This is a genomic window from Streptomyces sp. NPDC001157 (assembly GCF_053598255.1).
In genome coordinates, this window is the sequence record NZ_JBSFJW010000038.1 from 1 (window position 1) to 56,707 (window position 56,707).

Sequence of the window (56,707 nt, forward strand, 5' to 3'; positions counted from 1 at the left end):
TTGTACGTCGCCTGGGCCGCCACGCTGTCCCGATAGGTTATGTACGTGCCGGGCGCCGTGGTGCTGCCGGTCCAGCAGCCCCACCAGCCCGACCACGCGGCATTGCAGCGCGAGGCCGTGTAGTAGTCCGACGAGGGCGCGGGCTGGCTGTGCACATAGGCGTACCGCACGTCGAACGGCGCGGCGGCCGCCGAGGAGTCGTCCATCGAACCGCCGACGAGCACCGTGCTGCTGCCCATGAAACCGTTCGTCGAGTTGCTGCCGAGCGTGGTGGACGTGGTGCTGCTGCCGGAGCCCCCCGCGCTCCCGGTACCGCCGGCGCTGTCGGCAGGGACGAGCTGCCACTGCTGGTTGGCGCCGTTCCAGTCGTGGTACTGGGCGATGTGGCCCCCGTCACCCTTGGAGCTGAGCGGGACCTCGGCGGCCAGGCCGTTGAAGCGGTTGATCAGACGCACGTAGCCGTCCGACGACTCCTCCAGGTGGAACTGCTGGTTGGCGCCGTTCCCGTCGCTCCACTGCACCAGTTCGGAGCCTTCGGTCTTCGACCACCCGTAGTCGTCCAGCACCTTGCCGGAGGCCCGGTTCTGCAGCCGGTAGTTCCCGTCACCCGAGTCGATGAACTTCCACTGCTGGTTGGTCCCGCCGGTACGGCTCCACTGCGCCACCGGAGCACCGTCGTTCGTGGCGTAGCCGAGGTCTTCCATGGCCTTGCCGGTGTTGCGGTTGACCAGCGTGTACCAGGTGTTCGTGTCCACGGTCTGCGCCGAGGCCGTGTTGACCACGACCATGGAGCCGCCCGCGACCGCCAGGCTGACGGCCGCCCAGAAACTCCGGCGCTGGTACAGCCGACGGCCACGGTGCGGCCGCCGCCGACCCAGAACGGCCGAGCGGAACGACGCGCGACGGCGGCGGCCGCGGCCGCCGGGCGATTCCTCCGGCGACGAGGATGAGTGAGGGAACATGTTGGTGCTCTCTTTCGGGTGTTGCCGCTGACCAGACCCCCTGTCGGGACGCTACGCAGTTGTCACCGCCCCCGGAAAGGTTGCTCCGGACCGCGAGGTTTTTCGGGCAGGGATCGGGAGTCGTTCGGCCCGTCGCCCGGCGCGGCACCTGCCCTACGGCCGGGAGTTCCGATGCGGCCGGGGCGGCGTGCGAGGCGATCGACGGTCGACCTAAAGTCGCCGACGCACCAGGCACCCGGCGACGCCCCGCAGCTTCTCGCAGGTCTCCTCGTGCTCCCGCTCCGGGCGTGACTGGCGTACGACACCCGCCCCCGCCTGGAGCCAGCACTCGCCGTCGCGTTCGTACACACTGCGCAGTACGAGTGCCGCGTCGAGGGTGCCGGAGGCGTCGCAGGTGAGGACCGAACCGGCGTAGAGGCCCCGTGGGCGGCCTTCGAGCGAGCGGATCAAGGGGTAGGCGGGAGCCTTGGGGATCCCCGTCGCCGTCACCGCGGGGAAGAGCGCGGCGAAGGCGTGCCAGGGGCCGAGGCCCGGGCGCAGTCGGCCGGTGACGCGTGAGGCCAGGTGCTGCACCGTGCCGCGCTCCTCGACCGTCATGTACTGGTTGACGTAGGTGTCGTCGCAGACCGTGGCCATCTCCTCCACCGCCAGCCGTACCGACACCGCGTGCTCGTGGATCTCCTTCGGGTCGCTCAGCAGCTCGGCGCGGAGGCGGGCGTCCTCGGTCGGTGAGCCCGTACGCGCGCGCGTGCCGGCCAGGGGGTGGGTCCGTACGTGTCCGTCGGACGTCACCTCGACGACCGTCTCCGGGCTGAAGCCCGCCGCGCGGATGCCGCCGAGGTCCAGGAGGAAGGAACGCGCCGGGGTGTGGGCGCGGCGGCCGAGGGCGTACGTGGTGATCAGGTCGACCGGGCCGGGGACGGGCACCCGGCGGGAGAGGATGACCTTCTCCAGCGGGCCGGGGCCGTTCAGTTCCACCAGGGCGGCCGCGACGGCGGCGCGGTAGTTTCCGGTGTCGGCGAGAGGGACGTCGATACGGGCGGAGGGCTCGGGGTCGGGGGCTGCGGCCGGTGTGTCGATGAAGGCGACGATGCGGTCCAGGCGGGCCGGGTCCACGCAGCGCACCAGCACGTCCTCGCCGTACATCCTGATCTCGTCGGAGGGGACGATCAGATGGAGAAGGTCCGGACCGGCGCCGGGGCCCGGGTCCGCGCCCGCGAGCGCGGTGCCGAGCTCGAACGCGGCCCAGCCGTACGCCCGCCAGCCCGTCACCGGCATCGTCGCGAACCGCTGCTCGACCTCCGACAGATCACGGGTGCCGGGGCCCAGCCGGACCGAGGCCACTGCCCCGCCCGCCAGGGACCAGGCACCGTCGCGCTCGTAGACGACGTAAGGGTCGAACAGGCCGCTGCGGACGAGCCGCACGATGAGGGCGAGGGGGTTCTCGGCGGCACCGGGCAGGCGGAGCTCGCGGTAGCGGACGTGGGTGGTGGTCATCGGGGGGTCGCCTCCGGGTACGGGCGGCGGCCGCGGGCGCTGATCAGCGGGTAGGAATTGACGACGAAGGCCGGGTCCCGCAACAGAGCGCGGAATGCGGTGAGTTCGTGGTCCGTGACGCCGTCCGCGCGGAGCCGGTCGGCGGTCTGGTCGATGTTGACGCGGTGCAGGTCGATGCCGGGTGAGCCGCCCGGCCAGGACTCGGCGTATGTCGTCGCCGTGAGGTCCATGAGCCCGGCGCGGGCCATGGCGCCCGGCACCCGGCGGCCCCACAGCGGGTCGGCCCCCGCCTTCTCCAACTGCGTGTGCAGTGCGGCCTCGACGCGTTCGAAGAGCGCGGCCGAGGCTTCGTCGGGGGCCGCGAGCACCGGTGTCCAGCCGCAGTCGAACTCCTCCAGCAGCAGCCATCCGCCGGGGCGTAGGGCTGTCACCAGGCGGTCCAGTGCGGTCAGCCGATCCGGCAGGTGCAGCAGGACCAGGCGGGCGTGGATCAGGTCGTAGTGGGCGGCGGGGAGCGGATCGGTCACGATGTCGTGCTTCAACAGGCGTACGTGCGGCGGGCGCCCGGGCCTTTGCTGGGCCCAGCGCGGGTCGATGTCGGTGATCGTGACCTCGCCGTCCGGGCCGACCCGCTCACCGAGCCAGTCGCCCAGCGAGCCGCCGCCTCCGCCCACTTCGAGGCATTTCCAGCCCGGCGCCAGGCCGGTCAGCTCCAGCTGGCGGTGGGAGACGGGGTCGTAGCAGGTTTCCAGGGCGGAGAAGCGGCCGGAGGTCTGGGCGTCGGAGTTGTCGAACAGGTAGCGGGACATGGTGCTTCCTCGTGCTTCTTCCCGGCCGTGCCGTGGTACGGCCACCATGGTCACGGCTCGGGGCGGCGCAGCGGGAGGGCGCGCCGGGGCGCGGGGGCAACTCGGTCGCGTGCGGGGCGCTCCGCTGGGTGTGCCGATTTGCGGTTCCGCCGTGGGGCGAGATAGGCCGTCGGCCGTCTGCAGCGACTTCGTGGCTGGTCGCGCAGTTCCCCGCGCCCCTTTGGGGCGCTGCCGTACCCGCAGCCGCAGGGCTCGCCGGGGCACACGGACAACTCGGTCGCGTGCCCGGTACACACGCCGCTAGCGTGCGGTGTATGACGACCGCCGATGCCACCGAAAGCTCCGGAGCCAACCCCCGTTTCGCCGCCGCCCTGGGCGAACTGGGACTCGGCGACCTGCACACCCGTATTCGCCGCTTCCCGGACGCGACCCGCACCGCTGCCGAGGCGGCCGCCGCGATCGGGTGCGAGCTGAGCGAGATCTGCAAGTCGCTGATCTTCGCGGCGGACGGGGTCCCGGTGCTGGTCCTGATGGACGGGGCCTCGCGGGTCGACGTCGAGCTGGTCCGGCAGGAACTCGGCGCCGAGAAGGTGACTCGGGCCAAGGCGGACGTCGTGCGGGAGACCACCGGGTACGCGATCGGCGGTGTGCCGCCCTTCGGGCACCGTACGAGGACCCGGGTGCTGGCCGACCGTTCGCTGCTGGAGCACGAGGTCGTGTGGGCCGCCGCCGGGAATCCGCACGCGGTGTTCCCCATGGAGCCCAAGGAGCTCGTCACCCGCGCCGGAGCCACCCTGGTGGACGTGCGCGAGCGCAGCTCGTGACGCCGCTGGTCGCCACGGCCGTCCTGTGCGCCGCGGTCACCCACGCAGGTTGGAACGCGATCGCCCACCGCATCACGGACAAGTTGGTGGGTTTCACGCTGATCGCGGGCGGCGGGATGCTGATCGGGCTGGCGATGGTGCCGTTCGTCCCCCTCCCGGCGTCCGGGGCGTGGCCGTACCTCGCCGCCTCCGCCGTCATCCACCTCGCGTACTACGTCCTGCTCATGCGGTCCTTCCGGCTGGGCGACTTCGGGCAGGCCTACCCGATCGCCCGCGGCACCGCGCCCCTGGTCGTCACGCTGCTCGCCGCCCTCTTCGCGCACGAGGTGCCGAACGGCTGGGCGGCCGCCGGTATCGCCCTGTCCTGCGCGGGTCTGACCGGTGTCGCCCTGTGGGGGCTGCGCGGCAGCCGGCCCAACTGGGCGGCGATCGGCGCGGCCCTCGCCACCGGGCTGACCATCGCCGCCTACACGGTCGTGGACGGGCTGGGAGTGCGGGCGTCCGGCTCGTCCCTCGGGTACATCGCCTGGCTGATGGCGGTGGAGGGGTTCGCCATCCCGGTGTACGCGCTGACCCGCTGGCGGGGTGAATTCGTCGCCGTTCTCCGCCCGTTCGCGGGCGTGGGCCTGCTGGGCGGCGCGATGTCCGTCGCCGCGTACGGCCTGGTCCTGTGGGCCCAGACCAAGGCGGAACTGGCTCCGATCGCCGCCCTGCGCGAGTCGTCGATCATCGTGGGCGCGGCCATCGGGGCCGTCTTCTTCAAGGAACGGTTCGGGGCACCGCGGATCGCGGCGGCGGTGTTGCTGGTGGCGGGGATCGGCTTGATGCTTCGGGCTGGCTAGGCCGCGCCCCAAAGGGGCGCGGGGCTGTGTCGATTTGCGGCTCCGCCGCGCGGTCGCGACCAGCCACGACGAGCCCGCAGACAACCAACGGCCTAAAACCGGCCCTCCCCGCGGAGCGCCACTTGCCTACGCCTTGACGACACGTTCCCCCGGAGTTCAACTCGGCTTCTGTGCCTGGGTTGTGTGTTGTCCCTATGGTCCCTGCGGACATCGGGAGAAGGGGGGCTCATGGGGACACTCCACGCAGTTGCGGCTCGCGGGATCACCAAGTGTTTCGGTGACGTCGTCGCACTCGACGGTGTCGACCTGGATGTGACGCAGGGTCAGATCCATGGCCTGGTCGGTCCGAACGGAGCCGGCAAGACGACGCTGCTCGGTCTGCTGCTGGGACTCGCCGTCGCCGACAGCGGGCGCCTTGAGATCCTCGGTATGCCGGTGGGGCGGGCGTTCGACGCTCCCGAGGGTGTCGCCGGTTTCGTGGACGGCCCCGGCCTGTACCCCTCCCTCACCGCCCGGCAGAACCTCGCCGCGCTGGCCCGGCTCCGCGGGCTCGACGCGGGCTCCACGGGCATCGACGACGTACTCGACCAGGTCGGGCTCACCGCCGTCGCCGACGACAAGGCCCGCGGCTTCTCGCTCGGCATGCGGCAGCGGCTCGGGCTCGCGGCCGCCCTGCTCACCAAGCCCCGGCTGCTGGTGCTCGACGAACCCTCCAACGGCCTCGACCCCGCCGGGAAACGGCACGTGCACCGCGTCCTCAACCGGCTCGCCTCGGACGGCACCAGCGTCGTGCTGTCGAGCCACCGTATGGACGACCTGGAGGCGCTGTGCTCCGAGGTCACCATCCTCGCCACCGGACGGGTCGTGTTCTCCGGTCCGCTGAGCAAGCTGGCCGCCGAGAACCGTGAACTCGACTACCGGGTGCGGACCTCGGACCCGCAGGCCGCGCGACGGCTGGCCGACGACACGGACGGGGTCCGGGTCGTCGACGACGCCGGGATACGGCAGGACGACGAACTGCTCTTCGTGCGTGCGTTGGTGCCCGCCCTCGACGAACTGGTGGCGGGCCTCGTGCGGTCGGGCGTCGCGGTGCGTGAGCTCGCGCCCGTCGTGTCGCCGCTGGAGGCCGCGTTCCTCGCCCTCACCGAGCAGCAGGAGGCCGGCTGATGGCCGCGACCGTCGTCGCCGACAAGGTTGTCAGGGCCCGCCGGGTCCCCGTCTCGCGCGGCTACCGCTTCGAACTGGTCAAGTTGGTCTCGCAGTGGCGGATCCGGCTCCTGGCGCTTGCCTGCTGGATCGCACCCGCGCTGTTCGTCGCCGGGGTGAGCCGGCAGAGCACGCTCCCGTCGGACACTCTCTTCGGGCGCTGGATGCACGCCACGGGGTGGGCCGGACCGCTGGTGATGCTCGGGTTCGCGGGGACCTATGCCCTGCCGCTGGTGGCCTCGGTGGTCGCCGGTGACGTGTTCGCGGCCGAGGACCGGCTCGGCACCTGGCGGCATCTGCTGGTCGCCGTACGGTCGCCGCGGCGGATCTTCGTGGCGAAGTCGCTCGCCGGCCTCACCGTCATCCTGCTGCTGGTGGCCGGTCTTGCCGTGTCCAGCGCGGCCGGCGGGCTGGTGTCGGTCGGCAACCAGCCGCTGGTCGGCCTCGACGGCCACCTGCTGGCGCCTTCGGATGCCGCCGTCCGGGTCCTGCTCGCCTGGACCGCGGCCCTCGCGCCGACCCTGGCCCTCGCCGCCATCGGACTGCTCGGGTCGGTGGTGCTGGGGCGCTCCCCGATGGGGCTGCTGCTGCCCCCGCTCGTCGCGCTCGCGATGTCGGTCGCCCAGATGCTGCCGCTGCCCGTCGCCGTGCGCCTCGCCCTGCCCGGTTACGCCTTCATCGCCTGGAACGGCCTGTTCACCAGCCCCACCCAGCTCGGCCCGCTCCTGATCGGCATCGCGGTCAGCCTGGCATGGGCGGCGCTCGCGACCGCGCTGGCGTATCTCCTCTTCCTCCGGCGCGACTTCACCAATCTCGCCTACGACGGTTCCGGGCGCCGGGCGCTCACCGTCGGCGCGCTGCCGCTGGTCGCGCTGACCGCTCTCACCGTCGGCGTGGTCGCCGTGGCGACCCCCGCCCCCTTCATGGGATCCGGCATCGAGCAGGTCAAGGTCCAGCGGTCGATGGCCACGGCCTTCGCCCACCTCTACCGCATGCAGACGCAGCAACTGCACCGTCCCGCCGTCACCGAGGCACAGCTGCGGGCCTCGGCGGCGTGCACCAAGAGCGACGGCCAGGCGGCCCAGGAGGGCGCGGGCAACGACTGGCGATGCGTCGTGACCTGGCATCTGCCCGGGGTCCCGGTCGCGGGGACGGCGATCTATCAGCTCGACATCACCTCGGACGGGCGGTTCGTGGCCGACGGCGACGGTCCCAAGGAAGTCAACGGCTACTTCCTGCTGCGGACTTCGACCGGAGACGCCCCGAATCCGCTGTGGCAGTTCGACGGCAACGTCGAGCTGCTCACCACCCCCCACTGAAGGTTCCAGCGAAGGGTCCACTGAAGGGACAGCTCAGTGCAGGTAACACGCCAGCGCCGGATCAACGAGAAGAATCAGGTCAACCTCTTCGGCAGACGCGTCGGCCGCCGCGCCCTGCTGGTCACGGCGGGCATCGCGGTCGCCCTCGGCGTCACCGGCACCGCCGTCGCGTCGACGTGGCAGTTCGGCACCCAGCAGGTCGCCGACGAGACCGCGAACGGCCAGGTCATCTCCAGCGACCAGTACATCAAGCCGTACGGCACCCGCTCCGTCATCAACGACGGCAAGATCATGTCGTCGACGGTCAGCCCGGACGGCAGCCGGCTCGCGGCCTCGGTCGCCGACGGTGACGCCTCGCTGGTCGTCATGGATCTCTCGACCGGTCAGGTGATCCAGAAGGTCGGCACCAACGCGGCGGACGACCTGCGCATCAAGAGCGGTTCCGTCGGCCAGGAGGGCCCGACGTACTCGCCCGACGGCACGCAGCTGTGGCTGGGCCAGGCCGACGGCTACACCAGGTTCACCGTGGGCGTCGACGGCACCCTCTCCAACCCGGTGACCGTCCCGATCCCTGCCGACGGCACCAAGCGCGCGCTCGTGGGTGCCGCGGTCTTCTCGGCCGACGGCTCCACCGTGTACTCCGCGGTCAACGGCCAGAACCGGGTCGTCGCCATCGACGCGGCCACCGGAACCGTCAAGCAGAGCTGGGCCGTCGGCAACGCCCCCCGGGGCATCGCCCTGGTCGGCGGCAAGCTGTACGTCAGCAACGAGGGCGGCCGCCCGGCCAAGGACGGCGACACCACCATCAACTCCTACGGCACCCAGGTGCCCGCCAACCCGGACACCGGCGCCACCACCACCGGCACCGTCAGCGTCATCGACACGGCGGACCCGTCCGCCGCCGTCGCCGGCATCGACGTAGGACTGCACCCGACCGCGGTGTACGCGAGCAACGGCGCGGTGTTCGTCACCAACACCGCCGACAACAGCGTCTCGGTCATCGACACGGCCAAGGACAAGGTCGTACAGACCATCGCCACCCAGCCCTGGCCGGAGGCGAAGGTCGGCTACGAGCCGAACGCCGTGACGCTCACCGACGACGGCCGCCTGCTGGTGACGCTCGGCCGCGCCAACGCGGTCGCCGTCTACCGCTACAAGTCCCCGCAGGAGCCCGCCCGTTACGTCGGCCTGCTCCCGACCGACTACTTCCCCTCGGGGATCGTCGCCGTCGGCAAGAACGTCGTCGTCTCCAACACCCGCGGCATCGACGCCCGCCGCCCCACCGCGGCCTCAGGCCACGGCACCCACGACACCACGTCGAGCCTGACGCAGTTCACGCTGCCGGACGACAAGACCGTCAAGGCCCAGACGGCCAAGGTATTCAGGCAGAACGGCTGGACGCCCGGTTCGGTCCTGACGGCCGGCCGCAAGACCTCCGGGAAGGCGCTGCCGGTCCCGCTGCGGCTCGGCGACCCCTCGACGATCAAGCACGTCTTCCTGCTCGTCAAGGAGAACCGGACCTACGACCAGGTCTACGGCGACCTGCCGCAGGGCGACGGAAATCCGTCGCTCACCACGTTCGGCGAGAACGTGACGCCCAACCAGCACGCGCTGGCCGAGCAGTTCGGGCTCTACGACAACTTCTACGACGTCGGCACGAACTCCGCCGAGGGCCACAACTGGCTGATGCAGTCGGACAACCCGGAGTACACCGAGTCCTCCGCCGGCGAGTACCAGCGCAGCTACGACACCGAGAACGACGCCCTCGGCCACCAGAAGACCGGCTTCATCTGGAGCGGCGCGCAGGCGGCGGGCAGGTCGGTCAAGGACTTCGGCGAGTTCCAGTCGCTGGAGACCAAGCCGGCCGGGGCCACCTGGCAGAACCTGTACTGCGACAGCAAGAACATGGAAGCGACCGGGGCGCAGACGCAGTACCCGATCCAGACGGGTTCGGCGATCCCCTCGCTCAACAAGGTGTCTGTGCAGGGCTTCCCGATGTTCGACCTCGACGTCCCGGACATCTACAAGGAACAGATCTGGAAGCAGGACTTCGAGAAGAACGGTCCGGCGAACCTGAACATGTTCTGGTTCTCCAACGACCACACCGGCGGCCCGGCCAACGCGGCGGCCGAGGTCGCCGACAACGACCTCGCGGTCGGCCGGATGGTCGACGAGATCTCCCACAGCAAGTACTGGAAGAACTCGGCGATCTTCGTCGTCGAGGACGACTCCCAGAACGGCCTCGACCACGTCGACGGCCACCGCGCCCCTGTCCAGATCATCAGCCCCTGGGCCAAGCACGACACCGTCGACAGCCACTACTACTCGCAGATCACGATGGTCCGCACCATCGAGCAGATCCTCGGGATCCACCCGATGAACCAGCTCGACAGCGCGGCCACCCCGATGTACGGGGCGTTCTCCCTGAAGCCGGACGACACCCCGTTCACGGCCGAGCCCAACCGGACCTCGCTGACCCTCGGTGTGAGCCCCCAGCCCCCTTGCGGCTCGGACACTCCGGCCCCGCAGGACACCAAGGCGGCGCTCGCGCCGACCTCCGCCGCGGTGCCGCAGGCCCAGCAGAAGCTCGCCGCGGAGTGGAAGGCCTGGGCCTCGCACCAGCGGCTGACCGGCCCGCACGCCGTGCCCGACTACGCCAACAACGAGCAGATGAACCGCTACACCTGGTACCAGACCCACAACTGGACCAAGCCGTACCCCGGCGACAAGAAGGTGTACGCGCCCGCCGACGTGCCGGGCGCCTATCTGCCGTCGGCCGAGAACGACGGCTGACACGCGCCCAGCGCGCCGCGGACCCCGGGCCGACGTCACACCGGCCCGGGGTCTGCGTGCATCCGCGGGCCGGTAGGAGCACTCTGGAAGCAGGTCTTCCGGAGGTGATCCTCATGATGCACACCGCAGTGGGATGGCACGTCGAGCTGGAGTTCCAGGAGGACGAGACGCACACGCGGGCGGTCGCGCTGGTACGGCTGTCCGACGGGACCGAGGTCAAGGCCCACGGTCACGCGAGCCGCCACCACACCGACGCGAATCAGCCGAGGGTGGGGGAGGAGATCGCGGGGGCGCGGGCGCTGAATGAGCTTGCCATGCAGTTGCTCACCAAGGCGCATGGGGAGATCGACTCGGCGTCGGGGCGGACTTCGCACTCCATCAACGTTTGAGGCTGCGCCGCGCGGGTTGCCAGGACCTGCCGTCGGGCGTCTGCGGGTTTGTCGTGGCTTGTCGCGCCCACGCGGCGGAGCCGCAAATCGACACAGCCCCGCGCCCCTTCAGGGCGCGGCCCGCACCGCTCGGACCAAGGCCTGTGCCCGTGGGTCCGCCGTCACCGTCTTGCGGAAGCCGTTCGTCACATAGCCGAAGGCGATGCCCGTGTCGGGGTCGGCGAAGCCCAGGGCGCCGCCGCGGCCCGGGTGGCCGAAGGAGGTGGGGGACAGGAGCGGGGATGCCGCTCCGTGGAGCATGTAGCCGAGGCCGAACCGTGTGCCCACGACCAGCACGCGGTCCGGTCCCGCGCTGCGTTCGGTGCGGGCCAGCTCCACGGTCTCAGGCGTGAACAGCCTTGTGCCGCCGTCGACTTCGCCGATCAGCGACGCGTAGAAACGCGCGAGGCCCTCCGCCGTGGCGATGCCGTTGGTGGCCGGGAGCGCGGCGGCGCGGTAGGCGGGGTCGTTCTGGTCGGGGAAGGGGCTGATCGCGGCGAAGGCGCGGCGGGTGAGGGAGTCCGGGTTCTCGTACGCCTCGGTGACCGAGCGCTTCGGGCGCGAGCGCAGACCGCCGACGGGCTCGGGCCCCTCGACGCGGCCGACGCGGCCCACCCGGCCCGCCTCCGACTCCGGCAGGCCCAGCCACAGGTCGAGCCCCAGCGGCCCGGTGACCTCCGCCGCGAGCCACTCCCCGGCCCACCGGCCCGTGATGCGCCGTACCAGTTCGTCGAGCATCCAGCCGTACGTCAGCGCGTGATAGCCGTGATCGGTGCCCGGCTCCCACGCGGGCGTCTGCGCGGCGACCGCCTCGGGGCCGCGGTGCGGGTCCAGCACGTCGGACGGCGTGAGCGGGTGGTCGAGCACGGGCAGCCCGGCCCGGTGGCTCAGCACGTGCTGCACCAGCAGCCGCTCCTTGCCGTGCGCCTTGAACTCCGGCCAGTACTCGCCCACCGGCGCGTCCAGGTCCAGCTCCCCGCGCTGCTGCAACAGCAGGAGTACGGCGGCGGCGACGCCCTTGGTCGCCGAGCGCACGACCTGGGCGGTGCCCTGCTGCCACGGTTCGGTGCCGTCGACGTCCTTCGTGCCGCCCCACAGGTCGACGACCCTGCGCCCGTCCCGGTACACGGCGACGGCCGCACCCCGTTCCCCGAGCACCTCGAAGTTCCGTACGAACGCTTCCCTGACCGGCTCGAAGCCCTCGGCCACTGTGCCGTTCACATCCACGCCCGTACTCCTTGTCGTGCCATCGCCCATCAGCCGTGGATGCAACGCACACCTATGGCGTTCGATTCCCCCAAGACTCGCTTTCCGGCCGCTTCCGCCCCCTTTCGCTCCTGTTCCGCTCTGCTTCTGATCCGCTCCTGATCTGCTGCGACCCTCCTCAGATCCTCTTCGTACAGGCCTAGGCGCTGTCACCGGCATTCGGTGAAAATCGACACACCCCGTGCGGTGGCGGGCAACGGCCGCAGTGAGACCGGCGGGGCAGGGGGACTCCATGCTGAGCGAACGGATGCGGTCACGCCTGCGGGCGCTGATCGGCGAAGGGGCGGCCGCCCGGGTCATCGAACCACTCCTTGCCGAACACCGGCGGGCCCAGCGCGACATCCGCTGGCAGATGATGCGCATCCTGCTGATTCTCCGCGTCATCTACGGTCTTCCCTGGGCGCTGACCCTGCCCGGAATCGCGGGGCATGTCACCCATCCCGGCGGCGCGTTCGTCCTGCTTCTCGCGCTGGCGGCCGAGTCCCTGTGGTTCATGCTTCATCTCATCCGCAACCACCAGCGGGCAGCCGCCCTGGACAGGAAGGTGCGGGCGTCCGTCTACGACACTCCCGCCGCGGTCGTCGAGGTCTGCAGCGCTGTCGCCGCATTGTGGAGCTGCGCGCTCGTCCTGGGGCCCGACCGGGTCGACAACATGGCCCCGCTGCTCGTGCTCACGACCGAGCAGGTCGTCGGGCTGGCGATCGGGTCGGCGTTCGGACAGCCCTTGACGTGGCTGGTCGCAGGTGCGGCCCTGATCGCCGGGTCTTACGCAGGGGTCGTCGCCCTGGGTGATCCCGCGGAGCTTTCCCGGTCCGACGCGCTCGTGGGGCTCACCGGTTATGTCCTGCTGGCCTATCTGATCCGCCGCGGAGCGCTGTTCCTGCTGAGGCTCAGGGACGACGTGTCCGATCTGCAGCAGCGGCAGGCGATCGCCGTGGAACTCCACAACCACCTCGGCAACACCCTGCGCGAAGTGCTCCAGGCCGATCTCACCGACCCGGAGGCCGTCCGCCGGATGCGGCACGCGGTCGAGGTGGGCAGGCGCCGTATCGACACCTACATCAGCACGGGGCACTTCAGCGAGCCGGCGCCGCTGATCAGGATGGTGCGTGAGCAGGTTGACCAGGCCCGGCAGGAGGAGCTCACCGTCGAGCTGAACCTCACCGAGCGCGCCGAGGCTGCCGAGACAGGGATCCTTCCGGCCGAGATCGAGCCGGTGGCCAGGGCGCTTCGGGCGGTCCTGATCAACGTGTCGCGGCACGCGAAGGTCGCCGAGGCACTGCTGCATGTCGATGTCCTCTCCCAGGCCGGAGGAGCGGAGACGGTGGTGTTGGTGGTCGCGGACCACGGGGACGGATTCCCGCCGCACGTGCTCCGAGAGGGCGCGGCGTCGACGCGTTCGCTCGCCCGCCACCAGCGCGAACTGCGTGAGCACGGAGGAGACCTCCGCGTGGTGAGTGAACACGGTGTGACGCAGGTGACGCTGGTCCTGCCCCTGCAGACGACCGCCGACGGGAGGGAGACATGATGCGAGGAGAACCGGGTTCCGAGAGCCGGCCGCCGGTGCATGTGGTCGTGGTCGAGGACCACGAGGTCACCAGGGGCGGACTAGTGGCCGCGCTGAAGAGGGACCGACGGCTGAAAGTGGTCGGACAGATGGGCTCCCTCGGTGAACTGGCCGACAGCGGGGCGGAGTACGACGTCTGCGTCACCGACCTGATGGGGATCGGCACCCTCGAGCAGTTCACCGACCTCGTCCAGCGCGCAGACGTCGTGGTGTGCACTGCCGCGGAGGGCTGGGACCACCGGGTCGCCGCCTGGGTCCTGGGCGCGAGGGCGGTGTTCGGCAAGACCGTGGGGCCGGTCAGCCTGGCAGACGCGGTATGGGACGCACGACACCATCCCCACTTGATCAAACCTCACCTGGCGACCGCCCTGGAGTCCGCGGTCGGCGCGCACCGCCTCCCCGTCGACCCGGACTTGGCGGTCGTTCTGTCCCGCACGGCGAGGGGAGAGCGCGCCGCGTCCGCCATGGAGGCGACCGGCATGTCGTACGAGCGCTACCGGACCGTGCTCGAGGATCTGCGCCGGCGGTGCGACGCGGTGGGGCTCGGGAAGCTCGATCTCCTCGACAACGGGTACCTGGCGCGCCCGCCGCAGGGCCATGCCGGCGGGTCGATGGCGTCCTCCTCCGACTGGGCGGCGCACCTGACGACGGGCCAGCTCCAGATCCTCGAACTGCACGCGGACGGCTACTCGTTGAAGGAGGTGTCCGATCAACTGGGCATCCGGATCAGCACGGTCCTCACGCAGGTGAAGCGCGCGATGGAACACTTCGGGATCACCACGCGGGCCGCCGAGCCACGGCTGTTGTTCGCCATGTACGTGTGCTCTCGGCACCCCCACCCGGAACTGCTGCTGCGCCGCCTCAAGTCGGAGGGGTTCTACCCGCCGACAGGGCGCCCGGTACGGAGGTAAGGGGCGGACACGTCCCTTTCTGTCATCAGTGGTGATGACAGAAAGAAGAAAATTCTCTGCCATTTCGGGGGACAGATGTGACGCGCTGCCAGGGCGATCCTGGACGTCATCCCCCCAGAGCGGGGAAGGAAGGGAGAAGCCATGCCGCGTTCGCACCGCTCCGAGTCCCGCGAAGGCCCTGAGGGCGGCGAGCCCCGCACCCGTGGGCTGCTCGAGCTGGCCGGCGCCGCGTTCCGTGGGGAGTACATCCTCCCGCAGGTCGCGGACCGGCTCGTGGAAGCACAGCGCAGGGTGGAGGCGGGACGCCCCCAACTGCGCGCCGTGCTCACGTACGGCGAGGTGATCGCCTTCTTCAGGGGCAGCCGCGCGCAGGCGCCGCCGAACACCGTGCCCGTCGTGCTCAGGCACCGTCAGGGACGGGGGTACCTCGTGCAGGCCTTCTGGTGGGAGCGAGGCGGTAGGCCTCCGAGGCGCCGCGCCGACGCAGGGCCCGAACTGGTCTGCCGGGCCGAGGAACTGGACGAGGAGCTGACCGAGATGTTCGACGGCAGGGACACGATCATCTTCGCCGGAAGGGAGGGTTGAGATGCTGGATCCCTTCTCGGCCTCGGTCCTCGGCGCCGCCGCCTTGATCGGGCCGCTCATCGGCGTCGCCATCGTCGCCGTGCTGACCGTCCGCTACCTCCGGAGCTGGTGGCAGGCCCGTCTGGAGAGGCGGCGCATCAACCCCCGGCTCCGGTTCGTCACGGTGCGGGACGACGCGAGCTTCGGCAACGCCACATACGTCCAGGGTCTCTTCGACGACGACCAGCACCGGTTCGTCGACTCGCGTCGGATCTGGGCGTCCGGCGCCGACGAGGATGTCCGCCGCGCGCACGGGCGCAATCCCGTCGCCGTCTGGACATGACGCCCACCACAACCATCCTCGAACACGATGACGAGGTCGCGCGATGACTGCGAACGGCACACCTGCCTTCACGGTGACCGGTATCCCGCGTGGTGCCGACGACATGTACGCGAGTGTGCTGCGCACTCAACTCATCACCGCCATGGGGAGGTTCAGCAGCCGGCACGGCACGGGGCCGCTCGCGGTCACGGTGACGAATCAGCCTTCGCAAGAGGCCGGAACACCAGAACCCGACGGGAGCGGGCCGCACTCCGACGTGCTCTCCATCGAGGAGCGGGCGTCGTACTTCACCGCTATCGACCCGGAACACACCTTCGACCGGCTGGTACTTCCCGAGGCGGCCGTGGATCGGCTGCTGCGCGCCGTGGACATCGTCGAGCGCCGCCATGAGCTGTTCGACGTGTGGGGTCTGCGGGCGATCGAGCCGCACCCGAGTTCGGCGATCAACCTGTACGGCCCGCCCGGCACCGGCAAGACGCTCGCGGCGCACGCGGTCGCCGCCCGGCTGGGGCGCCGCATCATCGCCGCCCGCGCGTCCCAGCTGGAGAGCAAGTACCACGGCGAGGGCCCGAAGAACCTCGACGCGCTCTTCCACGCGGCGGCGGCGCAGCGCGCCGTGCTCTTCGTCGACGAGGCGGACTCCCTGATGTCCGCCCGGTTCGAGGCCACCAGCCACGGCTCTGAGCAGGCAGTGAACGCCATGCGCAGCGAACTGATCACCGCTCTCGACCGGTTCGAGGGGCTCGTGCTGTTCGCCACCAACTTCGTGACGAGCTACGACACGGCTTTCGACAGCCGCCTCTGGCAGGTTCACTTCCCGCCACCGGACGTTGCGGCCCGTACGGAGATCTGGCGCCGTCATCTGCCCGCAGCGCTGCCTCTCGCGCCGGACGTCTCGCCCCAGGCGCTGGCCGCGATCGACGACGTCGTCGGGCGGGACATCTGCCGTGCGGTGATCGACGCCGCGGCGGACGCGCTGCACCGGGGCGACACGCGGATCGGGCACGCGGATCTGGTGGCTGCGGTCGAGCGCATCAAGGCGGCCCGTCCGGACCGCACTCTGCCGCAGCCGCCTTCCGGCGGGCAGATCAGCCCAGCAGAATCGTGACGTCGATGTTCCCGCGGGTCGCGTTCGAGTACGGGCACACCTCGTGCGCCGCGTCCACCAGCTGCGCAGCGACCTCCTGGTCCAGCACCGGGAGCGAGACGCTGAGGGCGACCGCGAGACCGTAACCGCGCTGCTTGTTGGGGCCGATGCCGACCTTCGCGGCGACCGTGGAACCGGTGAGGTCGAAGCCGGAACGGCGGCCCACCAGCACCAGCGCGTTGTGGAAGCAGGAGCTGTAGCCGGCCGCGAACAGCTGCTCGGGATTGGTGCCGTTGCCGTCCCCGCCCAGCTCCGGCGGCATCGCGACCCTGACCTCGATCTGCCCGTCCTGGCTGGTGACGTAGCCGTCCCGGCCGCCGTGCGCGGTCGCTTCCGCGACGTACATGATCTTCGTCGGTCGGGTGTCGACGGTTTCGACGGCCGGATCGTCACTCATGGCGCTCATGGCTGGCCCCCCATAACAAGTGCGCGCGAGTACATCGTGCACAAGATACTGGCTGGTAGGTCAGCAGCCGGTACCTGGGGGTGGCAACCAGGGGTAACCCGAGATCAGGGGTGTGTGGCCGCCGTGGCCCGCGCCGCCAGGCGCCAGAGCTCCTCGCGCAGCCGCGCGACCTCCGGCGCATCGAGGCCCGTCGCCGCGAGCAGCGCGCCCGGTACGCACGCCGCTCGCTCCCGCAGTTCCGCCCCGCGCCCCGTGCACGCGACCAGCACCGAGCGCTCGTCGTGCGCCGCGCGCTCCCGGCGCACCAGGCCCGCCGCCTCCAGCCGCTTCAGCAGGGGCGAGACCGTGCCGTAGTCGAGCCGCAGCGCGGTCGCCAGCTCCTTGACCGGGATCTCGCCGCGCTCCCACAGGACGAGCAGGACCAGGTACTGCGGGTAGGTGAGGCCGAGTTCGTCGAGGAGCGGGCGGTAGGAGGACGTCACCGCCCGCTGGGCCGCGTACAGCGCGAAACACAGTTGGTCGTCGAGCAGCAGCGAGCCCTCGGAACCCGTCCCGGCCGCCGTATCGTCCTCGTTCGTCACGCGCCCATTGTCACGGACCGCGGGTCGAAACCGAAGGGCAGCTCCAGGCGATGGGCCCGCATCAGGTCCTCGTCTCCGAGCAGCTCGGCCGTCTTGCCGTCCGCCGCGATCACGCCCTCGCTGAGGATCAGGGAGCGGGGGCAGAGCTCCAGGGCGTACGGCAGGTCGTGGGTGACCATGAGGACGGTGACGTCCAACGAGCGCAGGATGTCGGCCAGTTCGCGTCGGGAGGCCGGGTCGAGGTTGGAGGACGGCTCGTCCAGGACGAGGATCTCCGGCTCCATCGCGAGGACCGTCGCGACGGCGACCCGGCGCCGCTGTCCGAAGGAGAGGTGGTGCGGGGGCCGGTCCTTGAACTCCGCCATGCCGACCTGCGCGAGCGCCCGGTCTACGCGCTCCTCCAGCTCCGGCCCCTTGAGCCCGGCCGCCGCAGGACCGAACGCCACGTCCTCGCGGACCGTCGGCATGAACAACTGGTCGTCGGGGTCCTGGAAGACGATGCCGACCTTCCGGCGGATCTCCGCCATGTGCTGCTTGCCGACGGGCAGCCCGGCGACCGTGACCGTGCCCGCGCCGCCGGTCAGGATGCCGTTGAGGTGCAGTACGAGGGTCGTCTTGCCGGCACCGTTCGGCCCGAGCAGCGCGACCCGCTCGCCGCGCGCGAGCGAGAAGTCGACGCCGAACAGGGCCTGGTGGCCGTCGGGGTAGGCGAAGGCGAGGCCGGAGACCTCCAGCGAAGCAGTACTCACAGGGTCCATCCCAGCAGGCAGACGACGAGGGCGGCGAGGGGGAGCGTGAGGGCGTACGACCACTGCGCCCGGGAGGCGGTCACTTCGTCGATCACCGGCATCGACCCCGCGTATCCGCGGCTGACCATGGCCAGATGGACGCGCTCCCCGCGCTCGTAGGAGCGGATGAACAGGGCGCCGGCCGACTTCGCCAGCACGCCCCAGTGCCGGACACCGCGCGCCTCGAAGCCCCGGGACTCCCGCGCGATCCGCATCCGCCGCATCTCGTCCGTGATGACATCGCCGTAGCGGATCATGAAGGACGCGATCTGCACCAGCAGCGGCGGGAGCCTCAACCGCTGTAGTCCCAGCAGGAGTTCGCGGAGTTCGGTGGTGGAGGCGAGGAGGACGGAGGCGGCGACACCCAGCGTGCCCTTGGCGAGCACGTTCCACGCGCCCCACAGGCCGTTCACGCTCAGGGACAGCCCCAGGACGTCCACCCGCTCGCCCTCCGCCACGAACGGCATCAGCACCGCGAACGCGACGAACGGCACCTCGATCAGCAGCCGCTTGAGCAGGAACCCGGCGGGCACCCGCGCGAGCTGTGCGACGACTGCGAGCAGCACGGCGTACAGGCCGAACGCCCACACCGCCTCCCGCGGAGTCGACACCACGACCACCACGAACGCGAACGCCGCGGCGAGCTTGGTGTGCGGCGGCAGGGCGTGCACGGGGGAGTGCCCGTGCCGGTAGAGCCGGTGCGCGTGTCCCGCTCCCATGTCACAGCCCCGTGTTCGCAGGGGAGACGTCCGCGCCGCGCCGCCTGCGCACCGCCCAGAACACCGTGCTGCCCGCGACGACCGTGACACCGACGCCGATCAGGCCCGCCACGCCCTTGGAGACGCGGCCGTCGGTGATGTCCTTGACGCCGTAGCCGGCGAGCGGGGAGTCGGCGGAGGCGTGCTTCTCGGTCTTCTTGTCGATGCCTTGGTCCTGGGCGACCTTCATCAGGCCGTCGGGGTCGGCGTTGGCGTAGAAGCTGACGAAGCCCGCCAGGACGAGGGAGGTGACCAGGCCGGTGACCCACAGCCCGCGGCGGGAGGTGCGCGCCAGGGCGGGCGCCGGGCGGGTCGAGGGGGCGTCCACGAGTTCGCCGTTCACCCGCAGCTTGAGCTTCTGCTCCAGGCCGCGCGCGCCGTACACGAGATCCGGGCGTACGGCGATCACCGCGCCCACGGTCAGCCCCGTGATCGCCGCTTCCCCGATCCCGATCAGCACATGTACGCCGATCATCGCGGTGGCGACCTTGCCGATGGAGACGTCCGTCGTACCGCCGACGGCGTAGATCAGCGTGAAGGCGACCGCCGCGGCCGGGACCGACAGGAGCGCGGCGACGAAGGAGGCCACGGTCACCGAGCGCCGCCTGCGCGGGAGCACCTTCACCAGGCCCCGGAAGACGGCGTACCCGACGACCGTCGTGACGATCGCCATGTCCGTGATGTTCACGCCGAGCGCGGTCAGACCGCCGTCCGCGAAGAGGATGCCCTGCATCAGCAGGACGACGGACACGCACAGGACGCCGGTGAAGGGGCCGACGAGGATCGCGGCGAGCGCGCCGCCGAGCAGATGGCCGCTGGTCCCCGCCGCGACGGGGAAGTTCAGCATCTGCACGGCGAAGATGAACGCCGCGACCAGCCCGGCCAGCGGTGCCGTCCGCTCGTCCAGCTCACGGCGGGCGCCGCGCAGGCTCACCGCGATGGCGCCCGCGGCGACGACTCCGGTCGCGGCGGAGACGGGGGCGTTGATGAATCCGTCAGGCACATGCACCGTTCGATGATAGTGCCTTGTTGCGAACTACTTGCAAGAGCGACGGGCTCGTGACGGGAGTTGTCCCACGCCAAGGGGCGTGCTCGGGAAAATATGGGACATTAGGAGGGGGTGGACGCACAAGTTCCACACAGGACACGCAGCGTGAGAGGGCCGTCACGATGTCTGTAGTCGAGCAGTACGCACGAGCCCACCTGGTCACGGATGCGGCGGTACCGGAGGACGAGACGGTGCCGGTGGTCCTGCGCTACGACCCCGACGTCGACCCGCGCGAGGTGCGGGTCGGGCTGCCCGGGGCGGACGAATGGAGCTTCTCGCGTTCCCTGCTGGAACAGGGGCTGCGGGCGCCTGCCGGCAGCGGTGAGGTGCGGGTGTGGCCCTGCGGGCGGGTTCAGGCCGTCGTCGAGTTCCACTCGGCTACAGGTGTCTCGGTTGTGCAGTTCGAGTCGAAGACTCTGCTGCGGTTTCTGCGCCGCACGTATATGGCTGCGGCGCCTGTTTCCCGGTGAGTCGTCTGCGGCGCCGTTGGGGCTGGTCGCGCCCACGCGGCGGAGCCGCAAATCGGCACAGCCCCGCGCCCCTTCGGGGCGCCCCCAAGGGGCGCCCCATCAGCTCAGCCGCCCATCTTGAGAAGTGCCGCCACGATCGGGCCCGCCGTGTCGCCGCCGTGGCCGCCTGCCTGGACCACGCCTGAGGCGGCGAGGTCGCCGCAGTAGGCCGTGAACCAGCCGTTCGGCTTCTTCTGGCCGTCGACCTCGGCCGAGCCCGTCTTGGCGCCGCAGCCGGACATGCCCGCCATCGCCTTGGCCGCCGTGCCGTACGAGGCCGTGTAGGACATGACCTCCTTGAGTTCGGCCTGCGTCTTCGACGACATCGTGCGTGAGGCCTTCGCCAGTGTGCGGTGGTCCACCGACGGGGCGACCAGGTACGGCTGGTGGAAGGTGCCGCTCGCCACCGTCGACGACACCGACGCCATGTTCAGCGGGTTCATCCGCACCCCGCCCTGCCCGATCAGCGAGGCACCCATCTGCGCGCCGCTCATCACCGGGACCGAGCCGTCGAAGGTCGGGACGCCGATGGCCCAGTTGTTCAGGCCGAGGCCGTAGACCTGCTGGGCCTCCTGCGTCAGATCGCTGTTGGACAGCTTCGGCGCGAAGTTGATGAAGGCGTTGTTGCAGGATGCCCCGAAGGCCAGCTTGAACGAGCCCTGCTTGATCTCGGAGTCGTCGTCGTTGTGGAACGTCCAGCCCGCGAGCTTGTACGTCTTGGGGCAGGGGTGCGACTGGTCGGGGTGGACGAGGTTCTTCTCGAACAGCATCGTCGACGTCACGATCTTCATCGTGGAGCCGGGGGCCAGGGAGCCCTGGAACGCCACGTTGAAGCTGGGGCTGTGGTTCGCCACGGCCAGGATCTCGCCGGTGGACGGGCGCATGACGACGACCGAGGACCTGTCCTTCGCGGCGACCTGCTTCTCGGCTGCGGCCTGGAAGACCGGGCTCAGCGTCGTGTTCACCTTGCCCGGGGTGCCCTTGGTCAGCGTCAGCAGCGTCTTGTCGGACAGCTTGGCCTTCTGCGACGCCTTGCCCCGCACCACGTCCAGCTCGACGCCCGCCTTGCCGCCGGCGGTCTTGCCGTACTTCTCCCGCAGACCGTCCAGGACCGGGCCGAGCGAGGGGTACTTGGCGGTCGTCAGTTCGCCGCCGTGCCGGTCGTACGCCTTGACCGGGGGCGTCCCCGCCTCGCCGGTGACCAGGGTGTCGCCGTCCTTCAGGTCGGGGTGGACCACGGAGGAGTGCCAGTCGACGTACGGCTTGCCGTCCTCCTTCTTGCGTACGACCGTCAGCGCGCTCCGGTACGAGAGCGGCATCTTGGTGCCCTTGTAGGTGACCGTGCCCTTGACGGTGAAGGGGACCTTGTCGCCGGTGCGGGTGCCCTCGGTGAGGGTGGCGCCGGTGATGTGGGCGTCCTTGGTGAAGCCGGTCAGCAGGGTGGTGGCCGCCGCCGGGTCGTTGGTGGCGGCGGCGGCCTGCGTCGCCTTCCCCTGCTGCCAGGACGTGAGGAACGTCTCGGCCGTCGTCCGGACCTCCGTGGCCGACAGCGGACCGGTCTTGACCTTGGGCTTGTCGTCGGTGGACGAGGACGCCGCCGACGACCGGTCGTCGGCCGCCGAGCCGCCGGTCAGCGCGTAGACGCCGACGCCGGCGCCGATGACCACCACGGCGATCATCCCGCCGACCACTGCGGGTTTGGTGTTCCGTCGCTCGGCGACGCGCCTTCTGTTGCCCACTGTTCCCGTTCCTCCGAGAGATCCCCAGGGTCCCCGTTGCCCACATCCATCCCAACCAACGACGGCAACAGCCTAGAGTCCCTTCCTCAACGGGTGACTTCAGGAGCCCGTCCGTAGCACAGCTGCGACAATCGGCCCGGCCGCCGTGCCGCCGTGGCCGCCCTCCTCGGTCATGGCCGCCGCCGCGAGGTCACCCCTGAAGCCCGTGAACCAGCTGTTGGACACGGCTTGGCCGTCGACCTCCGCGGAACCGGTCTTCGCGCCGATGTCCCCGCTCAGCCCGGCCATCGCCTGTGCCGCGGTGCCCTGGGTCGCGGTGAGACGCATCATCTGCTTCAGCTGCGCGGCCGTGCTCGCGGGCAGACCCTTCGCGGTGGCCAGTTCACGGTCGTCGAGCTTCGGCGACACCAGATACGGCTGCCGGAACGTGCCGGTGATGGCGGTCGCGGTGACCGATGCCATGTTCAGCGGGCTCATCTGGACCTGGCCCTGGCCGATCGCGTTCGCCGCCCGGTCCGGGCCGCTGACCGCGGGGACCTTGCCGTCGAAGGAGACGATGCCGGTCTTCCAGTCGTCCCGGCCGAGCCCGAAGCGGTCCTGGGCCTCCGTCGTCAGCGAGGAGTCCGAGAGCGGCTTCTCGTCGATGAGCTTGATGAAGGCGGTGTTGCAGGAGCGCAGGAAGCTGCCTGCGAGGGTGGCCTTCTCGTTGGGCTGCATGCCCTTGAGGTTCTTGAAGGTCTGGCCCTGCCACACCGCGTCCGAAGTGCAGGGTGCCGGGCCGTTCATCGAGGTCACGCCGTTGTCGATGAGCATCGCGGCGGTGATGATCTTCATGGTGGAGCCGGGTGCCACCTCGCCCTGGAAGGCCGCGTTGAACTGGTCCCTGCGGTGGTTGGCGACTGCGAGGACCTCGCCGGTGCTGGGCTTGACGGCCACCACCGACGACTGCGCGAACTTCTTCACCGCCGTTTCGGCCGCGGCCTGCGCGCTCGCGCTGATCGTGGTCTGCAGCCGGCCCGCTCTGCCCTTGGCGAGGGCGAGCAGCGAGGTGTCGCCCGCGTCCGGGGACTGGTGCTTGATCGCCAGCTCGATGCCGGGGGTGCCGCCCGCCTTGTCGCCGTACCGCTCGCGCAGGGTGTCCAGGACCGGGCCGAGCGAGGGGTACTTCTCCTTCGTCAGTACGGCCCCGTTCCGGTCCACGGCCTCGATCGGCGGGTTCGCCGCCTCGCCGGTGAACAGGGTGTCGCCCTTCTGCAACTGCGGATGGACCACGGACGGCCGCCAGTCGACCAGCGCCCGCCCGGTGGTCTTCCCGCGCACGACGGTCAGCTCGCTCTTGTAGGCCAGGTGCTTGGACTTGCCCCCGTAGGACACCGTCGCCCTGACCGTGTAAGGGATCGTCGCGCCGTGCGCCGCACCCGGCGTGATCTTCACTCCGGTGATGTGCGCGGCTTCGCCGAAGGAGGTCAGCAGCGGTTCGGCCGCAGCGTCGTTGTTCGTGTACGTCGCCGCCTGGGCCGCCTGGCCCTTCTCCCAGGCCGCGAAGAACTTCGCCGAGGTCTCCTTGATCTCGTCGCCGCTCGGCGGTCCGGTCTTCACGGACGCCGATCCGCCCGAGCCCCCGTCGCCGTTCAGCGCGGACACGATGTTGTACGCGCCGTATCCGGCACCGCCCACCATCACGGCGAAGACGCTGCCGATGACGGTGATCTTGACCCCCTTGCCCATGAAGGGCCCCCTCCCCGTTCCCCGTTGGTCCCTCGCACTGTATGTGGCGCGAGGGGGAGCTGTGAGGGGTGTTTCCCTATGTTGTGTCCGTTCGGATACTCAGAGGTACTCACAAAGGGCTCAGAAAGGGCGCAGGAGGTCCGCTATACCCAGGTGTCCAGCCACATACGTGAACGCCAGTCGTCGATCGGGATGGTGGTCCCGGTGTACAGCGGCCAGAAGTAGATGAAGTTCCAGGCGATCAGCAGGACCAGTACGCCCGCCCCCGTCGCGCCCGCCACCCGGCGGGTGTCGCTCGACCCCGGCGGTCCGATGATCGCGCCCAGCAGCATCGCCACCGCCAGACACAGGAACGGCACGAAGACGACGGCGTAGAAGAAGAAGATCGTCCGCTCCTGGTACAGGAACCAGGGCAGATAACCGGCCGCGATGCCGCAGGCGATGGCGCCCGCCCGCCAGTCGCGGCGCAGCAGCCAGCGCCACAGGATGTACAGGACCGCGAAGCAGGCCACCCACCACAGCAGCGGGGTGCCGATCGCCAGGACCTCGCGGGCGCACTTCTGGCCCGCGTCGGCGGGACAGCCGTCCTTGCCGGGGGAGGGGGACTCGTAGAAGTACGAGACCGGGCGGCCGTCGACGATCCAGCTCCAGGGGTTGGACATGTAGGTGTGCGGCGAGTGCAGGTTGCGGTGGAACTCGTAGACCTCGTGCTCGTAGTGCCACAGGCTGCGCCACCAGTCGGGGAACAGCCAGGTCCAGTTGCCGCCCCTGCCGTCGGTGGCGGCCCAGTTGCGGAAGTAGCCGCCCTTGCCGTTGGTGGGGGAGAGGATCCAGCCGGTCCAGGAGGCCAGGTAGGTGACGATCGCGACCGGGACCGTGGCCACGAACGTGATCGCCGTGTCCGGCAGCACCGCCTTGTACGGGTTCCCGGCGCCGGCCACCTTGCGGGAGCCGATGTCCCACAGGACCGCCATCAACAAGAACGCGACCATGATGTACAGGCCGTTCCACTTGGTGCCGATGGCCAGGCCCAGCATCAGGCCCGCCAGCCAGCGCCACGGCCGCCAGCCCAGGCGGGTGGTCTCGGCGATGTGTGCATCGGGGCGGACCCGGCCGTCCCCCTCCGCCCCGGCGGACTGCTGGAGCGCGGCCGCGAGTTTCTCGCGTGCCTTGTCGCGGTCGATGACCAGGCAGCCGAACGCGGCCAGCACGAAGAACATCAGCACGCCGTCCAGCAGCGAGGTGCGGGCCATCACGAAGGCCAGCCCGTCGACCGCCATCAGCCCGCCCGCGAGGCAGCCGAGGAAGGTCGAGCGGAAGATGCGGCGGCCGATGCGGCACAGCATCAGGACCGACAGCGTGCCCAGCAGCGCGGTCATGAACCGCCAGCCGAACGGGTTGAACCCGAAGATCAGCTCCCCGAGCCCGATGACGTACTTGCCGACCGGCGGATGCACGACGTACGCCGCGTCCGTGGGGATCCTGACGTGCCCGTTCAGCGCCAGGATCTGGTCGTTGGCGTTCTTGTCCCAGTTGACCTCGAAGCCGCGGTGGACGAGCGCCCAGGCGTCCTTGGCGTAGTACGTCTCGTCGAATATCACCGCCTTCGGGCTGCCCAGATGCCAGAACCGCAGCACGCCCGCCATCAGCGTGACCAGCAGCGGGCCGCCCCAGGCGGACCAGCGCGTGATCCGCTCGGCGAGCGCCGGCGGCGCCCCGAGGACCTGCCACACCCGCGGAGCGGGCCGCACGTACGGCGGCACCAGACGCTCGCGGACGTCGCTTCTCGGCCCGGCCGTGTAGCCGAAACGACGCAGCCGCTGCTGCCAGGACGGCTGCTGGTCCTGAGGGCTCTGGCCTTGCCGGGTGTCCGGGGAGGACGCGGTACTGGTCACCGCGCCATCGTAGGGAACCGTTCTGTGTGAGTCCCGTGCATGGGCGGTAAGGGCTCGGATGCGTCCCCATCGGTGGGCCCTGGGAGGATGGGGGAGTGACCGGAACCCTCGTACTCGCAGGCACCCCCATCGGCGACATCGCGGACGCGCCGCCCCGGCTGGCCGAGGAGCTGGCGGGGGCCGATGTCGTCGCCGCCGAGGACACCCGACGGCTCAGGCGGCTGACGCAGGCGCTGGGTGTCACGCCCAAGGGGCGGATCGTGTCGTACTTCGAGGGCAACGAGACCGCCCGTACGCCCGAACTCGTCGAGGAGCTCGTCGGCGGTGCGCGTGTGCTGCTCGTCACCGACGCCGGGATGCCCTCCGTGTCCGACCCCGGGTACCGGCTGGTCGCCGCCGCCGTCGAGAAGGACATCCGCGTCACCGCCGTGCCCGGCCCCTCCGCCGTGCTCACCGCGCTCGCGCTGTCCGGGCTGCCCGTCGACCGGTTCTGCTTCGAGGGGTTCCTGCCGCGCAAGGCCGGTGAGCGGTTGACCCGCCTGAAGGAGGTCGCCGAGGAGCGCCGGACCCTCGTCTACTTCGAGGCCCCGCACCGCCTCGACGACACCCTCGCCGCCATGGCCGAGGTCTTCGGGGCCGATCGGCGCGCGGCCGTCTGCCGGGAGCTCACCAAGACGTACGAGGAGGTCAAGCGGGGCGGGCTCGGCGAGCTGGCCGCCTGGGCCGCCGAGGGTGTGCGTGGTGAGATCACCGTCGTCGTCGAGGGCGCCCCGGAGAAGGGTCCCGGGGAACTCGACGCCGCCGAGCTGGTGCGCAGGGTGCGTGTGCGGGAGGAGGCAGGGGAGCGGCGAAAAGAGGCCATTGCGGCGGTTGCGGCGGAGGCCGGGCTGCCCAAAAGGCAGGTGTTCGACGCGGTTGTGGCCGCGAAGAATGCCAATTCGGCCAGTGCTTCGTGAGGCTTTCGTGAAGTGGGCCACACGCCCTCTGAGCAGGGCGCATCTCGCCTGAGCAGGCGCCCCACAAACAGGCAAAGCAAGGTCGTGAAAAGCAAAGCCCAGACCCCCTGAGCGAGGGTGGTATGGCAAGGAAAATCCAAATCGGCTCCAACAGTCGACAGGGCTGATGCATTCGCTCCGCCGAAAGCGTCCACTGGTTGAAGGGACGCACCCGTCCCTTGGTCCAGCAGATCAAGAGGAGCTGGCATGAGCGAGATCGCAGGGCAGTCCGGCCTCCGCGGCGCGGCCACCGCAGTCGTCCACGAGTCGTACTCCTTCGCCTGCATGCGCTGCGGGCACGGCTGGGAGCAGTCGTACGAGATAGAGCACCACAACGACGCCGAGGGCCACGAGTTCGTGATGTACGTGGCCGAGGGGCAGGTCGTGCCGTCTCCGCTGTCCAAGCCCACCTGCCAGAACTGCGACAGCCACGTCGTACGGATCATGCGACCCGGGCAGGTCTCGTCGGTGCGCGACGCGGTGCACAAGCAGCAGCGGCGGACACCGCAGAGCGAGGCGCAGGAGGCCGCCACCGAAGGTGCCGAGGGCGCCGAGGCCGGCGAGCGGGACCACCACTGGCATCTCTCCGATCTCCTGCACCCCTTCCACCGCAAGGCGAGCTGACAGCTCCGGCGGCGGGGCGGGCATGCCCCTTTCGTAGGATCGGAGCATGCCCTCCTCCAGCTCCGGCGAGAAGACCGTCGAGAAGAACGCGGCGCCGCCGCTCCCGGAACCCCTCCGGGTGGCCGTCGCCGACTCCCACACCCACCTCGACATGCAGAACGGCACGGTCGAGGAGGGCCTCGCGAAGGCCGCTTCGGTGGGCGTGACGACGGTCGTGCAGGTCGGCTGCGACGTTCGGGGCTCGCAGTGGGCCGCCGAGACGGCGGGACTGTACGACGCCGTCCACGCGACCGTGGCCCTGCACCCCAACGAGGCGCCCCGCATCGTGCACGGTGACCCCGACGGCTGGTCGAGGCAGGGCGCACGCGAGCCGGGGGGCACGGCGGCGCTCGACGAAGCGCTCGCCGAGATCGACCGCCTGGCCGCGCTCCCGCAGGTCAAGGGCGTCGGCGAGACGGGCCTCGACTACTTCCGCACCGGCCCCGAGGGCAAGGAGGCGCAGGAGGCCTCCTTCCGCGCCCACATCGAGATCGCCAAGCGGCACGGCAAGGCCCTCGTCATCCACGACCGCGACGCCCACGCCGATGTGCTGCGCATCCTCAAGGAGGAGGGCGCCCCCGAACGTACGGTGTTCCACTGCTACTCCGGGGACGCGGAGATGGCTCAGGTGTGCGCCCGCGCCGGGTACTTCATGTCCTTCGCCGGCAACGTCACCTTCAAGAACGCCCAGCATCTGCGGGACGCGCTCGCCGTGGCCCCGCTGGAACTGGTCCTGGTGGAGACCGACGCGCCCTTCCTGACACCGGCGCCGTACCGCGGACGGCCCAACGCTCCGTATCTCATTCCGGTCACGGTGCGTGCCATGGCCGCCGTGCGCGACATCGACGAGGACGCGCTGGCGACGGCCCTCGCGGCGAACACGGCCCGCGCCTTCAACTACTGAGCGTAGCCATTCATAACCCTCCGATAACGCCCGGGCGACCTCGCATCCGTGTCGGGTGTAACTCTTGGTGATCACGCCGCTTTGGAGAGTGATACGGGCTCCGCTAGGTTCTGGTGCCCGATCCGGACCCCTCTGGACCCCTACGGCCCCTGGAGCGCGTCGGCGTGAGCAACTCGCAGTACTGGCAGTACTCGCAGTACGGGACGTATGAGGCGTACGACCCGGCGTATCCGCCGGCGTACGCCTACGACGTGCACAGCGCGCAGACCCTGGCCTACGGGGTGCCCGGGGCGTACGAGGACACGTACCGGCCCGCCTACGAGGCGGTCGAGGTACCCGAGCCGCCGCTTCCGCGGCAGGTGGGGAGCGCGGCGGGCGAGGAAGTGCCCCCGCCCGCCGCGCGCGCCGGAACGGGACACAGACGGCGGGCCGCACGCCGACGCAGGGCGCGGCCCATCGATCTCCCGGACGGCTCGATGCGCCGGCTGCTGCCGCAGGCGCTGGTCGTCGCCTTCCTGGCCGGCGGCACCACCGCCTTCGTCGCCAAGGACAAGGCCATCGAGCTGAACGTCGACGGCAAGCCACGCACCCTGCACACCTTCGCCGACGACGTGACCGAGCTGCTCGCACAGGAGAGCGTCGACGTGGGGGCGCACGATGTGGTCGCGCCCGCCCCCGGCACGGCGATCCGCAGCGGTGACGAGGTCGTGGTGCAGTACGGGCGCCCCGTGCGGCTCACCATCGACGGGCACCGGCGCGAGGTGTGGACGACGGCGGACACCGTGCAGGAGGCGCTGGAGGAGATGGGGGTGCGAGCGCAGGGCGCGTATCTGTCCGCTGCGCGCTCCCGGCACATCGGACGCGCCGGGCTCGCGCTCGACGTGCGCACCGAGCGCTCCGTCACGGTCATGGCCGACGGCCACGCCCGCACGGTCCGCACGAACGCGGCGACCGTGCAGGAGGTCGTCGAGGAGGCCGGGATCTCCCTGCACGGCGAGGACACCACCTCCGTCCCGGCGGACAGCTTCCCGCGCGACGGGCAGACCGTCACCGTGCTGCGGGTCACCGGCACCAAGGAGATCCGCGAGGAGGAGATCCCGTTCAAGGTGCAGCGGGAGGACGACCCCGGACTGTTCAAGGGGACGGAGGTCGTCGACCGGGTGGGACAGCCGGGGCTGCGGCGGATCACGTACTCCCTGCGCATCGTCAACGGCGTCCGGCAGAAGCCGCGCCTGACCGGCACCGAGGTGGTGCGCGAGCCGCAGCCGCAGATCGTGAAGGTGGGCACGAAGCCGCTCCCGACGTCCGTGCGCGGCGCCGACGACCTGAACTGGAAGGGCCTCGCGGCCTGCGAGTCGGGCGGCCGGCCGCACGCCGTCGACCCCTCGGGAACCTACGGCGGCCTCTACCAGCTGGAGTCCCGCACCTGGCAGAGCCTCGGCGGCACCGGCCGCCCCCAGGACGCGTCCCCGGCGGAGCAGACGGCCCGTGCGAAGAAGTTGTATGTACGGCGGGGGGCATCCCCTTGGCCCCATTGCGGGGCGCGGCTGCACGGGTGAGGGGGCTGTTTTCGGTTGCTTGTCGTCTGCGGGCCGGTGGGGGCTGATCGCGCAGTTCCCCGCGCCCCAAAGGGGCGCGGGGCTGTATTGATTTGCGGCTCCGCCGCGGGGCGCGACGAGCCACGACGTGCCCGCAGGCGATCGACGGCCAATCGCGGCACCGAGCGAACCGCTCGGTGCCGCCACGTACCCTTGTCGCCGTGAGCAGCAGCCCCACCCCCGACGCCCTCCTGGGCCCCGCCGACGTCCGCGAACTGGCGGCAGCCCTCGGTGTGCGCCCCACCAAGCAGCGCGGTCAGAACTTCGTGATCGACGCGAACACGGTTCGGCGCATCGTGCGCACCGCCGACGTACGGCCGGACGACGTGGTGGTCGAGGTGGGGCCGGGGCTCGGCTCCCTCACCCTCGCGCTGCTGGAGGTCGCCGACCGCGTCACCGCCGTCGAGATCGACGACGTACTGGCCGCGGCGCTGCCCGCCACCATCGCGGCCCGCATGCCCGAGCGCGCCGACCGTTTCGCGCTCGTCCACTCGGACGCGATGCACGTGACCGAGCTGCCGGGCCGCGCCCCCACCGCACTCGTCGCGAACCTCCCCTACAACGTCGCCGTCCCCGTCCTGCTGCACATGCTGGAGACCTTCCCGAGCATCGAACGCACCCTGGTGATGGTCCAGTCGGAGGTCGCTGACCGCCTCGCCGCCGCGCCCGGCTCGAAGGTGTACGGCGTCCCGTCCGTGAAGGCCAACTGGTACGCCGAGGTCAAGCGGGCCGGCGCCATCGGCCGCAACGTCTTCTGGCCCGCCCCGAACGTCGACAGCGGCCTCGTCTCACTGGTCCGCCGCACGGAGCCGCTCAAGACCACCGCCTCACGGCGCGAGGTGTTCGCTGTGGTCGACGCGGCCTTCGCCCAGCGGCGCAAGACCCTGCGGGCCGCGCTCGCCGGCTGGGCCGGGTCGCCCGCGGCGGCGGAGGCGGCCCTCGTCGCCGCCGGGGTCTCGCCGCAGGCGCGCGGGGAGGCCCTGACCGTCGAGGAGTTCGCCCGTATCGCGGAGAACCGTGTCGAGGACAACGAGGAGTCCGGTCAGCAGTGAGTGTCACCGTCCGCGTTCCCGCCAAGGTCAACGTCCAGCTCGCCGTCGGGGCCGCCCGCCCCGACGGGTTCCATGACCTGGCCAACGTCTTCCTCGCCGTCGGGCTGTACGACGAGGTGACGGTCACGCCCGCCGACGAGCTGCGTGTCACGTGCGAGGGCCCGGACGCCGCGCTCGTCCCCCTCGACCGCACGAACCTCGCGGCGCGCGCCGCGCTGCTCCTCGCCGAGCGCCGGGGCATCGAGCCCGCGGTCCATGTCCACATCGCCAAGGACATCCCCGTCGCGGGCGGCATGGCGGGCGGCAGCGCGGACGGCGCCGGTGCGCTGCTGGCCTGCGACGCACTGTGGGGCACCCACGCCTCCCGTGAGGAACTCCTCGACATCTGCGCCGAGTTGGGCAGCGACGTGCCGTTCAGCCTGGTCGGCGGGGCGGCGCTCGGGACCGGGCGGGGCGAGAAGCTCACCGCGCTCGACGTCGGCGGGACCTTCCACTGGGTGTTCGCGATGGCCGAGCGCGGGCTGTCCACCCCGGCGGTCTTCCGCGAGTTCGACCGGCTCACGGAGCACGCGGACGTGCCCGAGCCCGTCGCCTCCGAGCCGCTGCTCGACGCCCTCGCCGAGGGCGACCCCGACGCGCTCGCCGCCGCCGTCTCCAACGACCTCCAGCCCGCCGCGCTCTCCCTCTTCCCGGAGCTCGCCGACACCCTCGCCGCGGGCCGCACCGCCGGTGCGCTCGCCACGCTGGTGTCGGGGTCGGGGCCGACGACGGCGTTCCTCGCGCGCGATCCGGAGTCCGCGGCGAAGGTGGCCGAGGCGCTGCGCACGTCCGGTACATGTCGTTCTGTCCGCGCCGCGTCGGGGCCCGCGCCGGGCGCCACCGTGATGGCCGGAAACTGACCTCCAGTCAGGGCCTCCAGACGATCCCCCGAACCTCCTCAGACTCTTCACCGTCTCGGGGTTGACTGCATAAACATGCAGGCCAGGTGTTAGCTACGCCACAATAGTTTAATGTTCACCAATGCGCTCCGTGGTCCTTTTCGTGCCCTTTGCCCCATGAAAACGGCTGACATGATTCGGCCAACTCCGGTCCCCCTTACCGGTGGTACTTCGTGCGCGCGGCACCCCCGTCCGCGCCACGGGCGAGAGGAAATCCCCATGGGCCACATGGATCACTTCAGTGCCGGCTGGGTCACCCCCGTCCTTTCCTATGCGATGGCGTGTGTCGGTTCGGCCCTCGGGCTGCGCTGCACCGTCAGGGCGCTCGAAGCCGAAGGCGCCTCGAAACGGAACTGGCTGACGCTCGCCTCCGTCGCCATCGGCTCGGGCATCTGGACCATGCACTTCATCGCCATGCTGGGCTTCAGCGTCGAGGGCACCCCGATCCGCTACGACATCCCGCTCACCGTCCTCAGCCTGCTGATGTCCATCGGCGTGGTCGCCGCCGGCGTCTTCACCGCCGGATACGGCAAGTCCCGCGTCACCTCGGTCGCGTTCGGCGGACTCGGCACCGGCGTCGGTGTCGCGGCCATGCACTACACCGGCATGGCCGCGCTCAATCTGCACGGCGAGGTCGACTACGACCCCGCACTCGTCATCGCGTCCGTCGCGATCGCGGTCGTCGCCGCGACGGCGGCGCTCACGCTGACGCTGGTGGTGCGGGGCGGGGTGCTTGCCGCTCTGGCCGCGCTGGTCATGGGGCTCGCGGTGAGCAGCATGCACTACACCGCGATGTACGCGGTGAGCATTCAACTGTCGCCCAGCAGTGTGGGGTTGGCGGGCGCCACGCCGACCGAGTTCATCTTTCCGTTGGCCGTGGTGCTGGGGTCGTTCTTGTTCCTTGCCGCTGCGTACGTTGCGTTGTCGCCGACCGGGAAGCGGCATGAGTCGGCTGTTGCTGCGGAGATTCTTCGTGAGGTCGAGCTGGCTACTGCGTGAGCGCCAACGGGCCTGCCGTGCCATGAGGTTTGGCGTGTGCGGGTTCGTCGTGGCTGGTCGCGCCCACGCGGCGGAGCCGCAAATCGACACAGCCCCGCGCCCCTTGAGGGCGTTGTACGCACCCGAACCACCAATCTGAGGTCCCCTCATGCGCACTCTCCGTACCGCCACCGGCAGGCTCCGGCCCAGATCCGTCCGGGCCAAGATCGTCTCCCTGCTCATGCTGCCCATCGTGTCCCTCATGGCCCTGTGGGGATTCGCCGCAGTGACGACCGCGTCCAGCATCGGTGACACCGAGCGGGCCAAGGACGTCAACGCCGAACTGCTCACCCCTGTCAGCGAGTTCGTCACCGCACTGCAGGCCGAGCGGACCGCCGTCATGGGGCACCGGTCCGTGCCCGCCGATGTGGGCAAGGCCACCGACCGGGCCGCCTCCGCGCTGCTCGACGGCATCAACGCCTCCAGCTCGGACGCCGCGCTGCTCGACGCGAGCCTGCCGCGGCGCATCGAGACGCTGAAGGGCGAGGCCGCGGGGATCGTGCGGGTGCGCAGCGACGCGACCGCGAAGGGCGCCAAGTCCTCGACGGCGTACACGCTGTACTCCGCGATCATCGAGGACGCCTTCGCCGTCGCGGGCGGGCTCACCGGGGACCACAGCACCGATGCCGCGTCCGACGCGCGCGTGGTGCTCGAACTCGCCCGCGCGCGTGAGGCGTTGGCCCGCGAGCAGGCGCTGCTCGGGGCGGCGCAGGCGGACGGGACGCTGACCCGGCAGCAGTACACGCAGTTCGTCGGCGCGGTCGCCACCCGGCGCCAGCTGCTGCGGCCGGCGGTCGCCGACCTCAAGCCCGAGCACCAGGCGGCGTACGAGGAGATCCTGGACGGCGACGCCTACGCCGGGCTCCAGGCCGTGGAGAACCGGGTGCAGAGCGCCGGTCCGGGGACTTCCGCCGTGGCGTCGGGGCTACTGAGCGGCTGGGACACGGACGTCACCCGGACGCTGAAGGACCTGACCGCCGCCGAGACCGGCGCCGGTACGGGCGCCACCGCCCAGGCCGACCCGTTCGGCTGGAACACCCTCGGCGCCTCCGGTGTCGCCGTGGTGCTCGGTCTCGTCGGTGTGCTGCTGTCGCTGCTCGTGTCCGTGCTCGTCGGGCGCGGCCTCATCGTCGAGCTGCTCGACCTGCGCAACGACGCCCTGGAGGTGGCCGGACGCCGACTGCCGCAGGCCATGCGGAGGTTGCACGCCGGGCAGGGCGTCGACATCGACGCCGAGGCGCCGATGCGCCGCCTCGTCGGTGACGAACTCGCCCAGGTGGGCACCGCGTTGACCGCCGTGCAGCGGGCCGCGCTCAAGGCGGCCTCCGAGCGCGCGGAGCTCCTCAGCGGTATATCCGGCGTCTACGTCAGCCTCGCCCGCCGCAGCCAGGTCCTGCTCCACCGCCAGCTGGATCTGCTGGACGGCATGCAGCGCCGCCGACAGGACCCGCAGGAGCTCCAGGACCTCTACCGTGTCGACTACTTGGCGACTCGCATGCGCCGCCACTCCGAGTCCCTGCTGATCCTGTCCGGCATCGCCCCCGGCCGCGGATGGCGGGACCCGATCCCGCTGGCGGACGTGCTGCGGGCGGCCGTCGCCGAGATCGAGAACGCGCCGCGCGTGCAGATCTGGGCCGTGCCGAAGGTGTCCGTGGTCGGCGGTTCGGTCGCCGACGTCATCCACCTGCTCGCCGAACTCGTCGAGAACGCCGCCGCGTTCTCCCCGCCCAGCACCCAGGTGCAGCTGCGCGCGGCCCGGATGCGCGACGGTGTGCTCATCGAGGTCGAGGACAGCGGCTTCGGCATGAACGAGCAGGCCTTCGCCGACGCCAACCGCAAGATCCAGTCCGAGAAGGTCGACCTCCTCGACGCCAAGCAGATCGGCCTGTTCGTGGTCAACCGGCTGCGCGAGCGGCAGGGCCTGCGGGTGGAGTTGCGTCCCTCGCCGGGCGGCGGTGTCACGGCCGCGGTCCTCATCCCCGAGGCGCTCATGCGGGACGACATGCCGGTGGGCGAACAGGTAGTCGGCGGACGCGGACTGGCACCGGCGGCGGCGCTCATCCAGCAGCAGCGGCCGGGGTTCGGCGGCGCCGGGGCGTGACCACGTCTTCGCGCTATCTCCACACCAAGTACCGCGAAAGCAGACGTGAGGGAAACCAAGGGCCTCTAGGGTCACCTGACACTTCGAGCGCCACACGGTGTCCGGCCTGTCGAACGCCGCCCGGCGCCCTGTCGAGTAACCCCCTTGAAAGGCAAGGCACGTCCGTGTCCGAACAACCCCCCACTCCCTCGCACCGCCGCAAGCGCTCTCTCTCCCGTCGTGGCGCGATCGGTGCCGCCGCGGCCGTGGCCGGCGCGGCCGCCGTGACCCCGGCGGTCTTCGCGGCCACCGACTCCGGCTCCGTTGACGGAGACGGCACCGGTTCCGGCGGCACCGGTTCCGGCGGCACCGGTTCCGGCTCCTCCGGTACGACCCCGGAGAAGTTCCCCGCCACCCGGACCGAGGCCGCCACCGGCACCGGCGAGGTCACCACCGCCTTCGCCGCCTCCTATGTCGGTGTGCGCTGGTCCGGCGCGAAGGACGGCGCCGAGATCCGCCTCGCGGACGGTGACTGGCAGACCGTGACCGCGGGCTGCTCGGCCGTCGAGGACGGGGGCAGCGCGCTGGTGGCGGCCCAGAACGCCACCACCTATGAGGTGAAGGCGTCGGGCGGAGTGTCCGACGTGGCCTCGCTGGCGATCGACGTCACCGACGGCCCCGGCCGCACCTTCCACGTGCCCAGCGAGCCGACACGCGTACGTGGTGTGCGCTACCTCTCCCGCCCGGCGTGGGGCGCCGACGAGTCCAAGCGGTACAAGGACGGCAAGGTCAACTCGCCCGAGAAGTACTACCCGCTGCAGATCATCACGGTCCACCACACCGCCACGCCGAACAACGATCCCGACCCCGCCGCGACGGTACGCGCGATCTACGAGCTCCACGCGATCACCAACGACTGGGGCGACATCGGCTACCACTTCCTCATCGACGAGTCCGGCACCGTCTACGAGGGCCGGTACTCCGGCGACGACGGCATCCCCGCCTTCAACCCGGACGGCGACCTCGTCACCGGCTTCCACTCCGTGGGCTACAACTCCGGCGCCCTCGGCATCGCCCTCCTCGGCACGCTCACGGAGAACGGCCCCACGGACGCGGCCAAGGACTCCCTGATCCGGCTGATCAAGGTGATCTGCCGGTTCAAGGGCCTCGACCCCCAGGCGAGGGTCACCTACGTGAACCCCGTCAACGGCACGAAGAAGGACACGAACACCATCGGCGGCCACCGCGACTACTTCGCCACCGAGTGCCCCGGCCAGGTGATGTACGACCTGCTCGGCGAGATCCGCGCGGCAGCAGCCCGCTGATCTGCGGTGATTCGCCGCGGGATCGGTCACCGACCGGCGCACATTAGGCTGGGAGGCTGACCCCGCGGCGCAGCCGCATGTCGAAACACAGCCCCCTGGGCAGGAGCGTAATGGCCGTCAATCTGGTCAATGTCGAGAACGTCAGCAAGGTGTACGGCACTCGTGCCCTCCTCGACGGCGTCTCCCTCGGCGTCTCCGAAGGCGACCGGATCGGGGTGGTCGGGCGCAACGGCGACGGCAAGACCACCCTGATCCGCATGCTGGCCAAGCTGGAGGACACCGACACCGGGCGGGTCACCCACTCCGGCGGGCTCCGCCTCGGCGTGCTCACCCAGCACGACTCCCTCGACCCGCAGGCCACCGTGCGGCACGAGGTCATCCGGGACATGGAGGACCACGAGTGGGCGGGCAACGCCAAGATCCGGGATGTGCTGACGGGCTTGTTCGGCGGGCTTGATCTCCCCGGCTTCCCGCAGGGGCTGGACACCGTCATCGCGCCCCTCTCCGGCGGCGAGCGGCGCCGTATCGCGCTCGCCAAGCTGCTCATCGAGGAACAGGACCTGATCGTCCTCGACGAGCCCACCAACCACCTCGACGTCGAGGGCATCGCCTGGCTCGCCCGGCATCTGCGCGAGCGCCGCTCGGCGCTGGTCTGCGTGACGCACGACCGGTGGTTCCTCGACCAGGTCTGCACACGCATGTGGGACGTGCAGCGGGGCGTCGTCCACGAGTACGAGGGCGGCTACTCCGACTACGTCTTCGCGCGCGCCGAGCGCGAGCGCATCGCGGCCACCGAGGAGGTCAAGCGGCAGAACCTCGTCCGCAAGGAGCTGGCCTGGCTGCGGCGCGGTGCGCCCGCCCGTACGTCCAAGCCGCGCTTCCGGGTCGAGGCCGCCAACGAGCTCATCAAGGACGTACCGCCGCCCCGGGACAGCAGCGAGCTGATGAAGTTCGCCTCCTCGCGGCTCGGGAAGACCGTCTTCGACCTGGAAGACGTCACCGTGCAGGCCGGACCCAAGGTGCTGCTCAAGCACGTCACCTGGCAGCTCGGCCCCGGCGACCGCATCGGCCTGGTCGGCGTCAACGGCGCCGGCAAGACGTCCCTGCTGCGGGCCATGGCCGAGGCGGCGCGGACCGAGGGCGAGACACAGCCCGTCGGCGGGCGGGTCGCCGTCGGCAAGACCGTCAAGCTCGCCTACCTCTCCCAGGAGGTCGCCGAGCTGAACCCGAACCTGCGGGTCCTGGAAGCCGTGCAGCAGGTGCGCGAGCGGGTCGACCTCGGCAAGGGGCGGGAGATGACCGCCGGTCAGCTGTGTGAGACGTTCGGCTTCAGCAAGGAGAAGCAGTGGACGCCCGTCGGTGACCTGTCGGGTGGTGAGCGCCGCCGCCTGCAGCTCCTGCGCCTGCTGATGGACGAGCCGAACGTCCTCTTCCTCGACGAGCCCACCAACGACCTCGACATCGAAACCCTGACCCAGCTGGAGGACCTCCTCGACGGCTGGCCCGGCTCGATGATCGTCATCTCCCACGACCGGTTCTTCGTCGAGCGCACCACCGACCGCGTGTTCGCGCTGCTGGGTGACGCCACGCTGCGGATGCTGCCGCGCGGCATCGACGAGTACCTGGAGCGGCGCCAGAAGATGGAGGAGGCGGTCGCGGCCGCCTCGCCCGTCGCGGCCAAGGCCGCCCCCGAGAAGAGCGCCGCCGACCAGCGCGCCGCGAAGAAGGAACTCCAGAAGATCGAGCGGCAGTTGGACAAGGTCTCCGAGAAGGAGACCAAGCTGCACGCCCAGATCGCCGAGAACGCCACCGACTTCGCGAAGGTCGCCGAACTCGACGCCCAGCTGCGGGACTTGGCGGGCGAGCGCGAGGACCTGGAGCTGCGCTGGCTGGAACTCGCCGAAGACGCGTGAAGTTCGCATGAAGGCCGAGTGCTGTGTTTTCTGGGGGGACACCCCCAGACCCCCACGCATAACGAGGGCATCACGGGCCGGTTCTCCCTTGGGAACAGGGGCTGAATCGGCCCGGTGTGCTGTCAGTTGCAGGTGATAGAAAGAGGACTTGGCTAAAAATCAGTGACTGAACGGGGGAACGCGCTGATGACACAGCCGCCCGACCAGCCGCCGTACGGCGGATTCGGAGCACCACAGGGCGGTTTCGGGGCACCGCCCCCGCTCCCGCCCCAGCAGCCCCCGCAGCAGCCGGGCCATTACGGCCAGCCGGGCCAGTACCCCCAACAGCCCGGCCCCTACGGCCAACCCGGCCCCTACGGCCAGCCGCAGCAGCCCGGCCCGTACGGCGCGCAGCCCGGTTACGGCTATCCGCCGCAGCCCCAGTACCCCGGCGGCCCCGGCACCCCGCCGCCCGGCTCCGGCAACCCCTTCAAGGGGAAGCCCGGCCTGGTGATCGCGGCGGCCGTCGCCGCGCTGGCCGTCATCGGCACCGCCGTCTACGCCGTGACGAGCATGGGCGACGACGACAAGAAGCCCGTCGCCGGGCAGAGCGACGACGCGAAGCCCACCGCGGCCGGCTCGGGCGGCTCCGGTGACGGTTCCGACCCGGAAAACTTCAACTCGGGCCGCAAGTCGGGCGAGGCGAAGGTGCTCTGGTACAAGTCACCCCCGGACGCGCCCGGTGCGGGTGCCGAGGCTCCCGGTATGTGGATCACCGACAAGGCGGCCGTGAAGGCGGCGTACAAGCAGATCTTCGCCTACGACGTGGCCGACGGCAGTCCTGCCTGGGGCACCATCACCTTCCCGCAGAAGATCTGCGCGGTCACCCCGCAGAAGTCCGCCGACGACAAGATCGTGGTGGCCTACGAGAGCGGCACCGGGCAGCGCGCCAAGTGCAACCAGCTCCAGCAGCTCGACCTGGGCACCGGCGCCAAGGGCTGGAGCGGCACGCTGCCCGAGGGCGCGCTGTTCGACAGCACCCTGAACATCTCCTTGTCCCTCTCCGGCCGCACGGTGCTGGTGGGCCGCTCGCAGTCCGGGGTGGCGTACGACATCGACAGCGGGAAGAAGCTGTTCGACAAGAAGAAGTACGGCAGCGCCTGCTTCCCGACCGCCTTCGCCGGCGGCAGCAGGCTGATCTCCGTCGCGACCTGCGAGGCCGGCGAGCCGAACGAGCACGACGAGATCCAGGAGCTCGACCCGGCGACCGGCAGGGCCCTGTGGACGCAGAAGTTCGACAAGGGCTGGTCGGTCGCGCGGACGTACTCCGTCGACCCGCTCGTCGTCTACAGCACCAACCAGGAAAAGAAGGCCTGGAACATCTCGACCTTCGACTCGAAGGGCAGGTTCCGCTCCCAGGTCGGCTTCGACGAGAACTTCGCCCCTGAGTGCGGTTGGGCGCTCCTCGAACGCGACCTGCAGGGCTGCAAGGGCGTGACAGCGGACGCGAACACCCTCTACCTGCCGACCGACGCCACCACCGGGCCGAACGAGATCGTCGCGATCGACCTCGCGAACGGCAAGGAGAAGTGGCGCGTCAAGTCCCCGGCGGACGAGTCGATGCTGCCGATCAAGGTCGAGGGCGGCAGACTCATCGCCTATGTGCAGCCCTCGTACGACAAGGGCGGCCAGGTCGTGTCGATCGCGACGGGCGGCGCCGGCCACACGCCGGTGAAGCTGCTGCAGAACCCGCAGAGCACGGCGGGCCTGGAGAGCGCCCTCTTCACCAAGGCCTTCGACTGGGTCGACGGACGCTTCTACCTCTCGCCCACCCGGATCAGCGGAGACGACAACTCGAAGGGCAAGTTGATGCTCGCCTACGGCAAGTGACCTCTCCCCAGGCCCCGTCGTCCCCGCCGCCCGCTCACGAGGTACCCACGCCATGACCCAGCCCCCGCCGCCCCACCAGCCCCCGCAGCAGCCCGGATACGGTTACCCCCAGGCGCCGCCGCCCCCGCAGCAGCCCGGATACGGCTATCCGCAGGCGCCGCAGCCGCCCCAGGGCCAGCCGCAGCAGCCCAACCCCTACGCCCAGCCCGCACCGCCCTACGGGCAGCCGCCCAACCCCTACGGCCAGCAGGCCGGTTACGGGTACCCGCAGCCGCCCGCGCCGCCGTACGCGCAGCCCGGGCAGCCCGGCGGCGGCCGCAAGGGCGGCGGACAGGCGGGCATCATCATCGCGGCGGTCGTCGCCGTCGCGCTGCTCGTCGCCGGCGGCGTCTGGTACGCCTCGTCCGGCAAGGACGACGGCAAGAAGGACGACAAGGCGAGCTCCAGCGGCGGCGACAACGGGGGCACCGGCGGCAGCACGACCAAGGGTGCGGAGAAGGTCCCCGCCCACACCGGCTCGCGGCTTCTGTTCAAGGTCCCGGTGCCCCAGGTCGAGGACACCACCGTCGTCTCCGGTTCGTGGCTCACGGACAAGGCGTATGTGAAGAGCGGCGTCGCCGAGATCAACGCGTACGACCGCGACAAGGGCAGCAAGCTGTGGACGATCAAGCTGCCCGGCCCGGTCTGCACGGTCAGCCGGCACACCACCGACGACGGCAGGACGGGCATCGTCTTCCAGCCCAGGATGCCGGCGAAGGGCAGGTCCGAGGGGTGCAGCCAGGTCGCGGCCATCGATCTGGACGCGGGAAAGAAGCTGTGGACGAAGTCGCTCGGCTCCGGCAGCCGGGCGATGACCTTCCAGAACGTCACCGTCAGCGCGAACACGGTCGCCGCGGGCGGCGACTACGGAGGCGTCGCCTTCGACCTCTCCAGCGGCAGGCGACTGTGGGCGCCCAAGCCGAAGGACACCTGCATCGACGCCGGGTACGGCGGCGGTGAGAAGCTCGTCGCGGTGCTCAAGTGCGGCTCGTTCAACGACCCGCAGCTGCACATCCAGACCATCGACCCGCAGTCCGGGGAGACGCTCTCGGAGTACAAGCTGGCCACCGGCATCGAGTACGCCGCCGTCGTGTCGACGAACCCGCTGGTCGTCGCGGCCGACGTCGGCCACAGCGCGGGCGACGGCAGTGAGATCTCGGACTTCTTCTCCATCGACAACAAGACCGGCAAGCTGATCACCCGGATCTCGGCGCCGGGCAAGGAGTACGCGGCCCGCTGCGACGCGATCTCCGAGCTGGAGCACTGCATCGGTGTCGCGGTCGGCAACGGCAGGCTGTATCTGCCGACCGAGGAGCACGACGGCACCGGGGACTACAGCCGGACCAACGAGATCGTCGCGTTCGACCTGACCACCGGCAAGCAGAACGGCCAGCGCGCCGACGCCGGCGACGGCTACACGATCACCCCGCTGCGCATGGACGGCGGCAACGTGATCGCGTACAAGCACCCGCCGTACAACAAGGGCGGCCAGGTCGTCAGCATCGACGGCGGCTCCTTCAAGGAGACCAAGCTGCTGGAGAACCCGGCGGCGGGGTCGGTGCGGAACCTGGAGGGCACCATGTCGCCCGACTACTCCGAGATCCTCTACTCGCAGGGCCACCTGTACCTGGCCGGAAAGTTCGCCGACAAGCTGACGAGTTCGTTCTCGGGGGAGAAGGTCCTCGCGCTCGCGCTGGGCGCCGACGGCTGAACCACTGCTCGACAGCTGCGGCCCCGTCCCTGGTCAGGGGCGGGGCCGTGCGCGTACCGCCCATCACCCTCGAATGCGCGGAAAGCCAGAAATTCCGTCGATCAGGGGCAGTTCTCACCGGTAGGGGGAGCGCAATGTCGAACAAGCGTGTAGCTTCCGGGGGCATGAAGAGCGGGGGAGCCGGGAGGGGGCTCCTGTCCGCGCGGACCGGTGGCCATCCATAGTGCGGCATCCATGGGGATCCATCGGGGGGACTGGGGGGTTGCTCGATGGGAGTGCGGCTCATGGTGGTCGACGACCACCGACTGCTCGCCGAGGCGCTGGCCTCGGCGTTGAAGCTGCGGGGGCACCGGGTGCTCGCCGCGGCGGCGCCTGCCGCAGGCGCGGCGGAGCTGGTGATCACCCGTGCGCCGGAGGTGTGCCTGATCGGTACGGCGACACCGGCCGAGCCGGGCATCTTCGACCCGGTGGTGAAGATCAAACGGGAGCGTCCGCAGGTGGCGGTCCTGGTACTGGGCCCGGTACCGAGCCCGCGCGGCATAGCCGCCGCCTTCGCCGCCGGCGCCTCGGGCTACGTACGCCATGACGAGCGCATAGAGGGCGTCGAGCGCGCCATCATGAAGGCGAGGGCGGGCGAGGCGGCGGTGGCCCCGCAGCTCCTCCAGGGAGCCTTCAGTGAACTGCTCAACCCCGCCGCCCAGCCGGACGACGAGGGCCAGCGCCTGCTCCAGATGCTCACCCCGAGGGAGGTCGAGGTCCTGGTCAGGGTCGCCGACGGCGAGGACACCCGCCTGATCGCGGCAGGCATGGGCATAGCCCCCAGCACCGCCCGCACCCACGTCCAGCGCGTCCTGATGAAACTGGGCGTGGGCTCCCGCCTGGAGGCAGCGGCCCTGGCGGCACGGACGGGCTTGCTGGACCGGGCGGGGCCGGTGCAGCACGCGGTGCCGTCGGACGGTGCGGAGGCATAGAGGACGCCCCGCAGGGGCGAAAAGGGGCGCGAGGCTGTATTGATATGCGGCTCCGCCGCGTGGGCGCGACCAGCCCCCACGCCCCCCCCGCGGTCGGCAGACAACCGCAAGCCCTACGGCGCTACTCCGCCCGCTCCTCCTCCGGAGGAACCGGCGGAGTCGGCCGCAACTTCAGCCACACCAGGAAGAACACCCCCAGAACAAACATCGCGATCCCGGTCCACAGATTGATGTTCACCCCCTGCGCCTTGTCGATCGCGGCCTGGTCATCGGTGATCCCGGCGATCGTGACGATCACGCCGTAGACCACGAACAACCCGCCGATGATGCGCCGCAGGTCGAAGATGCGAGCCGCCGTCGCCGACTTCTGCTGGAGCTCGGTGACTTCGCGCTGCACGTCATGCTCTGAGTACCCGTGCTGATCAGTCATGGTGAATCGATCCTCCCTCGATCAGAACGAGAACGGGATGTAGCAGGCGGCAGCGAGCACGACCGCACCCCAGCCCAGCAGGGCCGGCCGGCGGTACCAGGCGTCGTCGCCGGCGGCGGGCGGCTCGGACATGCCGGGTGAGGTGGTGCCGTAGACCAGGCCCTCCAGCTCGTCGGCCGGCTTCGGCCGAGTGAACAGCGAGACGACGACCATCACCACGGCGCCCGCCACGAAGCCGACGATCGCGGAGACGAAGTTGGCCCCCTGGTCGGAGGGGATGTCGATGATGCCCCTCTTGTAGATCACGAAGTAGTTCACCATCGCGGCCACGGTGCCGGCGAGCAGACCCCAGAAGCCGGACTTGGCGGACGCGCGCTTCCAGAACATGCCGACGATGAAGACGACGAACATCGGCACGTTGAAGAAGGAGAACAGCGTCTGGAGGTAGCTCATGATGTTCGAGAACGACGAGGCCAGGAAGGCCGTGCCGACCGAGGCGCAGACGCCGACCACCGTGATCAGGCGGCCGAAGCGGACGTAGTACTCGTCCTCGCGGCCCTTGACCACGTACCGCCCCCAGATGTCGTTGGTGAACACCGTGTTGAAGGACGACACGTTGGCCGCCATGCCCGCCATGAAGGCGGCGAGCAGTCCGGTCACGGCGATGCCGAGGACGCCGTTGGGCAGCAGTTCCTGCATCAGGTAGGGGATGGCGTCGTTGTACTGGTAGCCGGACTTGGTGGTGCCGAACCCGGGGACCAGCGCGGCGGCGACCAGGCCCGGGATCATCACCAGGAAGACGATGAAGATCTTCGGGTAGGCGGCGATCAGCGGGGTGCGCTGCCCGGCGGAGAGGTTCTTCGCGGACAGGGCGCGCTGCACCTCGGCGAAGTTGGTCGTCCAGTAGCCGAAGGACAGCACGAAGCCGAGACCGAGCACGATGGTCAGCCAGTTGGCGCCCAGCGGGTTGCTGCTGCCGATGCCGGTGCCGCCCCAGGCGGTGGTGAAGTTCGCGCCGTGGGTCGCGGTGAGCTTGTCGGTCAGCCCGCCCCAGCCGCCGACCTTCTTCAGACCCAGCACCACGATCGGGATCAGGGCGGCGAGGATCACGAAGAACTGCAGCACCTCGTTGTAGATCGCGGACGACAGACCGCCGAGCGTGATGTACGCCAGCACGAAGGCGCCGGCGACCACGATCGCCACCCACTGCGGCCAGCCGAGGAGAGCCTCGACGACGATGGCGAGGGCGTAGAGGTTCACACCGGCGATCAGGATGGCGGCGAACGCGAACAGGATCGAACTCAGCAGATGTGCCCACTTGTCGAAGCGGAGCAGCAGCATCTCGGGGACCGAGCGCACCTTGCTTCCGTAGTAGAAGGGCATCATCACCAGGCCGAGGAAGACCATGGCGGGGATGGCGCCGATCCAGTACCAGTGCACGGTGTAGGCGCCGTACTGCGCGCTGTTCGCCGCCATGCCCAGGATCTCGGTGGCGGCCAGGTTGGCCGAGATGAACGCGAGGCCGGTGATCCAGGCGGGCAAAGAGCGCCCGGAGAGGAAGAAGTCGAGGCTGGTCTTCACCGATCTACGGGCGGCGAATCCGATGCCGAGGACGACGGCGAAGTAGATGCCGAGGATCGTGTAGTCGAGCCCGTTCGTGGGGAGTCGTAGCTCGGCGGCCAGATCCATGGCCTGGTATGTGGGGGTTTGCATAAGTACTCGCTTCGTCGCGTGAACTGATACAGAGCGGAACCTACGCCTGCGCGTTCAGTAACTGAACACTTCTGTTGATGCTCTTTGTTGGATTGTGATGTTGACGGATGTGAGGGGGCGATGTTCCAATGTGTTTGGTTCTGTTTGATGATTGATGTGGCTCGAATAGGGAGTCCGCAGTGAAGAAGACCTCGACCCGCCTGGCCGACGGTCGCGAGTTGATCTACTACGACCTGCGCGACGACCACGTGCGCGACGCGGTGGACCACCGGCCGCTGGAGCGGACCGTCACGACCTCCGAGATCCGCCGTGACCCGCTGCTCGGCGACGCGATCGCCGTCGCCTCGCACCGCCAGGGCCGCACCTACCACCCGCCGGCCGACGAGTGCCCGCTGTGCCCCTCCCAAGGCGGCCGGCTGAGCGAGATCCCGGACTCGTCGTACGACGTGGTCGTCTTCGAGAACCGCTTCCCCTCCCTGGCCGGCGACTCGGGCCGCTGCGAGGTCGTCTGCTTCACCTCCGACCACAACGCGTCCTTCGCCGACCTCACCGAGGAGCAGGCCGCGCTGGTCCTGGAGGCATGGACGGACCGTACGTCCGAGCTGTCGCATCTCCCCTCCGTGGAGCAGGTGTTCTGCTTCGAGAACCGGGGCGCGGAGATCGGCGTGACGCTCGGACATCCGCACGGCCAGATCTACGCGTACCCGTTCACCACGCCCCGCACCGCCCTGATGCTGCGCCAGGTCGCCCAGCACAAGGAGGCGACGGGCGGGGAGAACCTCTTCGACGCCGTCCTGGAGAGCGAACTCGCCGGTGAGCGGGTCGTCCTGGAGGGTGAACACTGGCTGGCGTTCGTGCCGTACGCCGCGCACTGGCCGTACGAGGTCCACCTGTACCCGAAGCGCCGCGTGCCCGACCTGCTCGGGCTGGACGAGGAGGCGCGCACAGAGTTCCCCAAGGTCTATCTGGAACTCTTGAGGCGCTTCGACCGGATCTTCGGCGAAGGTGAACCGCCCACGCCCTACATCGCGGCCTGGCACCAGGCCCCGTTCGGCCAGCTCGCGGACTTCGAGGGCGTGGGCCGTGACGACTTCGCGCTCCACCTCGAGCTTTTCACCATCCGCCGAACCTCCGGCAAGCTGAAGTTCCTCGCGGGTTCCGAGTCCGGCATGAGTGTGTTCATCAACGACGTGCCGCCGGAGCGCGCGGCCGAGCGACTGCGAGAGGTAGCGAGTTGATGAGCGGTAAGTACCTGGTCACCGGGGGCGCGGGCTATGTGGGCAGCGTGGTCGCCCAGCATCTGCTGGAGGCGGGCCACGAGGTCACGGTCCTCGACAACCTGACGACGGGCTTCCGCGAGGGAGTCCCGGAGGGCGCCGCCTTCATCGAGGGCGACATCCGCGATGCCGCCAAATGGCTGGACTCCTCCTACAGCGCGGTCCTGCACTTCGCCGCGTTCTCGCAGGTCGGCGAGTCGGTCGTGAAGCCCGAGAAGTACTGGGACAACAACGTCGCCGGCACGATGGCGCTGCTCGGCGCGATGCGCGAGGCCGGCGTCCGCAAGCTGGTCTTCTCCTCCACGGCCGCCACCTACGGCGAGCCGAAGGAGGTCCCGATCGTCGAGTCGGCGCCCACCTCGCCGACCAACCCGTACGGCGCCACGAAGCTCGCCGTCGACCACATGATCACCGGTGAGGCGGCGGCCCACGGCCTGGGCGCGGTCTCGCTGCGCTACTTCAACGTGGCGGGCGCCTACGGCAAGCAGGGCGAGCGCCACGACCCCGAGTCGCACCTCATCCCGCTGGTGCTGCAGGTCGCGCAGGGCAGGCGGGACGCCATCTCCGTCTTCGGCGACGACTACCCGACCCCGGACGGCACCTGCGTCCGCGACTACATCCATGTCGCGGACCTCGCCGACGCCCACCTGCTCGCACTGCAGGCCGCCACCCCCGGCGAGCACCTCATCTGCAACCTGGGCAACGGCGAGGGCTTCTCGGTCCGCCAGGTCATCGAGACCGTCCGGCAGGTCACCGGCCACCCGATCCCGGAGGTCGTGGCCCCGCGCCGCGGCGGTGACCCGGCGGTCCTGGTGGCCTCGGCCGCCGCGGCCCGCGAGAAGCTGGGCTGGAACCCGTCCCGCGCGGACCTCGCGGGGATCGTCGCGGATGCGTGGGAGTTCGCGCAGTACATCTCAAGGGAGCAGTAGTGGGCGCAGTGCAGGTGCGGGACGGTTTCGTGGAGCTCTACGGATCCGCGCCCGAAGGTGTCTGGTCGGCGCCGGGCCGCGTCAACCTCATCGGTGAGCACACCGACTACAACGACGGCTTCGTGATGCCCTTCGCGCTGCCGCACACCGCGGTGGCAGCGGTCTCGCGCCGCACGGACGGCGTGCTGCGCCTGCACTCGGCAGACATCGAGGGTGACGCGGGCGGGGTCGTGGAGCTGCAACTGGACGACCTGGCCCCGGAGTCCGACCGGAACTGGACCGCGTACCCGTCCGGTGTCGTCTGGGCGCTGCGCGAGGCCGGCCACCCGGTGACCGGCGCCGACATCCACCTCGCCTCGACGGTCCCGGCGGGCGCGGGCCTGTCGTCGTCGGCGGCGCTGGAGGTCGTGGTGGCCCTGGCCCTCAACGACCTGTACGAACTGGGCCTCAAGGGCTGGCAGCTGGCCCGTCTGTGCCAGCGCGCGGAGAACGTCTACGTCGGCGCCCCCGTCGGGATCATGGACCAGACGGCCTCCGCCTGCTGCGAGCAGGGCCACGCGCTCTTCCTCGACACCCGCGACCTCTCCCAGAAGCAGATCCCCTTCGACCTGGCCGCCGAGGGCATGCGCCTGCTGGTGGTGGACACCCAGGTCAAGCACTCGCACAGCGAGGGCGAGTACGGCAAGCGGCGCGCGGGCTGCGAGCGGGGCGCGGCGCTGCTGGGCGTCGACGCGCTGCGGGACATCCCGTACGCCGACCTGGACGCGGCCCTCGCCCGTCTCGGCGACGACGAGGAGGCGGTCCGCCTGGTCCGCCATGTCGTCACGGAGGACGAACGGGTGGAGAAGGTCGTCTCCCTGCTGGAGTCGGGCGACACCCGCGCGATCGGTCCGGTGCTGGTGGCGGGCCACGCCTCCCTGCGCGACGACTTCCGCATCTCCTGCCCGGAGCTGGACCTGGTCGTCGACACGGCCCTCGCCTCCGGTGCCCTCGGCGCCCGTATGACCGGCGGCGGCTTCGGCGGCTCGGCGATCGTCCTGGCGGAGGCGGCCGACGTGGACACCATCACCAAGGCGGTCGAGGAGGCGTTTGCCTCCGGTGGGTACACGGCTCCGAGGGTGTTCGAGGCGGTGCCTTCGGCGGGTGCGCGGCAGGTGGGCTGACGGACGATTGCGGTTCGGTCCTGAGGGCCACGGCGTGACAGGCGCGGCGGGAGCTTCCCCGCCGTGCCCGTCATCGATCACCGTCCTGACCGCATTGCTTCAGCTATGACTGCCCGCTGACCTTCACGATCGTCCCGTCCTCCTTGTCGTGCCCTTTATGATTGCCGGGCACCTTGAACGTGATGGCTGTCTTGATCAGGCCCGTCTCCCACGTCACGACCAACTGTTTCGTGCTTTTGCACGTGTTGTGGTAATAGATTGTCGCCGTGGTGTTCCCGTCTGCCCACGACCAGTTGAAACACCCGGACGTGCCCCTGTGCGTGGAGAGTGGAGTCAGCGTCGCCGCCTGGGCCGGCGTGGCAAAGGCGGTTGCAGCGACGGCCAGGGAGCAGGCCAAAGCAGCTTTCCGGATTCGACCTGTGTTCTGCATCCCCGCTCCGTGTGTCCTTCTCTCGGGCTCCATTTCTCGGCGCATCACTTCTCTATTCGCTCGCACGGAACACCGCTGACACCCTTGATGTGCGCGCAGACATTCGCATTGTCGGGCAGCTTGGCATCGAGATGCATGCCCACGACGTTGTGCCCCTTGATGGTGCCCAGGTTCCACTTCGTCTTGCCATTCACCGTGATGGTGCCCTCGCCGGCCTTGGAGGTGTTGTTGCCGATGGCCAGGTGGGTTACGAACACGCTCCTGCCGGTGATGTTGAGGCAGACATTCTGGTGGAGCAGTCCCCCGGTGCAGCCGTCGGCGCTTGTGGGGTGAAACGTTCCGGCGTTCGCGGCGGACGCCGTGCCGGAAGCGGTGAGTACAGCGATTGCACTCGCGGTGATCGCCAGCAGACCCGCGCGGTGGAATATCGCGCGACCCCGAGAAGAAATCTCGGACACATTTCCCTCGATCTTTGATGTTCCTGTGACTCGACACGCCAACTCCCACTGCCTGCGCGAGTTGGCGTGTGCAGCACATGTAAACACCCGTTGCTTGTCTGTGCAACCACCTATTTGCCGCAGGGAATTGAGCGAATAAAGATAAGAGGGGGAGGGTATTCGGTTGCTTCCGGAGTAGAGAAATGGGTGAGGTTTTGCACCCTCTTGTATCGCGCGATGTGATTCTTTTCCGGTCGCACGATGGAGGATCCTGAGGGCGTCATAACTCACACCGTCAACCGAGTGGTCGCGGCACCCCGCGCGAGCGCCTAAAGTGTGGGCTGTTGTCGCTGGGACTGAGAGGCTGCCGGTGCGTGATTACCTGCTGATGCTTTGCATCACAGCAGCAGTGACCTACCTACTGACGGGTCCCGTACGGAAGTTCGCGATCGTGGCCGGTGCGATGCCCGCGGTCCGCGCGCGTGACGTGCACCGTGAGCCCACTCCGCGACTCGGCGGCATGGCGATGTTCGGCGGACTGTTCGCCGGTCTCATGACGGCGTCTCACATTCCCAACCTGGAACCGATCTTCGCGCAGAGTTCGCTGCCCCAGGCGCTGATGTCGGGGGCCGCGCTGATCTGGCTTCTGGGTGTCCTGGACGACAAGTTCGAACTCGGTGCCCTGATCAAGCTCGGCGGGCAGGTCATCGCCGCCGGTGTGATGGCGTACCAGGGACTGACCGTCCTCTGGCTTCCAGTGCCGGGCACTGGCGGCGTTGCCCTCTCCGCCGGTCAGGGCACCCTGCTCACGGTGGCGGTCGTGCTGATCACCATCAACGCGGTCAACTTCGTGGACGGCCTCGACGGTCTGGCCGCCGGCATGATGTGCATAGCCGCGACGGCGTTCTTCCTGTACGCCTACCGCCTCTGGTACGGCTACGGAATTGAAGGCGCCGCTGCCCCCACGCTCTTCTCCGCGGTCCTGATCGGCATGTGCCTGGGCTTCCTGCCCCACAACAGCCACCCTGCCCGCATCTTCATGGGCGACTCAGGGTCCATGCTCCTCGGTCTGGTCATGGCCGCGAGCGCCATTGCCGTCACCGGCGGCATCGATCCCGGACTCCTCGACCAGAAGATCGGCAGCACGCGCGAGGCGACCCATGCGATGGTCCCGCTCTACATCCCGCTGTTGCTCCCGCTGTCCGTCCTCGCGCTGCCCGTCGCGGACCTCGTCCTCGCCGTCGTGCGGCGTACCTGGAAGGGGATGTCCCCTTTCGCGGCCGACAAAGGCCACCTCCACCACCGGCTGCTGCGGCTTGGGCACTCCCATTTCCGAGCTGTACTGATCATGTACTTCTGGTCGGCGTTGTTCTCCTTCGGGGTCGTCACCTACTCCGTGAACGATGCCGACACCTGGCTGCTGGCGAGCGTGGTGCTGGTCAGCGTCCTGGGTCTGGTTCTGCTGCTTCAGCCCCGGCTCAACCCCGCCCTGCCCGGCTGGATGTACGCGATCGCGCCTCCGCGGTACCGACGTCACCCGGCGATGTCTCATGGTCCGGAAGAGTGCACAGAGGCTGCTGTGGATGCCCCAGCGGCGCGACAGGCCCTGACGAAAGTCGGAGACACGGGCTGACTCTGCGGGGTTCTGCACTAACCGCCGTTCCGGGCACGCTGCCGTGCGTGCTGACGTAGCACGTGCACCACCCGCACGACCGCCAGTACCGCTCCGGCGGTGAGCCCGGTGAGGAGCAGTGTCACGGTCATGCGCGAGGACAGGTTCCAGACAAGGGCGGGGCCGGCGATCACCCCGAATACGATGGCTCCAAGGAAAGCCGCACTGGCCAGCGCGTACATGATCTCGACAGTGTCCGCGTCCCGTTCCCGCTCGCTCCTGCGGTCCTTCTTGAAGTGCATGACGGAAGTTTCACACAGCGGAGAGCCCTGCTGGGCTCGTCGGTCACTCGCAGGCCCCCGAGCCGCATGAGTCCCAGCGGCGGCTGAGGCGCCAGCGGCGACGGAGTCAAGCTGCTCACTCTCTGCTGTCGAGGCCTTTGTCAGGGAGTTGGGAGTAGATCTGCCTGCGCCGATCGTCCGTCCTTGGTGCACCGGCTTCATGGGGCTCGCTCCAGAGTCACCGGAGTGAATCGACCGAAGGGCGAGCGGCGGGCGCCGTCGGAGGATTCGCTCGCCGCCTGGACTGATGTCGCCGTCACCCGTTGTGACGACGATGACCGGCGAGAACCAGCAGCCAGTGGTGCGCACCTACGAGCTTGACCCGCGGTCCAAGGCGTACGCCCTGACCGGCACCCATCGCGACCTGCTCAAGCTGCCCGTGCCGTACGACATCGACATCACGGCGGACGCGCTCAAGGCTCTCTGACCGCTCACCCCAACCGCTTCGTCAACGTGTACTCCGTGATCCCCGGCGGATAGTCGGGGATCACGCACACCACGTCGTACCCCTGTTTCCGGTAGAACCCCGGCGCCTGGAAGTCCCAGGTCTCCAGCCGGGCCGACGTGCAGCCCCGCTCGTCGTGCGCGATCCGTTCCGCCTCCGCCAGCAGCCGTGAGCCCAGACCCGCGCCCCGCCATCGCTCGTCGACCCACAAATAGGCGACGTGCAGCCAGGTCGTCCAGGTGTGGCCCACCAGGCCCGCCGCCAGCTCGTCCCGCTCGTCCAACACCCAGACATGGAGCGGACGTTCACGTTCGGCCGGGGTGCTGCGCAGGGCGCGCAGCACGGGGGAGGCCTTCGTGTTGGTGTCGCGCAGCCGGGAACGGAGAAGATCGCGCCGGGTCCTGTCGACTTCTGTCTCAAGACGAAACATGCGGCTCACGATAAACGCGCCGGCCAGCCAGTTCTGCAAATTGCCTTCCGCTCCTGGCCCCCGGCCTTACCCTGATGAACAGCACCGGTGGGGGCCGGTGCCGATCAGGGGGCGAGACAGTCGGGTACGACACCCGAAGTGGGGGTAGCAGTTTCCGCACGGCGGCGGCCGTGTGGTGTGCCGTTCCGGTCCCAGGTGGTCACAGGCGACCTGGGATGCTTCGGGTGCCGTACCTGCGCCCGTGCCGTCTCCCGACAATGGGGTATCCCCTGCTCTTGGAGAGCTTGGGGAAGGGGGTTTCGTGGTTCGCATCCGAGTCCTGGTCGTCGACGACCATCGCATCTTCGCCGAGTCGCTCGCCGCAGCTCTTGCGGCCGAGCCCGACGTCGACGTCTCCGCGGCCGGCAGCGGTCCCGCCGCGCTGCGCAGCCTGGAGCGGGCGGCAGCCGAGGGCCGCCGGTTCGACGTGCTGCTCGTCGACTCCGACCTGGGCGGCAACGTGCCGGGCGTACGGCCCGCCGTGCCCGTCCAGGAAAGCAATGAGGACGGGCTCGTCGACGGGATCTCGCTGGTCGCCGGCGTGCGTTCCGGGCAGCCGGGCGTACGGATCGTCGTGCTCGCCGAGAAGGACGATCCGCGGCGTGCCGCGCTCGCCCTGCAGGCCGGGGCCTCCGGCTGGGTCGCCAAGGACTGCTCGCTGTCCCGGCTGCTCAACGTCATCCGGGGCGTCCTGCGCGACGAGACACATCTGCCGCCCGCCCTGCTCACGGGCGTCCTCAGAGAGCTGACGGCCGCGCGCAAGCACCGCACCGAGAGCGAGCGCCTGGTGGAGTCCCTCACGCCGAGGGAGCGGGAAGTGCTGCGGTGCATGGTCGCCGGGCTGGGGCGCAAGGCCGTCGCCGAGCGCCTGTTCCTCTCCCCGCACACCGTCCGCACCCATATGCAGAACGTCCTCGGCAAGCTGGGCGTCCACTCGACCCTCGCCGCCGTCGCCCTCGCGCGCCGCGCGGGAGTGGGTCCGGTCGACCTGGGCCCTGGCGACCGGATCCTGCCGGAGGCAAGCAGCAGCGCCTGATGAACGCCGGTGAGGGCAGCGCCCCAAAGGGGCGCGGGGAACTGCGCGACAAGCCACAACGAACCCGCAGCCAAACGACAACCCATAGCGGCACTACCCAAACGGCGCCCCCGCGGAGCGTCTAGCCAGGGATGTTGTCGAACGGCGCAGTCAACTGCCGCAGCAACCCCGCCAGTTCACCCCGCTGGGCGCGCGACAGCTCGCCAAGAATCGCACGCTCCTGGTCGAGCAGTCCGGCCAGCGCCTGGTCCGCGCGGTCCCGGCCCTCGTCCGTCAGCCGCACCAGCACACCGCGGCGGTCGCTCGGGTCGGGCAGCCGCTCCACCAGGCCCTTCTTCGCCAGGCGGTCGATGCGGTTCGTCATCGTGCCCGAGGTGACCAGGGTCTGCGTCAGCAGCTGCCCCGGCGAGAGCTGGTACGGCGTGCCCGCGCGCCGAAGCGCCGTCAGCACGTCGAACTCCCAGGGCTCCAGGCTGTGCTCGGCGAAGGCCAGCCGGCGCGCCCGGTCCAGATGCCGGGCCAGTCTGCTCACCCGGCTGAGCACCTCGAGCGGTTCCACGTCGAGGTCCGGACGCTCCCGGCGCCACGCTGCGACCAGTCGATCGACCTCGTCCTCCATGACGATCAGTGTAGTGGTTGTGTCGATGTGAAGTCTCTTGACATCGAGTCTCTTGACATCGAGATAGTTGGCCGGGGAAGGTTAGGAGTCATGAGCACCCCCACCTGGGACCCCACCCAGTACCTCCGCCACGCCGGCCACCGGGCCCGCCCCTTCGCCGACCTCCTCGCTCGTGTCCCGGCCCTGCCGACCGAACCGCCCCGCATCGCCGACCTCGGCTGCGGCCCCGGCAACGTCACCGTCCTGCTCGCCGAGCGCTGGCCCGCCGCCCACATCACCGGCTACGACAACTCGCCCGAGATGCTCGACAAGGCACACGTCGACCACGCCGGCCCCACCCCCGGCGGCGGCCGCCTCGACTTCGCCCCCGCCGACGCCCGGACCTGGGTGCCCGTACAGCCGTACGACCTGATCGTCAGCAACGCCACCCTCCAGTGGGTCCCCGGGCACACGGAGCGCTTCGGGGAGTGGATCGCGGGCCTGAAGCCCGGCGGGACCTTCGCCTTCCAGGTCCCCGGCAACTTCGGCGCCCCCAGTCATCGGCTCATGCGCGAACTCGCCCACTCCGCCCGCTGGAAGGACCTCCTCGCCGACACCCTCCGCCACGACGACGCCGTCCTCGCGCCCGAGACCTACCTGGAGCACCTCACCGCCCTCGGCTGCACGGCCGACGTCTGGGAGACGACGTACCTCCATCTCCTGACCGGCGAGGACCCGGTGCTCGACTGGGTGAAGGGGACCGGGCTGCGGCCGGTCCTCACCGCCCTCGCCGACGACCCGGCGGCCCGGGAGGCCTTCCTGGACGAGTACCGCACGGCCCTGCGGAAGGCCTATCCGGCCGGGGCGCACGGTACGCCGTTCCCCTTCCGCCGGATCTTCGCCGTCGCCCGCAAGGAGGCATGAACCGTGATCACCGCCGTCGACCACGTCCAGCTCGCCGCACCGCCCGGCTCAGAGGACCGGCTGCGGGCGTACTACGTCGACGTCCTCGGCATGACCGAGATCCCCAAGCCGCAGGCGCTCGCGGCGCGCGGAGGGTGCTGGTTCCGGGCGGGGGTCGTGCAGCTGCACCTGGGGATCGAGGCTGACTTCAGGCCCGCGAAGAAGGCCCACCCCGGGCTGCGGGTCACGGACATCGATGCGTACGCCGCCCGGCTCGGGGCACACGGGGCCGCTGTGACCTGGGACGACAACCTGCCGGGGTACCGGCGCTTCTACTCCGATGACCCCGTCGGCAACCGGCTGGAGTTCCTCCAGCCCGGGCACTGACCCGGGTTTGCCTCGCACCGGGACGGTTACCCGCCGTGGTGACACCGAAGTCCAACCTGACCGGGAGTGATCGACGGTGGCGAAGGACCAGAAGGCCAAGGGCAAGACCGAACAGGCCAAGGGCAAGGCCAAGGAGGCGGTGGGGCGCGCCGTCGGCAACGAGAGCATGACCGCCGAGGGCAAGGCCCAGCAGGCCAAGGGCGACGCACGCCAGGCCAAGGAGAAGACCAAGGACGTCTTCAAGCACTGACCGACGGGTGGGAGACACGCGGCGGGACCTCGCACGGGGCCCCGCCGCCCGTCCGTCTCAGCTCTTGCGGCGCCCGATCAGGTGCGGCTTGGCCTCCAGCCCGTCAAGGCCGTGCCACGCCAGGTTCACCAGATGCGCCGCCACCTCCGCCTTCTTCGGACGGCGCACGTCCAGCCACCACTGGCCGGTCAGGGCGACCATGCCGACCAGGGCCTGCGCGTACAGCGGGGCCAGCTTCGGGTCGAAGCCGCGGGACTTGAACTCGCGGCCCAGGATGTCCTCCACCTGGGTGGCGATGTCCGAGATCAACGAGGCGAAGGAACCCGTCGACTGCGGGATGGGCGAGTCACGGACCAGGATGCGGAAACCGTCCGTGTACTCCTCGATGTAGTCCAGGAGCGCGAAGGCGGCCTGCTCGCACAGCTCGCGGGGATGCCCGGCCGTCAGGGAACTGGTCACCATGTCCAGCAGGCGGCGCATCTCACGGTCCACCACCACCGCGTACAGCCCCTCCTTGCCGCCGAAGTGCTCGTACACCACCGGCTTGGACACCCCGGCCTTCGCCGCGATCTCCTCCACCGACGTGCCCTCGAAGCCCTTGGCGGCAAACAGGGTGCGACCGATCTCGAGCAGCTGCTGACGGCGCTCGGCCCCCGTCATCCGGGTGCGCCGCGCTCGCCGCGGCTTCTCATTCGTCGGGGTGCTGCTGGAGTCGGTCGCCACGGCGTCAATCATGCCGCCTTCGCCGACTCCTTCCGGGTCTGAGAGCCGTCCTCGCCGGTGTTACGGCGTGAATCGATACGCGAGCGTGACGGCCAGCGCACGTCGTACGCCCAGCCGAACGCCTCGAACCAGCGGATGATGCGCGCCGACGAGTCCAGCTGACCGCGCATCACACCATGGCGCGCGGAGGTCGGGTCGGCGTGATGCAGGTTGTGCCAGGACTCGCCGCACGACAGCACCGCGAGCCACCACACGTTGCCCGAACGGTCACGCGACTTGAAGGGCCGCTTGCCGACCGCATGGCAGATCGAGTTGATCGACCAGGTCACATGGTGCAGCAGAGCCACCCGAACGAGTGAGCCCCAGAAGAACCCCGTGAACGCACCCCACCAGGACATCGTCGCCAGACCACCGATCAGCGGCGGCAGCGCCAGCGACAGCGCCGTCCAGAACACGAACTGGCGGGAGATCGCACGGATCGCCGGGTCCTTGATCAGATCCGGCGCGTACTTGTCCTGCGGCGTCTGCTCCTCGTCGA

54 protein-coding genes and 1 pseudogene (1 of these 55 cut by a window edge) are annotated in these 56,707 nt (G+C 70.0%); 34 read left to right on the plus strand and 21 right to left on the minus strand.

The features are described 5' to 3' along the window. The 3 genes from ACWDAG_RS39775 to ACWDAG_RS39785 all read right to left on the minus strand — a co-directional run. A partial coding sequence (locus ACWDAG_RS39775; RefSeq protein WP_450700432.1) for an RICIN domain-containing protein occupies positions 1-962 on the minus strand: 962 nt, incomplete at its 3' end. Between the two features lie 210 nt (positions 963-1,172). Beyond that, positions 1,173-2,459, minus strand: a complete 1,287-nt coding sequence (locus ACWDAG_RS39780; RefSeq protein WP_450700433.1) for a salicylate synthase — start codon at positions 2,457-2,459, stop codon at positions 1,173-1,175. Beyond that, positions 2,456-3,268, minus strand: coding sequence for a class I SAM-dependent methyltransferase (locus ACWDAG_RS39785; RefSeq protein WP_450700434.1), 813 nt, complete (start codon positions 3,266-3,268; stop codon positions 2,456-2,458). The genes ACWDAG_RS39780 and ACWDAG_RS39785 overlap by 4 nt, the downstream gene beginning before the upstream one ends. A gap of 314 nt (positions 3,269-3,582) precedes the next feature. Between ACWDAG_RS39785 and ACWDAG_RS39790 the strand changes: the two genes are divergently transcribed. The 6 genes from ACWDAG_RS39790 to ACWDAG_RS39815 all read left to right on the plus strand — a co-directional run bounded on the left by ACWDAG_RS39790 (position 3,583) and on the right by ACWDAG_RS39815 (position 10,641). Continuing rightward, positions 3,583-4,092: a YbaK/EbsC family protein gene (locus ACWDAG_RS39790; RefSeq protein ID WP_450700435.1), complete on the plus strand. Its 510-nt coding sequence runs from the start codon at positions 3,583-3,585 to the stop codon at positions 4,090-4,092. Beyond that, positions 4,089-4,934 carry an EamA family transporter gene (locus ACWDAG_RS39795; protein ID WP_450700436.1) on the plus strand — a complete coding sequence of 282 codons (846 nt, stop codon included), beginning with the start codon at positions 4,089-4,091 and terminating at the stop codon, positions 4,932-4,934. Before ACWDAG_RS39790 ends, ACWDAG_RS39795 begins: the two co-directional genes overlap by 4 nt. A 228-nt stretch (positions 4,935-5,162) precedes the next feature. Beyond that, entirely contained in the window at positions 5,163-6,101 is a 939-nt protein-coding gene (locus tag ACWDAG_RS39800; protein WP_450700437.1) for an ABC transporter ATP-binding protein, read from the plus strand. Next, positions 6,101-7,459: an ABC transporter permease gene (locus ACWDAG_RS39805; protein ID WP_450700438.1), complete on the plus strand. Its 1,359-nt coding sequence runs from the start codon at positions 6,101-6,103 to the stop codon at positions 7,457-7,459. Before ACWDAG_RS39800 ends, ACWDAG_RS39805 begins: the two co-directional genes overlap by 1 nt. A gap of 36 nt (positions 7,460-7,495) precedes the next feature. Beyond that, on the plus strand, positions 7,496-10,252 hold the full coding sequence (locus ACWDAG_RS39810; protein WP_450700439.1) for a phosphoesterase: 2,757 nt from the start codon (positions 7,496-7,498) through the stop codon (positions 10,250-10,252). 113 nt (positions 10,253-10,365) lie between these two features. Next, positions 10,366-10,641 carry a dsRBD fold-containing protein gene (locus tag ACWDAG_RS39815; protein ID WP_099934194.1) on the plus strand — a complete coding sequence of 92 codons (276 nt, stop codon included), beginning with the start codon at positions 10,366-10,368 and terminating at the stop codon, positions 10,639-10,641. A gap of 108 nt (positions 10,642-10,749) precedes the next feature. On the opposite strand, the gene ACWDAG_RS39820 is transcribed toward ACWDAG_RS39815, so the two are convergent. Then, on the minus strand, positions 10,750-11,907 hold the full coding sequence (locus ACWDAG_RS39820) for a serine hydrolase domain-containing protein (RefSeq protein WP_450700440.1): 1,158 nt from the start codon (positions 11,905-11,907) through the stop codon (positions 10,750-10,752). A gap of 271 nt (positions 11,908-12,178) precedes the next feature. Between ACWDAG_RS39820 and ACWDAG_RS39825 the strand changes: the two genes are divergently transcribed. The 5 genes from ACWDAG_RS39825 (at position 12,179) to ACWDAG_RS39845 (ending at position 16,439) form a co-directional block, all read left to right on the plus strand. Further along, complete coding sequence (locus ACWDAG_RS39825) at positions 12,179-13,474, plus strand: hypothetical protein (protein WP_450700441.1); 1,296 nt, start codon at positions 12,179-12,181, stop codon at positions 13,472-13,474. After that, positions 13,471-14,424 carry a helix-turn-helix transcriptional regulator gene (locus tag ACWDAG_RS39830; protein WP_450700442.1) on the plus strand — a complete coding sequence of 318 codons (954 nt, stop codon included), beginning with the start codon at positions 13,471-13,473 and terminating at the stop codon, positions 14,422-14,424. The genes ACWDAG_RS39825 and ACWDAG_RS39830 overlap by 4 nt, the downstream gene beginning before the upstream one ends. Before the next feature lie 141 nt (positions 14,425-14,565). Then, positions 14,566-15,009, plus strand: a complete 444-nt coding sequence (locus ACWDAG_RS39835; protein WP_450700443.1) for a hypothetical protein — start codon at positions 14,566-14,568, stop codon at positions 15,007-15,009. Position 15,010: 1 nt separating this feature from the next. Beyond that, positions 15,011-15,331 carry a hypothetical protein gene (locus ACWDAG_RS39840; protein WP_450700444.1) on the plus strand — a complete coding sequence of 107 codons (321 nt, stop codon included), beginning with the start codon at positions 15,011-15,013 and terminating at the stop codon, positions 15,329-15,331. Between the two features lie 43 nt (positions 15,332-15,374). Continuing rightward, on the plus strand, positions 15,375-16,439 hold the full coding sequence (locus ACWDAG_RS39845; protein WP_450700445.1) for an ATP-binding protein: 1,065 nt from the start codon (positions 15,375-15,377) through the stop codon (positions 16,437-16,439). Here ACWDAG_RS39845 and ACWDAG_RS39850 read toward each other — a convergent pair. From ACWDAG_RS39850 to ACWDAG_RS39870, 5 genes are all read right to left on the minus strand, one after another. Further along, entirely contained in the window at positions 16,420-16,875 is a 456-nt protein-coding gene (locus ACWDAG_RS39850) for an organic hydroperoxide resistance protein (RefSeq protein WP_450700498.1), read from the minus strand. The genes ACWDAG_RS39845 and ACWDAG_RS39850 overlap by 20 nt on opposite strands. Before the next feature lie 113 nt (positions 16,876-16,988). Beyond that, a complete protein-coding gene (locus ACWDAG_RS39855; protein ID WP_450700446.1) occupies positions 16,989-17,465 on the minus strand; it encodes a MarR family winged helix-turn-helix transcriptional regulator in 477 nt (158 codons plus the stop codon). Next, entirely contained in the window at positions 17,462-18,223 is a 762-nt protein-coding gene (locus ACWDAG_RS39860; RefSeq protein WP_450700447.1) for an energy-coupling factor ABC transporter ATP-binding protein, read from the minus strand. The genes ACWDAG_RS39855 and ACWDAG_RS39860 overlap by 4 nt, the downstream gene beginning before the upstream one ends. Further along, the gene (gene cbiQ, locus ACWDAG_RS39865) at positions 18,211-18,972 is read right to left on the minus strand and encodes a cobalt ECF transporter T component CbiQ (protein WP_450700448.1); all 762 of its coding nucleotides are present in this window, start codon (positions 18,970-18,972) and stop codon (positions 18,211-18,213) included. The genes ACWDAG_RS39860 and cbiQ overlap by 13 nt, the downstream gene beginning before the upstream one ends. Position 18,973: 1 nt before the next feature. Further along, the gene (locus ACWDAG_RS39870) at positions 18,974-20,020 is read right to left on the minus strand and encodes an energy-coupling factor ABC transporter permease (RefSeq protein ID WP_450700449.1); all 1,047 of its coding nucleotides are present in this window, start codon (positions 20,018-20,020) and stop codon (positions 18,974-18,976) included. Positions 20,021-20,181: 161 nt separating this feature from the next. Here ACWDAG_RS39870 and ACWDAG_RS39875 point away from each other — a divergent pair, with 161 nt between their 5' ends. Beyond that, complete coding sequence (locus ACWDAG_RS39875; RefSeq protein ID WP_450700450.1) at positions 20,182-20,529, plus strand: SsgA family sporulation/cell division regulator; 348 nt, start codon at positions 20,182-20,184, stop codon at positions 20,527-20,529. A 104-nt stretch (positions 20,530-20,633) separates the two neighbouring features. Here the strand turns inward: ACWDAG_RS39875 and ACWDAG_RS39880 are convergent, their stop codons facing one another. The 3 genes from ACWDAG_RS39880 to ACWDAG_RS39890 all read right to left on the minus strand — a co-directional run bounded on the left by ACWDAG_RS39880 (position 20,634) and on the right by ACWDAG_RS39890 (position 25,930). After that, positions 20,634-22,307, minus strand: a complete 1,674-nt coding sequence (locus ACWDAG_RS39880; protein ID WP_450700451.1) for a penicillin-binding transpeptidase domain-containing protein — start codon at positions 22,305-22,307, stop codon at positions 20,634-20,636. A 99-nt stretch (positions 22,308-22,406) separates the two neighbouring features. After that, on the minus strand, positions 22,407-24,035 hold the full coding sequence (locus tag ACWDAG_RS39885; protein ID WP_450700452.1) for a penicillin-binding transpeptidase domain-containing protein: 1,629 nt from the start codon (positions 24,033-24,035) through the stop codon (positions 22,407-22,409). Between the two features lie 143 nt (positions 24,036-24,178). After that, on the minus strand, positions 24,179-25,930 hold the full coding sequence (locus tag ACWDAG_RS39890) for a dolichyl-phosphate-mannose--protein mannosyltransferase (RefSeq protein WP_450700453.1): 1,752 nt from the start codon (positions 25,928-25,930) through the stop codon (positions 24,179-24,181). A 95-nt stretch (positions 25,931-26,025) separates the two neighbouring features. On the opposite strand from ACWDAG_RS39890, the gene rsmI reads away from it, so the two are divergent. From rsmI to ACWDAG_RS39955, 13 genes are all read left to right on the plus strand, one after another. Beyond that, entirely contained in the window at positions 26,026-26,886 is an 861-nt protein-coding gene (rsmI, locus tag ACWDAG_RS39895) for a 16S rRNA (cytidine(1402)-2'-O)-methyltransferase (protein ID WP_450700454.1), read from the plus strand. A 246-nt stretch (positions 26,887-27,132) separates the two neighbouring features. Further along, positions 27,133-27,549, plus strand: coding sequence for a hypothetical protein (locus tag ACWDAG_RS39900; protein WP_450700455.1), 417 nt, complete (start codon positions 27,133-27,135; stop codon positions 27,547-27,549). Positions 27,550-27,595: 46 nt separating this feature from the next. Then, on the plus strand, positions 27,596-28,492 hold the full coding sequence (locus ACWDAG_RS39905) for a TatD family hydrolase (RefSeq protein WP_450700456.1): 897 nt from the start codon (positions 27,596-27,598) through the stop codon (positions 28,490-28,492). Between the two features lie 164 nt (positions 28,493-28,656). Next, positions 28,657-30,051 (plus strand): ubiquitin-like domain-containing protein, encoded by a 1,395-nt coding sequence (locus tag ACWDAG_RS39910; RefSeq protein WP_450700457.1) that lies wholly within the window; start codon positions 28,657-28,659, stop codon positions 30,049-30,051. Positions 30,052-30,251: 200 nt separating this feature from the next. Further along, on the plus strand, positions 30,252-31,142 hold the full coding sequence (gene rsmA / locus ACWDAG_RS39915; protein WP_450700458.1) for a 16S rRNA (adenine(1518)-N(6)/adenine(1519)-N(6))-dimethyltransferase RsmA: 891 nt from the start codon (positions 30,252-30,254) through the stop codon (positions 31,140-31,142). After that, complete coding sequence (locus ACWDAG_RS39920) at positions 31,139-32,041, plus strand: 4-(cytidine 5'-diphospho)-2-C-methyl-D-erythritol kinase (RefSeq protein ID WP_450700459.1); 903 nt, start codon at positions 31,139-31,141, stop codon at positions 32,039-32,041. Before rsmA ends, ACWDAG_RS39920 begins: the two co-directional genes overlap by 4 nt. Before the next feature lie 258 nt (positions 32,042-32,299). Next, on the plus strand, positions 32,300-33,079 hold the full coding sequence (locus ACWDAG_RS39925; RefSeq protein ID WP_450700460.1) for an MHYT domain-containing protein: 780 nt from the start codon (positions 32,300-32,302) through the stop codon (positions 33,077-33,079). A gap of 148 nt (positions 33,080-33,227) precedes the next feature. Beyond that, complete coding sequence (locus ACWDAG_RS39930) at positions 33,228-35,219, plus strand: sensor histidine kinase (protein ID WP_450700461.1); 1,992 nt, start codon at positions 33,228-33,230, stop codon at positions 35,217-35,219. 164 nt (positions 35,220-35,383) lie between these two features. Next, the gene (locus ACWDAG_RS39935; protein WP_450700462.1) at positions 35,384-36,523 is read left to right on the plus strand and encodes a peptidoglycan recognition protein family protein; all 1,140 of its coding nucleotides are present in this window, start codon (positions 35,384-35,386) and stop codon (positions 36,521-36,523) included. Between the two features lie 110 nt (positions 36,524-36,633). Further along, on the plus strand, positions 36,634-38,436 hold the full coding sequence (locus ACWDAG_RS39940) for an ABC-F family ATP-binding cassette domain-containing protein (protein WP_450700463.1): 1,803 nt from the start codon (positions 36,634-36,636) through the stop codon (positions 38,434-38,436). A gap of 186 nt (positions 38,437-38,622) precedes the next feature. Then, the gene (locus ACWDAG_RS39945; RefSeq protein ID WP_450700464.1) at positions 38,623-40,305 is read left to right on the plus strand and encodes an outer membrane protein assembly factor BamB family protein; all 1,683 of its coding nucleotides are present in this window, start codon (positions 38,623-38,625) and stop codon (positions 40,303-40,305) included. 52 nt (positions 40,306-40,357) lie between these two features. Further along, a complete protein-coding gene (locus tag ACWDAG_RS39950; RefSeq protein ID WP_450700465.1) occupies positions 40,358-42,055 on the plus strand; it encodes an outer membrane protein assembly factor BamB family protein in 1,698 nt (565 codons plus the stop codon). A 269-nt stretch (positions 42,056-42,324) separates the two neighbouring features. Beyond that, a complete protein-coding gene (locus ACWDAG_RS39955; protein ID WP_450700466.1) occupies positions 42,325-43,026 on the plus strand; it encodes a helix-turn-helix transcriptional regulator in 702 nt (233 codons plus the stop codon). Between the two features lie 121 nt (positions 43,027-43,147). On the opposite strand, the gene ACWDAG_RS39960 is transcribed toward ACWDAG_RS39955, so the two are convergent. Together ACWDAG_RS39960 and ACWDAG_RS39965 are read right to left on the minus strand one after the other, a co-directional pair. Further along, on the minus strand, positions 43,148-43,456 hold the full coding sequence (locus ACWDAG_RS39960) for a hypothetical protein (RefSeq protein WP_450700467.1): 309 nt from the start codon (positions 43,454-43,456) through the stop codon (positions 43,148-43,150). A 21-nt stretch (positions 43,457-43,477) separates the two neighbouring features. Next, complete coding sequence (locus tag ACWDAG_RS39965) at positions 43,478-45,169, minus strand: sodium:solute symporter family protein (protein WP_450700468.1); 1,692 nt, start codon at positions 45,167-45,169, stop codon at positions 43,478-43,480. 179 nt (positions 45,170-45,348) lie between these two features. On the opposite strand from ACWDAG_RS39965, the gene galT reads away from it, so the two are divergent. Genes galT through galK form a run of 3 tightly spaced genes read left to right on the plus strand, consistent with a single transcriptional unit; the run spans position 45,349 to position 48,538 of the window. Next, positions 45,349-46,407 (plus strand): galactose-1-phosphate uridylyltransferase, encoded by a 1,059-nt coding sequence (galT, locus tag ACWDAG_RS39970; protein WP_450700469.1) that lies wholly within the window; start codon positions 45,349-45,351, stop codon positions 46,405-46,407. After that, the gene (gene galE / locus ACWDAG_RS39975) at positions 46,407-47,375 is read left to right on the plus strand and encodes a UDP-glucose 4-epimerase GalE (protein ID WP_450700470.1); all 969 of its coding nucleotides are present in this window, start codon (positions 46,407-46,409) and stop codon (positions 47,373-47,375) included. The genes galT and galE overlap by 1 nt, the downstream gene beginning before the upstream one ends. Continuing rightward, on the plus strand, positions 47,375-48,538 hold the full coding sequence (gene galK / locus ACWDAG_RS39980) for a galactokinase (protein ID WP_450700471.1): 1,164 nt from the start codon (positions 47,375-47,377) through the stop codon (positions 48,536-48,538). Before galE ends, galK begins: the two co-directional genes overlap by 1 nt. A 103-nt stretch (positions 48,539-48,641) precedes the next feature. Here the strand turns inward: galK and ACWDAG_RS39985 are convergent, their stop codons facing one another. Together ACWDAG_RS39985 and ACWDAG_RS39990 are read right to left on the minus strand one after the other, a co-directional pair. Then, positions 48,642-48,968 carry a hypothetical protein gene (locus ACWDAG_RS39985; protein WP_450700472.1) on the minus strand — a complete coding sequence of 109 codons (327 nt, stop codon included), beginning with the start codon at positions 48,966-48,968 and terminating at the stop codon, positions 48,642-48,644. 44 nt (positions 48,969-49,012) lie between these two features. Continuing rightward, complete coding sequence (locus ACWDAG_RS39990; protein ID WP_450700473.1) at positions 49,013-49,426, minus strand: hypothetical protein; 414 nt, start codon at positions 49,424-49,426, stop codon at positions 49,013-49,015. Positions 49,427-49,775: 349 nt separating this feature from the next. Here ACWDAG_RS39990 and ACWDAG_RS39995 point away from each other — a divergent pair, with 349 nt between their 5' ends. Continuing rightward, positions 49,776-51,038 (plus strand): MraY family glycosyltransferase, encoded by a 1,263-nt coding sequence (locus ACWDAG_RS39995; RefSeq protein ID WP_450700474.1) that lies wholly within the window; start codon positions 49,776-49,778, stop codon positions 51,036-51,038. Between the two features lie 17 nt (positions 51,039-51,055). Here the strand turns inward: ACWDAG_RS39995 and ACWDAG_RS40000 are convergent, their stop codons facing one another. Continuing rightward, positions 51,056-51,319, minus strand: coding sequence for a DUF6332 family protein (locus ACWDAG_RS40000; RefSeq protein ID WP_450700475.1), 264 nt, complete (start codon positions 51,317-51,319; stop codon positions 51,056-51,058). Positions 51,320-51,632: 313 nt separating this feature from the next. On the opposite strand from ACWDAG_RS40000, the pseudogene ACWDAG_RS40005 reads away from it, so the two are divergent. Then, positions 51,633-51,785, plus strand: a pseudogene (locus ACWDAG_RS40005) (Uma2 family endonuclease); the annotation flags it as partial. 4 nt (positions 51,786-51,789) lie between these two features. Here the strand turns inward: ACWDAG_RS40005 and ACWDAG_RS40010 are convergent. Continuing rightward, on the minus strand, positions 51,790-52,233 hold the full coding sequence (locus ACWDAG_RS40010; RefSeq protein ID WP_450700476.1) for a GNAT family N-acetyltransferase: 444 nt from the start codon (positions 52,231-52,233) through the stop codon (positions 51,790-51,792). Positions 52,234-52,534: 301 nt separating this feature from the next. Between ACWDAG_RS40010 and ACWDAG_RS40015 the strand changes: the two genes are divergently transcribed. Next, positions 52,535-53,308 carry a LuxR C-terminal-related transcriptional regulator gene (locus tag ACWDAG_RS40015; protein ID WP_450700477.1) on the plus strand — a complete coding sequence of 258 codons (774 nt, stop codon included), beginning with the start codon at positions 52,535-52,537 and terminating at the stop codon, positions 53,306-53,308. A 121-nt stretch (positions 53,309-53,429) separates the two neighbouring features. Here ACWDAG_RS40015 and tamR read toward each other — a convergent pair whose 3' ends face one another. Beyond that, positions 53,430-53,927 (minus strand): MarR family transcriptional regulator TamR, encoded by a 498-nt coding sequence (gene tamR / locus ACWDAG_RS40020; protein ID WP_450700478.1) that lies wholly within the window; start codon positions 53,925-53,927, stop codon positions 53,430-53,432. 90 nt (positions 53,928-54,017) lie between these two features. On the opposite strand from tamR, the gene ACWDAG_RS40025 reads away from it, so the two are divergent. From ACWDAG_RS40025 to ACWDAG_RS40035, 3 genes are all read left to right on the plus strand, one after another. After that, on the plus strand, positions 54,018-54,830 hold the full coding sequence (locus ACWDAG_RS40025) for a trans-aconitate 2-methyltransferase (RefSeq protein ID WP_450700479.1): 813 nt from the start codon (positions 54,018-54,020) through the stop codon (positions 54,828-54,830). Between the two features lie 3 nt (positions 54,831-54,833). Continuing rightward, positions 54,834-55,196, plus strand: coding sequence for a VOC family protein (locus tag ACWDAG_RS40030; protein ID WP_450700480.1), 363 nt, complete (start codon positions 54,834-54,836; stop codon positions 55,194-55,196). Positions 55,197-55,272: 76 nt separating this feature from the next. Further along, positions 55,273-55,446, plus strand: a complete 174-nt coding sequence (locus ACWDAG_RS40035; RefSeq protein ID WP_450700481.1) for a CsbD family protein — start codon at positions 55,273-55,275, stop codon at positions 55,444-55,446. 57 nt (positions 55,447-55,503) lie between these two features. Here the strand turns inward: ACWDAG_RS40035 and ACWDAG_RS40040 are convergent, their stop codons facing one another. After that, positions 55,504-56,181: a TetR/AcrR family transcriptional regulator gene (locus tag ACWDAG_RS40040; RefSeq protein WP_030941872.1), complete on the minus strand. Its 678-nt coding sequence runs from the start codon at positions 56,179-56,181 to the stop codon at positions 55,504-55,506. Further along, positions 56,178-56,707: the 3' portion of an acyl-CoA desaturase gene (locus tag ACWDAG_RS40045; protein WP_450700482.1), read on the minus strand. 481 nt of this gene lie beyond the right edge of the window; 530 of the gene's 1,011 nt are visible here — the last part of the coding sequence; its start codon lies beyond the right edge, outside the window — the gene reads right to left on this strand; it ends in the stop codon at positions 56,178-56,180. Before ACWDAG_RS40045 ends, ACWDAG_RS40040 begins: the two co-directional genes overlap by 4 nt.

Bases quoted from the DNA above. Each gene is read 5' to 3' on its own strand.
- ACWDAG_RS39780 (WP_450700433.1), bottom strand. From the start codon at position 2,459: ATGACCACCACCCACGTCCGCTACCGCGAGCTCCGCCTGCCCGGTGCC.
- ACWDAG_RS39785 (WP_450700434.1), bottom strand. From the start codon at position 3,268: ATGTCCCGCTACCTGTTCGACAACTCCGACGCCCAGACCTCCGGCCGC.
- ACWDAG_RS39790 (WP_450700435.1), top strand. From the start codon at position 3,583: ATGACGACCGCCGATGCCACCGAAAGCTCCGGAGCCAACCCCCGTTTC.
- ACWDAG_RS39800 (WP_450700437.1), top strand. From the start codon at position 5,163: ATGGGGACACTCCACGCAGTTGCGGCTCGCGGGATCACCAAGTGTTTC.
- ACWDAG_RS39805 (WP_450700438.1), top strand. From the start codon at position 6,101: ATGGCCGCGACCGTCGTCGCCGACAAGGTTGTCAGGGCCCGCCGGGTC.
- ACWDAG_RS39815 (WP_099934194.1), top strand. From the start codon at position 10,366: ATGATGCACACCGCAGTGGGATGGCACGTCGAGCTGGAGTTCCAGGAG.
- ACWDAG_RS39825 (WP_450700441.1), top strand. From the start codon at position 12,179: ATGCTGAGCGAACGGATGCGGTCACGCCTGCGGGCGCTGATCGGCGAA.
- ACWDAG_RS39830 (WP_450700442.1), top strand. From the start codon at position 13,471: ATGATGCGAGGAGAACCGGGTTCCGAGAGCCGGCCGCCGGTGCATGTG.
- ACWDAG_RS39835 (WP_450700443.1), top strand. From the start codon at position 14,566: ATGCCGCGTTCGCACCGCTCCGAGTCCCGCGAAGGCCCTGAGGGCGGC.
- ACWDAG_RS39840 (WP_450700444.1), top strand. From the start codon at position 15,011: ATGCTGGATCCCTTCTCGGCCTCGGTCCTCGGCGCCGCCGCCTTGATC.
- ACWDAG_RS39845 (WP_450700445.1), top strand. From the start codon at position 15,375: ATGACTGCGAACGGCACACCTGCCTTCACGGTGACCGGTATCCCGCGT.
- ACWDAG_RS39850 (WP_450700498.1), bottom strand. From the start codon at position 16,875: ATGAGTGACGATCCGGCCGTCGAAACCGTCGACACCCGACCGACGAAG.
- ACWDAG_RS39860 (WP_450700447.1), bottom strand. From the start codon at position 18,223: ATGGACCCTGTGAGTACTGCTTCGCTGGAGGTCTCCGGCCTCGCCTTC.
- cbiQ (WP_450700448.1), bottom strand. From the start codon at position 18,972: ATGGGAGCGGGACACGCGCACCGGCTCTACCGGCACGGGCACTCCCCC.
- ACWDAG_RS39875 (WP_450700450.1), top strand. From the start codon at position 20,182: ATGTCTGTAGTCGAGCAGTACGCACGAGCCCACCTGGTCACGGATGCG.
- ACWDAG_RS39885 (WP_450700452.1), bottom strand. From the start codon at position 24,035: ATGGGCAAGGGGGTCAAGATCACCGTCATCGGCAGCGTCTTCGCCGTG.
- ACWDAG_RS39900 (WP_450700455.1), top strand. From the start codon at position 27,133: ATGAGCGAGATCGCAGGGCAGTCCGGCCTCCGCGGCGCGGCCACCGCA.
- ACWDAG_RS39905 (WP_450700456.1), top strand. From the start codon at position 27,596: ATGCCCTCCTCCAGCTCCGGCGAGAAGACCGTCGAGAAGAACGCGGCG.
- ACWDAG_RS39925 (WP_450700460.1), top strand. From the start codon at position 32,300: ATGGGCCACATGGATCACTTCAGTGCCGGCTGGGTCACCCCCGTCCTT.
- ACWDAG_RS39930 (WP_450700461.1), top strand. From the start codon at position 33,228: ATGCGCACTCTCCGTACCGCCACCGGCAGGCTCCGGCCCAGATCCGTC.
- ACWDAG_RS39940 (WP_450700463.1), top strand. From the start codon at position 36,634: ATGGCCGTCAATCTGGTCAATGTCGAGAACGTCAGCAAGGTGTACGGC.
- ACWDAG_RS39945 (WP_450700464.1), top strand. From the start codon at position 38,623: ATGACACAGCCGCCCGACCAGCCGCCGTACGGCGGATTCGGAGCACCA.
- ACWDAG_RS39950 (WP_450700465.1), top strand. From the start codon at position 40,358: ATGACCCAGCCCCCGCCGCCCCACCAGCCCCCGCAGCAGCCCGGATAC.
- ACWDAG_RS39955 (WP_450700466.1), top strand. From the start codon at position 42,325: ATGGGAGTGCGGCTCATGGTGGTCGACGACCACCGACTGCTCGCCGAG.
- ACWDAG_RS39960 (WP_450700467.1), bottom strand. From the start codon at position 43,456: ATGACTGATCAGCACGGGTACTCAGAGCATGACGTGCAGCGCGAAGTC.
- ACWDAG_RS39965 (WP_450700468.1), bottom strand. From the start codon at position 45,169: ATGCAAACCCCCACATACCAGGCCATGGATCTGGCCGCCGAGCTACGA.
- galE (WP_450700470.1), top strand. From the start codon at position 46,407: ATGAGCGGTAAGTACCTGGTCACCGGGGGCGCGGGCTATGTGGGCAGC.
- ACWDAG_RS39985 (WP_450700472.1), bottom strand. From the start codon at position 48,968: ATGCAGAACACAGGTCGAATCCGGAAAGCTGCTTTGGCCTGCTCCCTG.
- ACWDAG_RS40000 (WP_450700475.1), bottom strand. From the start codon at position 51,319: ATGCACTTCAAGAAGGACCGCAGGAGCGAGCGGGAACGGGACGCGGAC.
- ACWDAG_RS40010 (WP_450700476.1), bottom strand. From the start codon at position 52,233: ATGTTTCGTCTTGAGACAGAAGTCGACAGGACCCGGCGCGATCTTCTC.
- tamR (WP_450700478.1), bottom strand. From the start codon at position 53,927: ATGGAGGACGAGGTCGATCGACTGGTCGCAGCGTGGCGCCGGGAGCGT.
- ACWDAG_RS40025 (WP_450700479.1), top strand. From the start codon at position 54,018: ATGAGCACCCCCACCTGGGACCCCACCCAGTACCTCCGCCACGCCGGC.
- ACWDAG_RS40040 (WP_030941872.1), bottom strand. From the start codon at position 56,181: ATGATTGACGCCGTGGCGACCGACTCCAGCAGCACCCCGACGAATGAG.